This is a genomic window from Pseudomonas sp. BN515 (assembly GCF_029873155.1).
GTDB lineage: Bacteria > Pseudomonadota > Gammaproteobacteria > Pseudomonadales > Pseudomonadaceae > Metapseudomonas.
Map to the genome: position 1 here is coordinate 107,944 of NZ_SSOH01000014.1, position 54,715 is coordinate 162,658.

A 54,715-nucleotide genomic window follows, 5' to 3' on the forward strand; every position below is an offset into this window, starting at 1 on the left:
ATAGTGCCGCCCACCAGGGCCGCGCTGCGCAGGTCGCGGTAGACGGTGATGTCCTTCCCCTGCGCCTTCAGGATGGGGTCAGGGTTGGGCAGGTACATGCCCAGCGCCTGGGTATCAAAGCTGCGGCCACGCGTGGCGATATGCTCGGTGAGTGCCCGCTCTCGGGGCGGCTCACTGAAACGGACGAATTCGGTGGGGCTGACCCACAGACCTTTGCTGCTCATGCGTACCCCTGGGTCATTTGGGCGCCCTGGCGGGGGCGGCGGGACTTGACGGTGACCGGGCCGTTGGGGCCGTCGCTGGCATTGAGGGCGAGGAAGCACGCCCAGGTGCGGTCGGCATGGCCGGCCGAGTCGGATTCGGCGACGAAGCGCGGGGCCCCGGTGGGGCCGGCCACTTTCTGCAACTTGTGCAGATCATTGCGCAGCTCGGAGTCGCCCAAGGGGATGCGGATCTGCAAGTCCTGGAACACTTCCTTGCCGCGCGTGGCCATGGTCAGTTTGCTGGCGGTGCCAAAGATCACACCTTCGACACGCATGGACCCGTGGCGTCGCTTGGCATCTTCCACCGGCTTCTCGCCCATGCCGGTCTGGTCCATGCAGCAGCGCAGCACGCGGTAGCGGGCGAACACGTCATCGAGCAGCGCATCCTGTTCATAGAATGGGGCGCGCTTGCGGGTGATGATCTCTCGCGTCCAATACACATCGCCGATCTGTTCCAACACCCAGATGACGAACAAGTCATTGCGCGCACCGATGTCGACGCCGACGAAGCAGGGTCCGCCGCTATACAGCTCGGGACGGCCAGCCTGGTCATGCTCAACGTCATTGATCAGTTCGTAGCTCAGCCAGGCACTGGCTTCGTCCAGCCACTTCAGCTCGAACTCCTGGGCCCAGGCATCCTCATCGTTGAGGGCGGTGCGCATCTCCTCGATGTTGCGTGGCAGGCCATCGGCCACGGCGCGGTGGATGTCGACCACATGCCGCGACCAGACATCCGCGAGTTTCTTGTCGGTCATCAGCTCATAGAACTTGTTGCCCTTGCCATTGGGCGTGCTGGTGATGCGCAGCTTCCAGCCATTGGAAATGACCGGGAACAGCGCCGTCCAGATTTTGCGGCTGTCTTGGTGGAAGGCGAACTCGTCCAGGAACACGTTGGCGCTGAAGCCGCGGGCGGTATCGGGGTTGGCCGGCAGCGCGGTGATCTTGGAACCACCTGGCAGTACAACATCGAGCATGGTGAAGCGCTCGCCATTGCTACCCTTGAACTCGCCCTCAATCTCCTGCACAGCCATGTTGTAGGCGCGACAGTGTTTTTTGACACCTTCATCCATAGCCTCCTTGGCCTGGCGCTCGCCACGGGAAAGGATCACCCAGCGGGTACGTCCACCGCGCGATTCGACCTCGAAGCAATCGTCGACGATCTCCAGGGTGCTGGTGAAGGTCTTGCCAGTCTGGCGCGCAAACATGGCGATCTTGAAACGCTCACGGTCCAGCAACCATTGCTTCTGGTACTTGAACAGCTGGATTGCCGGCTGCTGGACGGTCATAGCCCGTACACCTCTTGGCGGATGCGCTGCAGGGTTTTGGGGGACAGGGCACCCTTCTTGCCGAGGTCATCAAGTTTGCTTTGCTGTTCGCGCACTAAGCGCTCCTGAGCCGCCCGCTCGATGGCCTGACGCTCCTTCACACTGAGGGTACGGGCCTCCATGGTCGCCTTGGCGGCGCGGGCTAGCGCCGACACTTCGGCAATAGTGACCTCGTCTTTCTCATGGGCACCCATGGCGGCCTGGTAGGTCAGGGTCGAGATGGCCTCCACCAGGAGGGCACCTGTCTTGTCGCTGGCATCTTCGCCAAACGCACCGACGAAGGCCTCGGCCATCTCGCGCTGCTGGCGAGCCTTCTCAGTCAATTCCTCGAAGCCCACCTTGAAGCGGCCCAGGGCGCTACGGCTGGGGGCCTTCTCGTTGGGGAAGCGCTTGCGGATGTCCTCAAGCATCTCATCCAGGGTCATCCGATCTTCGCGCAGCAGCTTCTGGATGTACGCCTTGACCACGGGAGGCAAACGGCTGATTGACGACCTGGACATGGGTCAGGCCCCCGGGCGCTTGATGCCGGGCACGCGGGCGCGGCCGGCGGCGATGTCCTGGCCGCGCTCGGTCAGGGTGGCCACCAGCACCGGGCCAATGTCTTCGAGGGACACCGCGCCCTGTTCGGACAGCCACTGCAGCTCGGTCTTCACCTGGTCACGGCTGACGCTGTGGCCGAAGTTGTCCAGGGCGGCATTCAGCACTGAGCTGTTGGCGCGGTAGGCCGGCATCTCCACCAGCAGGCGCAGGATCACCAGGCGCATGTCCTGGCGCAGGAATTCGGCGTATTGGCTCATGCTTTTTCTCGCAGCAGGTAATCGTTGATTCGGTCGACAGCCCGGGAAATGGCCTGCATGCCGGCCAGCTCGGCGCGCACGGCCTTCATGTCGCCCAGTAGTTCGGTGATAGCGGTGTGGTCTGGCAGGTGGCGGATGCGCTCCTCCAGGGCGACGATGCGCGTGCGCAGCTCCAGCAGTTCCTTGGCGCTGGCGGCCTGGCGATTGGTCAACCAGGTGTAGATACCGAGCACGGTGAGGATCAGCCATTGCACGGTCTGGAAGCCGAAGCTGAGTTCGTTCAGGTTCATCGCATCCCTCGCTTCTGCAGGTGCTCCAAGGTGGTTTGGCACTCGGCGCAATGCTCAGTACCGGGCACCGCCTGACGGCGAGCTTCCGGGATGGCATCGCCGCACTCCTCGCAGCGGTAGGCCGACGGTCCGGAGTTGCGCTGGAGCCCGGATTCGCGGGCGGCCAGCGCCGCTTCGGTGAAGTCGTTTTCTTGCGCCAGGTCGGCTACATCCATATGCGGTCAGTCCTTGTGCTGATAGGCGGCGAGTTGGGCTCGGATACCCAGGGCCCAGCGGCCGTAGTCCTGGGCGAAAGCGAGGATGTCTGCCGGGGTGACCCCGCTTTCCAGTAGTTCTTCCGCAGTACCGGGGGCGGGCCAGGCGGTTGCTGCATGGCCGGCGGCGTTGGCGCCTCCGGCAGGGGGGGACATTGGGGCTCCACCGAGTGCGAGGTTGATGTCGCGCACCCAGCCAGCAGTGAACACGCAGTGAGGGAGAGGAACAGGCTTGGCAGCAGGCGCCGGCAAGTAGACGGTGGTGACATTGGGAATGCGCTCCTGGAGCTGTTGGCGGGCATCCGCGAGCTGCTGCTGCGTCTGCAGCAGAAGTCGCTCGGATTCGGTGGCGCGGATGACTTGCTGGTGGTAGCGCAGCAGGCTTTCGTCAGCGGCGGTTTTGCCTTGGCTCGCATGCTCTTTCTGCAGCTTGGCCAGGGCAGAGTTGCCCAGCGCCTCGGCGTGGCGGTAGCCGAAGCCGTAGGCAATACCGGCGCCCGCTGCCGCGCTGACCAGGCAGGCCAACAAGCCGAGCGCCAGGCCAGACGGTAATGGCGTACTCAGTCGATCAAGCACGGCGAGACTTCCGGCGGTTTCGCTCCTTGCGTGCCTTGCGCCGCGCCGCCGGAACGCCCGACTTGCCGGGGCGCCCCATGCGCAGCGGTTGAGGACGGAACCAACTGGCGGCGGCTGGGTTCGGCCAAGCAGGTGTCAGCAACGACACCAGGTGCGTGAACAAGCGGGCGAGCAATCTCATTGCTCGTCCCCCTCATCCGGCCCTTGCTTCACCAGGCGGGCGACGAACAACAGGCTGGCCAGCACGCTGTTGAGCACGGCATAGGCTGCTGGAGAAAGCTGGGCCTGCCAGATCGGCAGCAGGGTGGCCTGCAGGAAGCCGAACAAGGCGATCAACGCGGCCAGTTGCACGCTGTAGAAGGTGTGGCAACGACGCCACTCGGCGATCAGCTTCATGCCAGCATCTCTGCCAAGCGACCGTGCTGTGCGCCTTTCTGGATGCCGGCCAGGGCCAAGCCATCGGCAATGATGGACTCGCCGTACCAGTGGCCGCCGGGCAGCGGGCCGGGGCCGTTCTCGTGGAAGACGATTGCCAGCACCAGGGCGCGCATGGTGTCGAAGTGGTAGACGTCGAGGGTCTCATCGTCCGGGCCGACGCCGAGGGCGCTGGCCACCTGGCGCACATAGGCGTCGGTGTTGTTCTCGAACGGTGGCGCCCAGCGCTGGATGATCTCCCGCACGCTGTCGATACGGCTGCCGTCACCGGCCCGGCGCTTGTCCTGGTAGGTGATCAGGATACGGGCAATGGCGCGGATGCCCCAACGGGAGCCATTGAACTGGACGAACTCGGTGTCGCCCTGAATCTGGGCCTGCCCCTGCCAGCGCACACCCTTGGCGTGGCGGATGTTGCCGGGGTTGTAGTTGCGGATACCGCGAGGGGTGTTGGGTCGCATGGCGCCTCCTGCCTATTCGGCGCCGCTGGGTGCGGGCGCCGGAAACGAACACGCCGCCATAATCGGCGGCGTGTGCAGGAGGGGCTTTTAATCCGGTTTAAAGACGAATTTTCATCGGGCTCTCTCCCGCCAATAGAGCGCTAACTGATATAGCCCGTACGTGGGTACACCAAGGGTGACACCCCAGATGATGCTTTGGAAAAAATGCAACTCAGGTACCGAGTACCAAAGCAGCATGCCTGTCGCAAATGCCAAGGCTGCCGCCACCAGGGTGCTTACTGTTCCGAGTAGGCGGTGCTGGTGCTGGTAGCGATCATCAAGCTGGCGGTAGTTACTCTTGAATTGATCAGCAACCGTCTTGTGCTTGCCCTGTATGAGCTCCCATTGCTGGTCAATTTCAAGCTTGATCGCTCGAAGTGTGTGGCGCTGATTGTTGATTAGCAGATTCATGAGGAGCGCAAATACTATCGCGCCGCTCCAGATCAACAGGTTCTTGATTGACCATGCCCTCCCATTCTCCATCTGCCCACCTATCAGGATCAGGGCTGCGGGAACTGCCAGAAGCTGGTTTTGGATGTCGGCAAAAACCTTGTTGAGCTTTGTGGTGAACTCCAGCTTCTCCTTCTCAACTTCGGCTTTGACTTTTTGGAAGGAAAATTCCGATACGTAGAGTTGGTAGCTGGAAACGACCTGGTCAACCAGTTGTTTGAAATTGGCTAATACTGAGGCGAAGGAAGTCTTCGTCTGGCCGCCAAATAGCTCGAAAAGAACCGAGCGCAGGATCGTGGCTTTCTGTTGTTTGTGCGTTGTGCTTTCTATGAAGTCGCTTTCGAATTCATCAAGCTGAGAAAGTTCTGCGAGGTCAGTCGCTTGGTAGCCCGCCGTGATTTCAAGCTTTTGTTGCTGGAGAAAAATCAGGCTGCTGGAGTTACCTACCTTGGTTTCGTGATCCGCAATCCCCCGCAATGCACGGAACAATTGTGCTGCCTGTTGATACCGGGCAATCGCGACTGGAATGTCCGCGTCGACTGCAGGGTGGGAGTAGCGCAAATCAGCTAGATAGAAACGTGCAGGAGGCTGAATACGCCGCTCCGCAGAAACCAGCAAGGCGTCCAACGACCAGAAAAAATTGTGGGGTGCGGAAAACTCCAGCCGTCGCTCTGCCGCCACCTCAGAGCTGCGAAGCCCCAGCGCATCAAGCTGATCAACGACCTGCTGAAAGTCCCAAGTTTCGGGCAACACACCTTCGATAAAACCACCCTCAATGAACTGGCTTTCGAGCATCTGTTGATGCAGCAGAACAGCCAGATCAAGGGGGTCATTCGGGAGCGCCATTGCCTTTTGCCTGACTAATTTTTTCGATCAGAGATGCGGGAGGTTGCCCGATAACCAGGTTTTCGGTGTCGGCATCATAGTCGACCCGACCATCCAGAACATCCTGGACATCAAAGCTGACGTTCACATTTCCGAATTTTTCGCTGATTCGTTTGAATCGAGTGTAGGTCTTGCGATGCGGCTCGAAGGTCTCGCTAACCGGAAACTCATTTTCCTTAACGAATTCGGTGAAGGAGTTCGGCTCTTGGTCGTTAATGATCCCTGACAAGGCGATCATGTTTACAGGCTCATGGTTGCGGCTCTTCTCGTCAAAGTACTCGTAGGTTTTCCTGCGGGCCTCGCGCTTCTGCTCGGGTGTCCAGCCCTTCTCAGCGGCATACGCATCAACTGCTTTGAGCGCTTGGTCAGTGTTACTTTTCGAGTCGGTGTATTCGGTACACCCCAGCGCCAAGCGGAAGTACCTAGTAACCTCATCCTGCCGGCCACTGCGCTTGATAAACGACAAGTAAGGCTGCTCATTGGCCTGCCATTTTTCCAGGTCAATTCGTGCAGCTTCATGCAGATGGTTGATGTCAAAGGCCAGTGATTCATTCAGTTCCAAGCTGTCTTGGTCAATGCCTGTACCCGTTCTAAGCTTGAGCATCACAATCAGCAGCCAATCTCTGCCCTGATTTTGATACCGCAAGTACAGCGCATACCCACCGGTTGCTGATGGGGCCCCTCCCATCTGAACTGCAATCAGGCGGCTAGTTGTTTTGGATAGTTGAACGACATCAATCGCACCCGCCAAGTATTGTTCCAGATGGTGCGGAAAGCGGAAAATCTCCTGATCCGGATCAAAGCAGCCATAGTTATTTGTCAGGTTGCCATAAACCTTCACTAGCTCATCAGCCAGTGAAGTCATGCGCTCATTCAGAGCTGACGGGTCATCTCGAAATGCCTCATCCACCACATCAGATCCGGCAACCTTTATGAGTCCTTGGATCACTGCTTCTCTGATTTCCATATAACGTCCTTGGAGGCGATGTTTTTTTTGCCAATCAACTCTTGAAAATACGGGCAAGAGCATTGCCCAACGCAGCTAGAACATCATCGCCGCACATCAGCCACCATTCACGGAGGAAGGACCAGAGGGTGTGGAGCATGAGCACTATGACAACGGACACGACTCCCAACTCCAACAGCATGTTGTGTCCATTCTCTTTGAACACCTGCAGCAATGCCCCCCAGACAAAGAATACTGCGAGGGTGAAAACTGCCATCTGCTCTTTGGCCTTCTTGTCCGCCATCTCCGCAACGCAGTGATTGCAGTGCACTCGTCCTCCCTGAACCATCCTGACCTCGCACCGCGTGCAGGGGCTTATGGTTAGTGAACGCAATTGCTCAGGTGTCAATTTGAGCTCCGCGTTCAGCTCATAGTAGTCGCGCCCCGCGATACGGTTGTTGTGTCCATTGCCCTGCATTTCCGACGTTACTCCTTGCCGTAAAAGTCCCTTCCCGCCACACGGTTTCCTGATCCCGTGACTACCTGAGTTCTGGCTCCTTGCTGCTCTGTGTTCGATGGCGGATTCGCGCCGGCTTTCAGCCCCGCAAGGGTCGCAGCTTTAACTGCAAGCGGTGCACACCTGAAGCAATCCACGAGTTCGTTTTCATCAGGCGTCAGCGAACTCGGACACCGTTCTCCCGTGACGATGTACTGGACGTCAGCACCCAGCCTGGCAATCGCCGCTAAATAGCCAGCCTTCGGCTGAGTCAGATCCTTTTCATAGTCGATCTGGCTCTTCTTCGTGGTTTCCGCCACTCCCGCAAACGCAGGCTGCGTAAAGCCAAGCCGCTCGCGCTCTTCCTTCAGTCGGGCACCTATGGTCACTAAAAACTCCCCAAAGGCATTGACAGGTAACGTTTTGGTTACCTAAAGTCGACATACACCAATCAGTTGCGCACCACACGACAACTGATTAGCAATCACAACGCACACAGGACCCCACTCCTATGAACGTTCCTTACCCGCTGCCGAACCGACAGCCCTACTCGGGTGACCGGGTCCGCGAGCTTTTCACAGCGGCAGGCATCTCGATCTCTTCATGGGCCGAGGCCAATGGCTACACCCGCCACCAGGTCTACTGCGTGATCGGCGGTCAGTTCAAAGGCACGCGCGGCAAGAGCCACGAGATCGCCCTGAGGCTGGGCATGAAGCTCTCCGTCGAGCAGCTCGTTGCGTGAGGTTCGCCATGCCACATTTCCTAACCGGCTACCGCAGCACCTCCAGCGTGCGCAACAGTCGCTGCTCCGCCAGACGTACCGCGCCGTCTTTGTCCGGCAGATTCGAAAGCCTCGTGAGATCCGCCATGAAGGCAGGTCTGCTCAAGGCCCCCGTACTGGACAAGTGCTGCACCAGCAGAGCGAAAGCCCCTTCCAATGCCGCCAGGCTGCCCGCGTGTCGATCCAATCGCTCGTGCGTTTCCATTCCGATGGTACCCCGTGTCGCCATCAATTTACCTCAATCAATTGAGCATGGCGCAATGCCATTGCCAATTACCAAAGCCGGATTTTGTTTGGAAGCCCCTTCTGGCAAAGGCTGGGAGTGCTTCCAATGAGCCCCCGTCAGTGGAAACGAGTGCAGCCGGTCAACCTGCGCGACGCCCTGAAACTCTGCCAACAGCATGCCAAGGAACGCTTCAACCACGGCATCGAGCGCATCGCCGCGCTGATGGGGCTGGAGGACCACTGGGCGCTCTACAAGTGGATCGCCAACGGGCGCATGCCGGCTGTGTTGATCCCGGCCTACGAGCAGGCCTGCGGCATCAACTTGGTGACCCGTTGGCTGGCCGGCAGCAGCGGCAAGCTGCTGATTGACGTACCGACCGGCCGGTCCACCAGCGCGCATGACATCCAGGCCCTGCAGGCGGTACTGCACGAAACCACCGGCCAACTGATGGCCTTCTACTCCGATAACGCCGAAGCCAGCGCCACCTTGGCGGCCATCCAGGCCGGCCTAGAGGAGCTGGCCTGGCATCGCGGCAATGTGCAGCAGCACGCCCAGCCGCAGCTTGAACTGGGAGATCAGCCGTGAGCGACGACAAATACACCAGCGAGCAGGTGCAGCGCGTGCTGCGCGTGATGCTGGCCCTGGCCGGCAACGAGTTCCGGGGCATGACCCTGAAGGAGGTGGCCAGCGCCGCCGAGTGCAGCAATGACAACGCCCTGCGCGCCCTGGAGAACCTGCGTACCGCCGGCCTAGCCGAGCGCACGACCTACGACGACAAGCGTTGGATGCTTGGCCCGAGGTTGGTCCAGGTGTCATTCGCCTTCGATTCCGCCCTGCAGAAAGCCCAACGTGAACTGGACGAGCGCCGCCAGCGCTTCACCCGCACCCCCACCTGATTGAAGGAAGCAGTACATGGCCCGCAAAGCGAGCACCACGGAGACTCAACCCATGGCCGAGATCAACCAGGACGCCTTCCACGAGGAAGCCGGCGCCTTGGGAATGCTCGGCGCCATCGCCCAGGGCATCCAGGACGAGCGCGACCTGGTCAACCAGCTGCTTGGTCAAGCCCAGATGGCCGGTGCATTTGAAGATTTTTCCCGCACCGTGCGGACTTCCAAACTGGCACACGTCAAGGAAAACAAGCTGTATCGGGCATTAGCCGGCATGAAAAGCCCGCACGGTGCGGAAAATCTACGTGGGACTTGGGAGGAGTTCTGCGGTCTGCTGGGGCGCTCGGTTGACCAAGTGGATCGCGATATCACCAACCTCCGCGCCTTCGGCGAAGAAGCCCTCGAATCCATGTCCCGCATGGGCATCGGTTACCGCGAGCTGCGCCAGTACCGCAAACTGCCTGAGGACCAGAAGGAAGCGCTAATCGAGGTGGCCAAGTCCGGCGACAAGGATGCCTTCGTCGAGATGGCCGAGGAACTGATCGCCCAGCATGCCAAGGAAAAGGACGACCTGACCCGCAAGCTGGATGACGCCCAGCATGACTACGACGCCCTGTCCAAGGTCGAGGCCGACACCAGCAAGAAGCTCCGCGACACCAAGCTGCAGCTGGAGCGCGCACAACTGCGCACCGCGCCTTGGAGCGAGAAGGTTGCCCCCTTCCAGGAAGAAATCGCCAAGCGCCAGTCGGTGATCGACGAATCGCTCGGCCGCCACCTCCAGGCCGTCGAGGCGCTCGATGCGTGGTGGCTGGGCGAGCTGTCCGGCAATCCGGACTACGACCCGGAATCCCCCGCCGAGATGCCGCTGGAGGTGCAGACCGTTCTGGTCGAGCTACACGACTCGATCAATCGCGCTGCCCACCTGGTGGCATCCGCCCGCAACGAACTCTTCAACCGCTTCGGCTCAGAGCTGACCAAGGCACGCCAGCACCTGCTGGAACTGGACGAGCAATCTGCCTGATGGACACCAAGGGAGTGGTCGACATGGCTATGACGCCGGATATCCAGGAGTACCTGATGGGGCTCGCTCGGCGCCTTGAGGCGTCCGACTGGGGCGGCCGAGGGGTGGTCATGGCGGACGCCGAGGAGTTCCTCGGCTGGTCGCAGGCCACTATCTATCGAAATCTCAAAGCTGTCTGTGGCTGGAAGTCGGAGCGCAAGGCGCGCTCCGACAAGGGCTCGACCAGCGTGGCGGGTGAGGCACTGCAGATGCTCGGTGCCATGCAGCGCGAAAGCCTGCGCGACAACGGCAAGCAGACGCTGTTCACCACCACAGCGCGCTCGATCCTGGAGCAGAACGGCATTCACCTGGGCGTCAGCAACGCCCACCTCAACCGGCTGATCGCCGCGCGTAGCCTGAATGTGGCAAGCCAGCGCCAAGTGGACCCGGTGCAGTCCCTGCGGGCGCCGCACCCGAACTACCTCCATGAGGTCGACCCGTCGCTGTGCCTGGTGTACTACCTCAAGGGCCGCCAGCACATCATGCGCGAGCGCGAGTTCTACAAGAACAAGCTGGAGAACTTCGCCAAGGTAAAGCTGAAGGTCTGGCGCTACGTGCTCTATGACCGTGCCAGCGGCGCCCTGGCGACCTGGTACTGCGAATCCGCAGGCGAGAGCCAGCACGCGCTGTTCGAGTTTCTGATGTACGCCTGGAGCAAGCAGGAGGGCCGCCTGCTGCACGGCGTGCCCAAGTTCCTGCTGTGGGACAAGGGCTCGGCCAACACCAGCAACGCGATCAAGAACCTGCTGAAGCACCTGGATGTGGAGCCCCTGGAACACAAGGCGGGCAACGCTCGGGCCAAGGGCGGTGTGGAGGTCGGCAACAACATCGTCGAAACCCAGTTCGAGAGCCGCCTGCGCTTCCAGCCGGTGAACGACATTGCCGAGCTGAACGCCGCTGCCCAAGCGTGGGCCGAGGCGTACAACGCCAACCTGGTTCCGAATCAGGACACCCGCCTGCGCCGTGCTGGCATGGTCGAACCGGTGGCGCGCTATGACCTGTGGCAGTTGATCCGCGCCGAACAGATGCGCCTATTGCCACCGGTCGATGTCTGCCGCGCGCTGATGACCAGCCGCGAGGTGGAGCGCAAGGTCAACCCCGACCTCACCATTCAGTTCAAACACCCAAGCGCCGAAGCATCCGCCTACTACAGCGTGCGCGGCCTGGACGGCATCACGGTGGGCAGCTTTGTCAGCATATGCTCCCTGGTGTACGGCGAATGCGCCATCCAGGTGGAGGTGCCGCGCTACGACGGCGAGACCCTCGTCTACCGGCTGGAGCCGATCCGCGACTACGACGTGTTCGGCCAGCGCCTGGATGCCGCCGTGCCCGGCCAGGAGTTCAAGTCCCAGCCGGAGACGGCCATCGAACACGCCGCCAAGGCGATGGACGAGCTGGCCTACCCCGGTCAGGACGCCGACCAGGCCAGGGTGAAGAACGTCACCCCATTCGGTGGCCAGCTCGACGCACACCAGCACCTCAAGCAGGTGGAGCACCCAACCTACCTGCAGCGCCAGGGCAGCACCATCGAGACACCGGAACACCTGCGCTCCGACGTACCGAAGCTCTCGGCCATGCAGGCCATGTTGCGAATTGCCCAGGCTATCGGCCGCAACCTCACCGCCCAGGAAAATTCCTGGCTGCGCAGCACCTTCAAGGACGGCGTACCGGAAGACCAGGTCAACGCCCTTATCGAACAGTTCACCCGGCCGGCCGTTGTTCCTCCGGCCTCCAACGTCACCGGCCTGCGGGCCGTGTAGGAGCACACCATGCAGATGAAATTGAAGCGGGTCCTTGTCGACCTCGGCATTCCGCAAAGCGAACTGGCCGCCTCCCTGGAGAAACCGGACGGCCAGCCCCTTAGCCAGGCCGCCGTGGCCCAGTTGGTCAACCACGGCCAGTGGCCGAAGACTCTGGACCGGGGCGGCCTGGAGCAACGGATCAAGCAAATGCTGTTCGCCCGTGGGGCGAACGATGACCACATTCGCGACCTGTTCGTGATGGAAGAAGCCGATGCAGCGCCAGTCTTGGCGGGCGACGCTGCATCGGCGCTCAGCAATGCCAACAGCAAAGAGAGCGACACCATGCTACTACGGAAGTACACCCTGACCCCCGAAGCCAAACGCCATTTCCGTCTGCCTCGCGACCCGTTCACCTACGAGATGCAGTCCGGTGAGGACGTGTTCCTGTCGGATGACATCCGCTATGTGCGTCAGGCGATCCGCCAGACCGCGAAGCATGGCGGCATGCTGGCGGTGATCGGTGAGTCCGGGGCCGGCAAGTCCACGCTGCGTGAGGATCTGGCCGAGTGGGTCCAGGTGAACCAGGAGCCGATCACCATCATCGAGCCCTATGTCCTGGGCAGCGAGGACAACGACCGCAAGGGCAAGCCGCTCAAGTCCATCGACATCATCAGCGCCGTGATCCGCACCATCGCCCCCGGCGACAAGGCGCGCGGCAGCCTGGAGGACCGCTCTGAGCAGATGCACCAGCTGCTGAAGAGCCAGGTGGGCAAGAAGCACGTGCTGATCATTGAGGAAGCACACGGCCTGTCCGAGGCGACCATCAAGCACCTGAAGCGCTTCTACGAGATCAAGAGCGGCTTCAAGCAATTGCTGTCGATCATCCTGATCGGCCAGACCGAATTGGACGTCAAGCTGTCCGAGAACAACGCGGCCGTGCGGGAGGTAGTGCAGCGCTGCGAAAAGATCTGGCTGCAGCCCCTGGACAGCAATGTCGAGGCGTACCTGAAGCACAAGTTCGCGCGGATGGACGTGGACTACCTGGACGTGTTCGATCCTTCGGCCTTTGCCGAGATTCGTCACTGCCTGCGCAGCACTGTCCCCGTGGGACGCGGGCCGAACCGTAGCGCCCAGACTACGTCGTTGTGCTACCCACTGGCGGTGAACAACCTGGTCAGTGGAGCCATGAACGAGGCAGTGAAGGTTTGCGAGCCGAAGGTGACCGGTGAGCTGATCGCCGCCGCTGTGCGGGCGGGGGTGTGACCATGGCCGTCATTCAATTTAAGCCGGCCGGGGCACCGCAAGAATCGCCAGCACCAGCACCAGCACCAGCACCAGCAGCGCATCACGCGCTGCCAGTCTGCACCGTGCTGACTCCCGAACTGGCCCAAAAGCTCGCCGCCGTCAATGCGGTGAGCCGGAGCCTACGGGAGGCCGGGGTGCAGATCGCGGCCACCGTGGTCCTCGATCTCACCATTCTCATCGAGGCCGAAAGCTCCGACCGGCTGGCCGCTGTGTTCAGCAAGCGGTGGCAGGGAGCGCACTGGACCACCTGCGGGATGTACACCCGCAACGTCGTCTCCATTGAAGGCGTGCGCATCGCCTGGCTGACCCCGGTGAAGGAGCAGGATCGATGAGCATAGAGACCCAACAATCTCCGGCTCTTGTTATTCCCGCCGGCTTCGTCATGAACGCGGCTGGCCACTTGGTGCCGGAGCACCAGGTGCGCGAGCACGACAAGCTACGCGACCAGGTCGCCCGCGACCTTTCCGCTGAAGCCTTGACGATCTGTGAGGCGTTGACCCGATTCAAGAGCAAGGCCCTGGCCGACATCGACGACCTGATCGCGATCTCCAGTCAGCGCTTCGGCGTCAAGCTGGGGGGACAACGGGGCAACGTCTCCATCACCACCTATGACGGCCAGTTCAAGATCGAGCGCGCCATGGCGGATCGGCTCACCTTCACCGAGGAGATTCTTGCGGCGAAGGAGTTGATCGACATCTGTATCCGCAAATGGAGCGACGGAGCCAACCCACACCTCCGCGTCCTGGTCGACCGTGCCTTTAGTGCCGGCCGCCACGGCCAAATCAAGACCAATGACATCCTTGGTCTGTTGCGCCTGGAGATCGACGACCCAGACTGGAAGGTGGCGATGGATGCCTTGAAGGAAGCCATCCAGGTGAATGGCAAGGCCGTTTACGTCCGCGTCTATCAGCGGGTCGGCAACACCGAACGGTACGAAGCCATCAACCTGAACATCGCGGCGGTGTGAAATGAAGTCGGCACCGTCCAAACCGAACCGGCTGCGTCTGATCAAGCTGATACATGTCGCTCGCCGTGATCTGCAGATGGACGATGATACCTATCGCCTGATGCTGACCAGCATGAAGGGCTTGGACGGCGCCACCTCCACCGCTGACTTGAGCATTCCAAACCTCTATCGGGTCCTGGAACAGCTCAAGCAGAAGGGGTTCAAGATCCGTCCAAGTAAGACGACCAAACGGCCGCCGGCTGGTGACCCTCAGTCCAGGAAGATCCGTTCGCTGTGGCTGACCCTCCGTGATCAGGGCGTTCTGCACGACCCGTCCGAAGACGCCCTGGTCCGGTTCGTCCAGGGCTTGACCGGGGTGGAAGCTCTGCAGTGGCTCACCTCTGAGCAGGCCAGCCAGGTGATTGAGGCCATGAAGAAATGGAGCGCTCGCGTTGAACAGGAGGAGGTATGAAGAGCGACAGTCGTAGCCCTGCTGGAGACTTGCTGAATGATCTAGCCGTCCAGGTGTCAGTCGCGGCCGTGGAAGCCTTTGGCGTCTCGGAGGAGGCCGCCGACGCACTGGGTACCGATGTCGCCATGCGCATGATCGAGCAATGGGGCGGCCAGCAGCTTTACATGCCCAAAGGCGTGCGCATCGAAGCGTCCCGTCTCCACCACCAGATCTACCAGGAATGGAGGGGACGCAACCATCGAGAGTTGGCGCGGAAGTACGGCTTCTCGCTCCAGTTCATCTACCGAGTAATTAAGGCGCTGCGGAAGGCAGACCTCGATAGCCGTCAGCGCGATATGTTCAGCCCGGCCAGCAATGACTGACCGGGCCTCCCGCCATTGCACCATTCCCAATCGGGTTTGATTTCCTATCCCTAACTGGCCCAGCCTATCCCGGACTATCCCAGGTTTTTCTCACAGTGCCCCTAGGGTTTATCTCATCCCCTCTCAACTCGCGCCGGCCATCGCCGACTTCGGCACATACCCTGTAGGGGCGAATTCATTCGCCAAGCGGGCCGCAGGTCCGCCCCCGCTCCACTTTGCGCATTCCTGATATCGCCACGCCTTCCCCCGCCTTAACGTTTCTCCGGCAGGCACGGGGCTCCCGTGCCCGCTCGACAACAACAATAAGGAACCACCGCCATGCTCAAGAAAGCTGTACTCGGCTGGCCCCAGATCGCGGGGCTCGGTATCTCGCTGGTGATCGCCGGCCAGTTCTCCGGTTGGAATTTCGGCCTCGCCGACAACGGCTGGGCCAACATGCTCCTGGCCACCCTGCTGATGGCCGCGCTGAGCTGTGGGCTGGCGCTGTGCATCAGCGAGCTGTCCACCGCCATGCCCCATGCCGGCGGCGTATTCGCTTACGCGCAAAGCGCCTTCGGCCCCTTCGTCGGCTACCTGGTGGGCTCGGCCTGCGCCCTGGCGCTGACCATCGGCACCGGTGCCGCCGCCACCTTCGTTGCCTCCTACATGGAATCGGTATTCGGCTTCGGCGGCTGGCCGGTGAAGCTGGCGCTGTTCGCCCTGATCATCGGCGTGCATATCCGTGGCGTCGGCGAGGCCCTGGGGTTCACCCTGCTGGCCGGCGCCATCGCTGCCGCGACGCTGCTGGTGTTCGGCGCCGCCATGGTGCCGCACCTGGACGTCGCCAACCTGACCGGCACCGCCGGCAGCTTCGGTGACGCCCTCAGCCTGCGCGGCATCTTCGCCTGCGTCCCCTTCGCCATCTGGATGTTCATCTGCATCGAGCAGGTCAGCTCCGCCGCCGAGGAAGCGGCCGATCCGGGCCGCAGCATGTCCCGCGGCATCATCGCGGCCGTCGCGACGCTGTTGCTGACGGCCATTACCGTGCTGATCTGCGCACCGGGCGCAGCGGGCGTGCAGGTGGTGGGTTCGGCAGCGGACCCGCTGTACGCCGCCATGACCCACAGCGGCGGCCATGACGAATCGAGCTGGCTGGCCCAACTCGTGGGCATCGGCGCCATCTGCGGCCTACTGGCCACCTTCTTCTCGGTGGTGTATTCGGCGTCCCGCCAGCTGTTCGCCCTCTCCCGCGACGGCTACCTCCCGGCCGCGCTGACACGCACCAATCGCCGTGGCTCGCCCTATGTCGCACTGCTGTCACTGGCCGCCGTCGGCCTGCCGCTGACCCTGGTCAGCCCGGAAAAACTGCTGCTGTGCGTGGTGCTGCTGCTCTGCACCTGCCACTTGTTCCTGTTCGCTGCCTACATCCGCATGCGCCGCACCCATGCCCACCTGGCGCGGCCATTCCGCCTGCCCGGCGGCCCGGTGATCGCGAGCATCGGCATGCTGCTGACGCTGATGGTGATCGCCGCCTGCTTCCAGCTGGAAGTCGAAATGCTCAGCGCCCTCGCCTTGCTGGCCGTCCTGCTGGTCATCAACTACCTGGTGCGCGCCTCGCGCGGCGCCAAGCCCATTGCCTCGGAGAATCCCGACCATGTCTGAACTGGACCTTCTGCAACGTCGCCACCGCGCCATGGGCGACCAGTCACCGCTGTTCTACGACCAGCCACTGCACTTGGTGAAGGGCCAGGGCGTGTGGCTCTTCGATGAGAGCGGCAAGCGCTACCTGGACGTCTACAACAACGTGCCCTGCGTGGGCCATTGCCACCCGCGCGTGGTGGAAGCCATGGCCAGCCAGGCGGCCACCCTGAACATCCACACCCGCTACCTGAACGACCGCATCGTCAGCTACGCCGAGCGCCTGACCGCCACGTTCGACCCGTCGCTGGACTGTGTGATGTTCACCTGCACCGGCAGCGAGGCCAACGAACTGGCCCTGCGCATGGCCCGGTTCTGCACCGGCGGCAAGGGGGTGATCGTCAGCAGCTACAACTACCACGGCAACACCACCAGCCTGGCCGAGGTGACCACCGCCCTGCCGAGCTCCGAGCCCTTCTCGCCCTTCGCCCGTGCGGTGCCGATTCCCTGCCTGTACCGGGCGCCGGCAGGCACCAGCGCGGCCGAACTGGCCGACCAGTACGTTGCCCAGGTGGCCGAGGCCATCGACTCGCTCAAGGCCCAGGGCGTCCAACTCGCGGCGATGCTGATCGACACCCTGTTCGCCAACGAGGGCTTGCCGCGCCTGCCCGCAGGCTATGTAGAGCGCATCGCCGCGCTGGTCCACGAGGCCGGGGGCCTGTTGATCGTCGACGAAGTACAGGCCGGTTTCGGCCGCACCGGCGAGCACATGTGGGGCCACCAGGCCCACGGCGCGGTGCCGGACATCGTCACCCTGGGCAAACCCATGGGCAACGGCTTCCCCCTGGCCGGGCTGGTAGCCAGCCGCGAGCGCGTGGAGGCCTTCGGTGGACGCAACCTGTACTTCAACACCTTCGGCGGTTCGCCGGTGGCCGCCGCCGTGGGCAGCGCGGTGCTGGACGTGATCGAGGACGAACAGCTGCTGCGCAACGCCCGCGAAGTGGGCGCGCACCTGGCCAACGGGCTGGAGCGCCTGGCGGGCCAGCACTCGATCATCGGCGACGTGCGTGGCAAGGGCCTGTTCTTCGCCGTCGAGCTGGTGCGCGACCGTCATGCCAAGACGCCGGCAGGCGCCGAAGCACGCCGGGTGGTCAACCAGATGCGCCAGCGCGGCGTGCTGATCAGCAAGATCGGCCAGGACGACAACCTGCTGAAAATCCGCCCGCCGCTGGTGTTCTCCCGCGCCGATGCGGACCTGTTCATCGACACCCTCGACTCTGTCCTTCGCGAACTCTGAGGCCATCGCCATGAGCCGATTCCACACCCTCGACCACGAACAGCAGGTCGCCAGCCTGCAACGCCTGGCCTTCGACGCCTTGCGCCAATGGGACGGCGACTACGTTCGCCTGGACCTGATCAAGTACCGCGAAAACGCCGTGTTCTGCGCCACCCGCAGCGACGGCCAGCGCAGCGCCCTGCGCGTGCACCGCGACGGCTACCACACAGAGGAAGCCCTGCGCTCCGAACTGCAATGGATGGAAGCCCTGGCGGCGGACGGCATCCATGTGCCACAGATCATCCGCACCCGCGACGGCGAACACCTGGCGCAGGTGCACAGCGAGGAGCTGGGCGAGTCGCGCTACATCGACATGCTCGGCTGGCTCGGTGGCGCCAGCATCGGTTCCGCCGAACATGGCCTGGAGGTGGACGCCGATATCGCCGGGCTGTTCTTCGATGCCGGCGCGGTGGCTGCACGCATCCACCTGAGTTCGGCCCGCTGGGAGCAACCCAACGCCTTCAGCCGCCATGCCTGGGACGAGGAAGGCCTGATCGGCCAGCGTCCGTTCTGGGGGCCGTACTGGCAGCTCGACCTGCTCGACGACCGGCAGCGCGAGCTGTTGCAGGCCACCCGCCAGGCGGCCCGTGCCGACCTGCGCCGCTATGGCCGCAGCCTGGAGAACTTCGGCATGATCCACGCTGACCTGGTGCCGGAAAACCTGCTGCTGGAAGACGCGCGGCTGCACCTGATCGACTTCGACGACGCCGGCTTCGGCTGGCACATGTTCGAACTGGCCACGGCGCTGTACTTCTGCCTGGACGACCCGCGTTTCATCGAAATCCAGGCGGCGCTGCTGTCCGGCTACCACTCGGTGAAGCCGCTGACCCCGGACGACCGCGCCACCCTGCCGCTGTTCCTGGCGCTGCGTGGCCTGACCTACCTGGGCTGGATCCACACCCGCCGGGAAAGCCGCACCGCCGAGGAACTGGCGCCCATGCTGATCGAGCGCGCCTGCCGCCTGGCGCAGGACTACCTCGACCAGCGCGGCTGATCCGTCGCGCCGGCACCTGGCAGGAATGCACAAGTGCCTGGCGTGCATGGCAATGCCGGTTGTGCGACGCTCCGCCATCATGGCCCGGAGCGTCCGCCACCCGCGCTCGACAGGTGAACCGACATGACAGGCATAGCCCGACACCAGGCATCCGACTCGGACGAGCTCGCCGGCGCGCTGGCCGGCTGGAGCCAGGACTACACCCAACTGGGACGTGGCCGGCTGCACGCCGAGTTGCTGCATATCCAGCTCGCCGAGGCGTCGCTGATCTACGAGCACTCCAACCTGCACCTGCACGAAAACATGACGCCGCCGGAAGGCCAGGTGGTGTTCGGCATTCCCCTGTCGGTATCCACCGATTCGACCTTCAACGGCGGCACCCTGGCCCGCGACACCCTGCTGGTACTGGAAGGTGGCCAGGAGATGGAAATCTGCGCTCCCGGCGAGATCGGCATGCTCGGGATGACCATCGACCGCCGCCTGCTCAGCCAGTTGCTGGGGGCCGAAGAACAGGAGCGCCTGGAGCAGGCCCTCGACCGCCGCCGCCTGGATATCTCACCGCTGGCCGCGCAACGCCTGCGCCAGGACCTCTGCGCCTCGATCAGCGCCTTCGAGCGTGCCGAATTCGATCCGCGCTCCGCCGAAGATGGCCTTCGCGCCGTGATGCCGGGGCTGGACGGCGTATTCCAGGGACTGGACGAGGCGCTGCGCGGCCCCGCCCTGCACAGCAGCGCCATGCCCCGCTCGCTGGAACAGCGTCGTCGCCTGGTGCTGGCGGCGGTGGAGATCATGCAAACCCGCCTTGACCTGCCGCTGTCCATGCCGGAACTCTGCCAGGCGTTGAACACCAGCCACCGCACCCTGCAGTACTGCTTCCGACAGATCTGCCAGGCCACGCCCCAGCAGTTCTTCCTTTCGCTGCGCCTGGCCGAAGCTCGCCGCCGGCTCAAGCAGGACCCGGTGCAGAGCATCACCACCCTGGCGCTGGACCTGGGTTTCGCCAGCTCCAGCCACTTCTCTTCGCTCTATAAGCGCCTCTATGGGGAGCAGCCCTCGCTGACCAGCCGGCGAAGTTAGGGCTGCACGAAAAGTCGTCGAGCGAAGGTCAGGCAAGGCGAAATCGGCCGAAGAAGCGCAGTTTACGAGTTGTAAATGAGCATTCTGAGGCCGATTTCAACGCAGCATCACCGATGCGCAGACACTTTTCGTATAGCTTCTAGGGCTGTACCCAGCCTTTCTCCAGCAACGGCCGATCCCAGGCCGGCTCGTCGCTGATGCGCTCCACCAGGAACTCGATCAGGGTGCGCACCTTGAGCGCCCGGCGCTGGGTGGCCGGGTATACGGCGGAGAAGTTGAAGGAGGTCAGCGAGTAGTCGGTAAGCACCGGCACCAGGCGGCCGTCCAACAGGTCGGCGCTGGCTGCGAGGGTGGGCAGGCAGACCACGCAGGCGCCGGTGACGGCGTAGTCCCGCAGCAGGTGCACGGAGTTGGAACGCACCTGCCCGGTGAGGTTGAGCTCCACCGGGTCGATGCCGTTGAACACCCACTTGTTGCGCGACGGGTAGCCCTCGTAGAGCGCCACCTTGTGCGCCTGCAGATCCGCCGGCACGGCAGGCGCGCCATGACGCTCCAGGTACTCCGGGGATGCGCAGAACAGCCGACGCACGGAGAACAGCTTGCGCTCGATCAGCGATTCGGCCAGGGGCGGGAACATCTGGAACGCCACGTCGAAACCTTCTTCGATCGGGTCCACCACCCGGTCGTTGACGATCACGTCCACCTCGATATCCGGGTACAGCTCGGTGAACTCCGCCAGCAGCGCACCGAAATGGCCGAGGGCGAAGCCCGGCAGCATCTGGATGCGCAGCTTGCCGGTGGGCTTGGCGCGCAGGTCACGCATGTGCTCGGTGAGGCTGTTGAAGCTCGCCACCATGTCGGCGCATTCCTTGTAGTAGGCCTCCCCTACTTCCGACAGCCGCACATGGCGTGTGCTGCGGTGGAACAGCGGCGCGCTGATGTACTCCTCCAACTGCTGGATGCGGTGGCTGATGACCGAGCGGGTCACCCCCAACTGCTGGGCGGCCCTGGCGAAGTTGCCGGTTTCCGCGACGCGGACGAAGGCTTCGATGCTGAGCAGGCGGTCCATGTTCGATTCTCAAAGGTCATTGTTCTTGTGGGAGCGAATTTATTCGCGAATGGGCTGCAACGCAGCCCCTGCAAATCCTGATCGCGAATAAATTCGCTCCCACAACGGCATCACCCTCCGACCAGCCGCCGCTGCATCGGAAACAGCTGCCACCCCAGCCGCTCGCTCACCAGTCCCCACACGCCCTGGGGCGCTTTCAGCATCATCACCACCGCGACGCTGCCGAGGATGATCATGTACAGCGCGCCGAACTCGGCGAAGCAGCTGCGCAGCACGAAGTAGATCAGGGTGCCGATCAGCGGGCCTTCCAGGGTGCCGATGCCGCCGATGATGACGATGAAGATCACCGCTGCGGTCCAGTCCTGCACGCTGAAGGCGGCGTCCGGGGAGATGCGCAGCTTCTGCAGGAAGATCAGCGCGCCGACCACGCCGGTGCAGCCGGCGGCCAGCACGTAAACCATCATCTTGGTACGGAACACGTTGATGCCCAGGCTGCCGGACGCCGGCTCCGAATCACGGATGGCGGTCAGCGCCAGGCCCTGACGCGAGCGCAACAACAGATAAACCACCAGCACCGCGCCAACGGCGATGGCCAGGGCGCTGAAGTACAGCAGCATCTCGCGACCGTCACGGCTGCTGCCGATCTGCCGCACGATGGACGCCGGCAGGCTCTGTCCCGAGCCGCCGCCCAGGCTACCCACCTGCGCCAGTCCAAGACGGAACACCTCGGCCACCACCCAGGTGCCGATGGCGAAGTAGGCGCCGCGCAGGCGGAACAGCACCAGCGCCGTGGGCACTGCAAGCACGGCCACCACCAGCCCGGAGAGGAACACCGCCGCCAGCGGCGGTACGCCCAGTTGCGAGGCCAGCACGAAGAGCAGGTAGCCGCCCAGGCCGACGAAGGCCTGCTGACCCACGGAGACCATTCCGGCGTAACCAGCCAGCAGGTTCCACATCTGCGCCAGGGCCAGGTAGTAGGCGAATTCCACCACCAGGCGCAGCACCGCACGATCCGCCCAGAACGGCAGGGACGCCAGGACCAGCACCAGCACGCCCAGCAGTGCCAGGCCCACCTGGCTGCTGCGGGTAGCGCGCTGGACGAGGTAGGCATTGTTCATCGCATTCATCAGTCGACACTCCGGGGAAACAGGCCGCGTGGGCGGAAAACCAGGATCAGCAGGAACACCAGGTGACCGGCGAGGATCTGCCAGCCCGGATCGATGCGCGCCCCCACCGCCTGGGCGACACCGAGAATCACGCCGCCCGCCAGGGTGCCCCAGAGACTGCCGAGGCCGCCGATGATCACCGCCTCGAAACCGTAGAGCAGGCGCGCCGGGCCGACGCTGGGGTCGAAGCTGGTGCGCACCGCGAGGAACACCCCGGCGATGGACACCACCGCCATCGCCAGCGCCATGGCCAGGCCGAAGATGTGGCGGTTGTCGATGCCCATCAGTTGGGCCGTGTGCTGGTCGTCCGAGGTGGCGCGGAAGGCGCGGCCGAGACGGGTCTTGTAGAACAGCAGCTGCAAGCCACCGATCACTGCCAGGGCGCAGCCGAACACCATCAATGGCATCACGCCGAGACTGAGGCCGCCCACCGAGAGACTGGCAACTTCCAGATCACCCTGGGACAGCTTCTGGCTATCGGCGCTGAAGAACTCCAGCAGCACGTTCTGCAGGATGATCGACAGGCCGAAGGTCACCAGCAGCGGCGGCAGGATGTCGTTGCCAAGGGTGCGGTTGAGCAGTTGCCGTTGCAGGCAGTAGCCGACCACGAACATCACCGGCACCACCAGCACCAGGCTGGCCAGGGGCGACAGGCCGAGCACTTCCACCACCACCAGCGCCAGGTAGGACGCCAGCACGATGAAGTCGCCATGGGCAATGTTGACCAGGCGCATGATGCCGAACATCAGCGACAGGCCGACCGCGAACATGGCGTAGAGGCCGCCGAGCAGCACGCCCTGCACCAGGGTATTGAGCCATTCCATCGTCATGCCTCCGCCAGGCCGAAATAGGCCGCCTTGATCTGTTCCTTGCTCACCTCGCCGGGCTTGCCGGACAGGGAAATGCGCCCTTCCTGGAAGCAATAGAAGCGGTCGGCGACGCTTAGGGCCTGGTTGATGTCCTGCTCCACCAGGATCACCGCCGTGCCGTCAGCCTTGATCGAGGGCAGCGCGGCATAGATGTCCTTGATGGTGGTGGGCGCGAGACCGAGGCTGATCTCGTCGCAGAGCAGCAGGCTCGGGCTCGACATCAGCGCGCGACCGATGGCGACCATCTGCTGCTGGCCGCCGGACAGCGCGGTACCGGGGCGCTTGCGCAGCTTCTCCAGAACCGGGAACAGGCCGTAGATGCGCTCCAGGTTCCAGGCGCCCTGGCGCTTGCTGTAGGCGCCGATCAGCAGGTTCTCCTCGACGCTCAGCGAGGGGAACAGCTTGCGGCCCTCCGGCACCAGGGCAATGCCACGCTCCAGCACCCGGTTGGCCGGCAGGCTGCCGATGTATTCGTCCTTGAAGCGGATGGCGCCGGGATCGTTGCGGATCAGCCCGGCGAGCGAGCGCAGGAAGGTGGATTTGCCGGCGCCATTGGAGCCGATGATGGCGACGGTTTCCCCTGCCGCCAGTTCCAGGTCGATGCCGAACAACGCCTGGAAGTCGCCGTAGCCGGCACGCAGTTTGCGGATCGTCAGCATGACTTCAGCTCCCGATGCCCATGTAGATTTCCTGCACCTTCGGATTGGCCATCACCGCATTAGGCTCGCCTTCGTCCAGCTTGCGGCCGAAGTTGATTACCGCCAGGCGGCTGACCACCGCCAGCAGCGCGTGGACGATGTGCTCGATCCAGATGATCGCGGTGCCGGAACGGTGGATGCCCTGGATGGTGCCCACCAGTTCCAGGCACTCAGGCTCGGTGAGGCCGCCAGCGATCTCGTCCAGCAGCAACAGTTGCGGCCGGGTGGCCAGGGCGCGGGCCATTTCCAGGCGCTTGCGCTCCAGCAGGGTCAGGGAGCCGGCCAGGGCGTTGGCCTTCTTCATCAGCCCGGTGAGTTCGAGGATGTGCGCACACCAGGCGTAACCGTCCTTCTCCGACTGGCCGGCGCCGAACGTGGCGCCCACCAGCAGGTTCTCGAACACCGTCATCTTCACGAAGGGATGGGGAATCTGGTGCGAACGGCCAATGCCACGCTGGCAGCGCTTGAACACCGGCTCGCGGGTGACGTCTTCACCCTGAAAGCTGATGCGCCCGCTGTCAGCGGCGACGCCCCCGGCGATGAGGTTGAACAGCGTGCTCTTGCCCGCGCCATTCGGCCCGATGATGCCCAACGCCTCCCCCGGCGCCAGGGCCAGGCTGAGATCGTCGGTCACCTTCACCGAGCCGTAGCTCTTGTGCACCTGCTCCAGTACGAGGAGTTGTTGCATGTCGTGATACCTGTTTGCGGCCATGCTGGCCGGAACTCCCGGATTTCATCCGGGCTACGAACGATGTTCATGAATACGCAAGCCCCGGTAGGGTGCGCCGCGCGCACCAAGGCCTTCCGTGCCGTGATCGCGGTGCGCACGGCGCACCCTACTGTCTCCAGCTCCCTCTCCCTTCAGGGAGAGGTTTGGGGAGAGGGCCGTCCGCGCCCGGACTCAACCGCCGTAAGTGATCGCCTGCATCTCCCCACCAACGGGAATCTGCGGCGCGGTCTGGTTGCTGGTGATCACCAGGTCGTAGGTGAAGGGCCCACCCAGGCGCCACTGGCCGGACACCAGCGGGGTCTTGGCGACGTTCTTCACCGGACCGTTCTTCCAGCTCACCGGGCCGACCACGGTGTTCAGTTCGGTCTTCAGCAGCGCATCGCGAGTGGCTTCGGGATTACCCACTTCCTCGGTGCGCTGGAGGATGTCCACCGCCAGCTCGAACAGCGCATGGACGAAGCCCAGCGGCTGGGTCCACTGCTTGCCGGTGGCCTTGGTGTAACGCTCGGCGAGCTGCCCGGCAGTGAGGCCGTTGAGGGACGAGCTGAAGGGATGGCTCGGGCTCCACCAGATTTCCGTGGAGAGGTTGTGTCCGGCCTTGCCCAGGGCCTCCACTGCCGAGGGGAACAGCAGCGCCTTGCCCACCGACATGGCCTTGGGCTGGAAGCCCTGCTGGCGCGCCTGGGTCCAGAAGGTGGTGAGGTCCGGCGGGATGACCACGCCTGTGACGATCTCGGCCTCGGCCTTCTTGAAGGCGGAAATCTGCGCGGAGAAGTCGTCGGTCAGGCTCTGGAAGCGACCCGGGTCCACCAACTGGAAGCCCTTCTGCGAGAGCACCGGCGGGAAGCCGAGCTTGCTGTCGCCCCAGGCGTTGCCGTCACCGTCGTTGGGGAACAGACCGCCAATCACCTTGTTGCTGCCCATGCCGCCCCACATGGCGGTGTAGGTGGCGATCACATCTTCCAGGCCCCAGAAGAAGTGATAGGTCCACTGGAAGCCTTCGTCCGGCTTGCCGCCACGGGTGAAGAACCAGGGCTGCCAGGGCGCCACGGTGGAGATGCAGGGGATTTCGTTGATCTCGCACTGGTCCGACACCGGGTTGGTGGTTTCCGGGGTGGAAGACACCAGCATCAGGTCGATGCCGTCGGAAAGGATCAGCTCGTTGGCCACTTCGGCGGCGCGGTTGGGGTTGGACTGGCTGTCCTTGACGATCACCTCCAGGCGGCAGCGCTGGCCGCCTACGGTGATGCTGTTCTTCAGCACCGAGGCCAGGCTCTCGATGATGTAGGCATCCGCTGCGGCGAAGGGGGCCAGCGGCCCGGTCTGCGGGCTGACGTAGCCGATGCGGATGACCTTTTCCGCCGCCAGTAGCGGAGCTGAAGAAAAGCCTGCGAGCAGCGAGCCGCCAGCCACGACGCCGCTGGCCCGCAGGAAATCACGCCGGGAAAGCCCGGCACCGAGGAGTTTCTTGTTGTTGTCCATGACGGTTGCCTCGATTGGAGAATGAGGCCCGGCGCGGGCACACGAGGTGGCCCGACCGGGATGGCAGTAGGTTGGAGCTGGATCAGAAGAAGACGGTGATGTCGAAGGAGCCCACCAGTTGGCTGTCTTCCTGGCCGTCGCCGAAGGCGTCGCGGCCGTTGCCGCTGTGGATGTCGTAGCGCAGCTCGGGGCGCAGGCGGACGTTGGGCACCGGCGTCCAGGCCAGGTTGGTGGTGAAGCCGTAGAAGCTGCCCCAGCTCGGGTCGGGGATGCCGGTCTGCGGGTCGATGTTGGCCATCACCACGTGTACCGGGGCGTCGGTGTAGAACCACTCGGCACGGCTGTTCCACATCAGGTTGTCGCCCAGTCGGTGGTACCAATTAACGTCGGTGCCGTACCAGTGGGCATTGTCCTTGTTGGCGAAGGCGGCAAAGGCCGCGCCCTCCTGCTGGCCGTAGTTGAATTCCACGGCGACCCGGTTGCGCTCGTCGAGCACATGGGAAACCGTCAGGTAGGAGGCGTAGCGGGTCAGGTCCTGGTCATCGGTCCCGGCCGGGATCGGCGAGCCGCAGGCGCACTCGGCAAAACTGTCGCCCGCGCCATTGCCGTAGATGTTTTCCCAATCCACCCAGGTGCGGAAGTCCGCCGAGCGCCAGCGCAGGTTGGCGATCACGTCCGGGTCGCCGTTGGGGTCCTGCATGTTGTTCCAGCCCTGCACCAGGCCCAGCTCGAAGCCGAGCATGCTGCCGCCCTCTTCCTGGGGCAGCTTGAAGGAGTACAGCGCGCCGGTGTGCTTGGCCGGGCCGTGCATGAAGGAATAGGTGTGGCTGTAGAAGTCCGCCGGTGCCGGGCTGCCCAGGGCGAAGCCGATCTCGTTCTCCAGCGGGGTGTGGAAGACGCCGAGCATCAGGTTGGAGCCGCCGAGTACCGGGATGTAGAAGTCCAGGTAGGCCTGGGCGATGTTGAAGTTCTCGTCGTTGGCGTCTGCGCTGCGGTTGACGCCGAAGTCTTCGTCGAAGCCGTAGGTCTTGAAGAAGCGCGCGTCCTTGCCATAGAGCGCGGTGACGTTGAAGCCCCAGTCGGCTTCCTGCGGCATCGGCCCCGGGAACGGACCGACACGGCCCACCACGTTGCCCTTGGGGGTCTTCTCGATGGCCAGGGCGAACTGGTTGAGGTTGAAGCCTTCGTCGTTATTGAAGAAAGCCTGCTTGCTCACGTCGTCACTGCCGTTGTCGTTGTAGATCCAGCCAGCCTGGGCCCAGCCATGGACCTTGATGCCGTAATCCTTTTCCAGGCCATCACCGAAGGCGCTGCGGAACAGCGAACCGGACGGACCCGGCTCGGCGGCCTGGGTGAATACGGGAAACAGCGCGGCGGCCGCCAGGACCGGAGCGAACAGGGAGGATGCGGAACGATGCTTGCGAGGAATCATGGCAGCTACCTTGTTTTTATTAGTCAGCCTGATGCGGACACCTCCCACTGGCAGTGCGGGTCTGGCTGTCCGGTTGGGGCGCAAGCTACAAGCGGCCCTCACCACCAACAATTCCGGTTTCAGCGATATGAGTGTTTGCGAATCGAGAACAATGGCGCCTGCCCTGAGCTAGAGCGGCTGATGGGGGGATGGGGTACGGCGGAGTGGGCGGTTATCGGACGGAATTGAGGGGTTAGCGCTGAGCGGGACATGTCCCTCTCCCCCGTCCCCTCTCCGCTTCAGGGAGAGGGGACGGGGGAGAGGGTGGCAGGGTTCAACCTCGCGTCGGCGCCCTACCCTTGCGCAACGGCTCCAGCAACGGCTTCAGCCCGTTGTGGTCGATCTCCTGCATGAGCATCAGCAGCCGTCCGATCTCGCCTTTGGGGAAGCCTTCGCGGGCGAACCAGTTGAGGTAGTGCCCGGGCAGGTCGGCGATCAGGCGGCCCTTGTACTTGCCGTAGGGCATCTCGCGGGTGACCAGGAGCAGCAGGTCTTCGGGGTTCATCAGGCGGCCTTGCGGGTGGAGGAAGCGGCGATTGTCGCAGAGCCGCGGCTCAGGCATCCACTGGCGCGCCCAGCAGGCCGAATTCCGCTGGTACCTTTACGTAGAACAGCGTCACGCCCTCCTCTTCCAGGCGCTTGAGCAGGGCGTCGCACTCCGCTTCGCTGAGGGCCAGGAGGATCAGCATGGGTTGGTCGGCCATCTCGAAGAAGTGGTGGGAATGGAAGTGTTTGGTACGCCCGAACCCTTCGATACCGGAAACCAGGGTGGCCCCGCGCAGGCCCATTTCCATGGCCAGGGCGACGATCCAGTCGGCGAGCATCTTGCCCTCGTGACGGCGGTTCTGCTGGGTGTAGAGAGTGAGTTGATAGCCGTTCATGCAACCTCCTCGTGGAGCGTGCTCACGATCGCGCGAGCTAGAGAAGAGAGCTATTCCGACGCGCAGCCGATCGTGAGCAGGCTCTCAGATGATGCCGCCATTGACGCGCAACGTCTGGCCATTGACCCAGGCACCCTCCGGGCCAACCAGGAAGGCCACCAGGTTGGCGATGTCCTCGGGGTTGCCGAGACGTTCCAGCGGGGCCTGCTTGGTCAGGCGCTCCACCAGCTCCGGCGGCTTGCCGTCGAGGAACAGGTTGGTGGCCGTGGGCCCCGGCGCCACGCAGTTGACCGAGATGCAGCGGCCACGCAATTCGCGGGCGAAGATCGCGCTCATGGTTTCCACCGCCGCCTTCGACGCCGCGTAGATGGCGTAGCCCGGCAGTCCCATCCCCACCACGCTGCTGGACAGGTTGACGATGCGCCCGCCGCTGCGCAGGCGCGAGGCAGCCATCTTGAGGGTGTTGAAAGTCCCGCGCGTGTTGATGGCGAACATCCGGTCATAGAGCGCCATTTCGGTATCGGCCAGCGGCACCAGGCCAGGCTGGATCACCCCGGCGTTGTTCACCAGGATGTCGATGGCGCCGAACTCCATTTCCGTCTGGTCGAACAGCACTGCGACCGCCACCGGATCGCTGACATCGGCCAGCACCGGATAAGCCCTGCCCCCCGCCCGTCTGATTTCGTCCACTACCCGCTCGGCGGCTTCCGGCCGCGTGGCGTAATTGACGACCACCTGGATGCCATCGGCTGCGAGACGGCGAGCGATGGCGGCGCCGATACCCCGGGACGCTCCGGTGACGATTGCGGTTCTGGCAGTTTCTGGCATATGGCTCTCCCGAACGGCCCTCAAAGCCACGGCTGGTGCCGCTTGCGGGGGCCTTTTCAGTGGTATAGCCGTAGATGGAGCACTGTGCGGGACCGGCTATCCGGCGCCTGTAGGGTGCGCTGCGCGCACCGACTCCAGGATCGGCTTCGGCACCCCGTCACACCGCTGGTGCGCACGGCGCACCCTACCCCAATCCAGGCACCGGCTCCTTGCCCACTACTGACCGATAGCTGGCCGGGCTGAACAACCGGGTCACCCCCAGCATCAGCAGCACGCCGACCACCAGTACCAGCCAGGCGGCGGTGAAGCCGCCGGTGACCTCCCGCAGCCAACCGCTGAGCCAGGGCGACACAGCGTTGATCAGGAAGCCCACGCCCTGCACGAAGGCGGCCAGTTGGCCCGCCTCGCGGGGATCGCGCCGGTGGTCGAGGGTGAGGATCAGACTGAGGGCGAAGCACGCCCCCAGGCCAAAGCCGATCAGGGCGATCCACAGGGCGAACAGTTCCAGGGGCGCCCAGATCAACCCGGCGAAGCCCACTGCCTGGGCAATGAGGCTCACCGACAGCAGCGGCCGACGGTCCGTGCCGCGTTGCGCCAGGGCGGGCATGCCCAGGGCCGCGATCACCTGGAAGATAGTCATGAAGGCCAGCAGCGAGCCGCTGCGGGTCGGGCTCCAGCCGAGTTGCTGATAGTAGGCCGGCAGCCAGGCGACCATGCTCATGTAGCCGCAGTTGACCAGGCCGAAATACAGGGCGAGCAGCCAGGCGCGGCGATTGCCCATGAAGCTCACGGACCGGCCGCCGGATACAGGCGCAGGGCTCGGCAAGGGTCGCGACAGCCAAAGCACCAGGGCCAGCAACGCCGGCACCAGCCAGAGCCCAAGCCCCGCCTGCCAGTGCTCGAAGTGATGGGCCAACAACGGGCTGGTCAGCGCTGCCATGCCACCACCGCCCATCAGGGAGGCGGAATACACGCCCATGGCCAACGCCACCCGGCCCTCGAACCGCCGCTTGATCACCGCGGGCAGCAGTGCCTGGATCAGCGCCACACCGGCGCCACCCAGCAAGGCGGTCGCCAGCAGCGGGCCGGCCTGGCCACACAGCAGCCGCGCCAGGCAGGCACCAGCGATCAGCGCGAGCCCGAGGCCAATGCCGCGTCGTTCGCCCAGGCCACCCAGTTTGTTGCTCAGCAGTGCCACCAATCCCATGCAGATGACCGGCAGCGTGGTCAGCAGCGCGGCGGTCTGGAAGCCCATGCCGGTGGCGCTGCGGATGTCGGCCAGAAGCGGACTGACCGACGCGAGGATGGGTCTCAGGTTCAGCCCGACGACGACCAGCAGCGCCCAGGCAGCGAGGTTATCGAGACGGTCAGCGCGCGGCATGCAGGGCCTGCCAGCGTGCATAGATTTCGCTCATGGCCGGTTGCGGCAGGTGCTGGATGTCCAGCTTCTGCGCGTCCAGAGGCAGCGCCATCTGCTGGTACACGGCCGCTGTGGACAGGCCGAAAGGCTCGCCCACGGCATTGGCCGCAGCGAACACCACGCGGCTCACGCCGCACATATGCATGGCCGCCAGGCACATGGGACACGGCTGGCCGCTGGCGTAGATCACGCAGCCGTCCAGGCGCGGGCCCAATTGCCGACTGGCGGCGCGGATGGCCTGGAGTTCAGCGTGGCAGGTGGGATCCTGGGTCAGGTGGATTTCATTCACCGCGCGGGCCAGCACCTGGCCGTCACGCACCAGCAGCGCGCCGAACGGGCGGCCGCCCTGCTCCACATTCTGCCGCGCCAGTTCCACGGCCTGTTCCAGGTAGTTGCGATCTTCAGACATGGGGTGCTCCATCAATCAACGGGCGCCGGCGGCGCGCAGCGTGGCGGCGATGGCCTGCTGTCCGCGCTGTTCGGCATGTTGCAAGGGGGTGACGCCTTCGTTGTCGGCCAGGTCGAGGTCGGCATCGGCGGCAATCAGCAGCTCGACGATGCGCTGGTGAGCCGGTCCGCCGTCGCCCAGCAGCACGGCCTCCAGCAGGCAAGTCCAACCGAGCTTGTTGACGTGGTCGAGGTCGACGCCGGCAGCGATGAGAGTGCGGACGGTGTCCACATGGCCACGCTCGCAGGCGGGGATCAGCGCGGTGCCGCCGAAACGGTTGGTGCTGCGCAGGTCGGCGCCGTGGGCCAGGGTCAGTTCGAGGATCTGCTGGTGGCCGCTGGCGCCCGCCAGCAGGTAGGCGCTGTCCTGCATGCGGTTCTGCAGATTGACGTCGGCGCCGGCCTCGATCAGGCGGCGGGCCACGTCCACCCGGTTGGCGGCAGTGGCGAGCAGCAGGGGCGTGTTGCCCTGGCCATCGCGCACATCCACCGGCACGCCCTGTTGCAGCAGGTTTTCTACGCTGCCCAGGTCGCCCGCTCCGGCAGCTTGCAGCAGGCGTTGGGCTGCACTGTCATCCGCCTTGGCCTGCGCTGCGATCAACAGGCCACTGGCCAGGAACAGGCACTGAATGAGTCCGGCTTTCATGGTTCGCCTCCGCACTTGGTCGAATGCGCGAAATTATGTCCGGCTGGTCAAGTATTCTGAAATTAAATATAACCATGCCTATCAGTGGTACCTGGAATACATCCATGTTCGATCCCCTTCTCCTGCGCAGTTTCGTCGCCGTTGCCGATTGCGGGAACTTCACCCGCGCCGCCGAACGCCTGCACCTCACCCAGTCCACCGTCAGCCAGCAGTTGCGCCGGCTGGAGGAAAGCCTCGGCTGCCGCCTGCTCGATCGCAGCCAGCGCCAGGTGGTGGCAACCGCCGAAGGCGAACAGTTGCTCGGCTACGCCCGGCGCATCCTCGCCCTGCAAGACGAAGCCGCCGAGGTACTGCGCCACCAGCCCGGTAGCGGCGTGCTGCGCCTGGGAGTACCCGAGGACTTCGCCGCCGAACGCCTGATGCCGGTACTCGCGGAATTCTCCGCCGCCTGGCCCGGCGTGCGCCTGGAGGTGACCAGCGGCCTCAGCCCGGAACTGTTGCGCCTGTACCAGGGCGGCGAGTTCGACCTGCTGCTGGTCAAGCGCATGGGCGATGGCGGCGACAGCCTGGCGTCCTGGCCGGAACCACTGGGCTGGGTGGACAGCGCCTCCCGCCCGGCCTATGGCCGCGAGCCGCTGCCCCTGGTGGTCTTCCCCAGCGGTGGGTTGTATCGCAACGAGATGCTCCATGGCCTCGATGTGCAGGGCCGACGCTGGCGCATCGCCTACTCCAGCGCCAGCCTGGCCAGTGTGCGCGCGGCGGTGGCGACGGGACTGGGCGTCAGCCTGCTGCCGTTGCGCGTGCTGGGGCCGGAGCATCGGCTGCTTGGCAAGGCGGAAGACCTGCCGGAAATCCAGGGATTGCGGCTGGCGCTCTATGGGAGAAAGGGATTGGGGCGTGCGGAGGAGGAGTTGGTTGAGCGGTTGAAGGCGTTGTGTGGTGGTTGAGTGCGGCAGCTGGCTGGCTTTCGATGGGTTTCGCTTCGCTCTACGCCATCCTACGAATGCGTACCCGTTGTAGGGGCGAATTCATTCGCCAAGCAGGACGCAGTCCTGCCCTGTGGGAGCGAATTCATTCGCGAATGAATTCGCTCCCACAGAAAAGCGATCACGGAGTCACTTCGGAATCCGAATCCACCTGCTCCAGCTGTCCCTGGTCCCATCCCCCACCCAACGCGGCGATAAGCTGGACGCTGGTGGTCAGGCGAGTACCCATGAGGGTCAGGACGGTGCGTTCGTTGTTCAGCGCGGTGGCCTGGTTGGTGACCACGCTGTTGTAGTCCACCGTGCCGGCCTTGTACTGGTTGGTGATCAGGCGCAGGGCTTCGCGTGCCGCGTCCAGGGCTTCCTGCTGTACCCCACTCTCCTCTTCCAGCACGTCGAGCTGGACCATGTAGTCCTCGGTTTCGCGGAAGCTGTCCAACACGGTCTGGCGGTAGGCGGCGACGGTCTGGTCGTAGCTGGCTTCGGCCTGGGCTACCTGGGAGCGGATCAGGCCACCGTCGAACAGGGTCATGGCGAATTCCGGCCCGATGGACCAGAAGCGGTTCGGCGTGGTGATCCAGTCGTGCAGGCTGCCGGTGCGGTAGCCGCCGGCGGCACTGAGGCTGAGGCTGGGGAAGTAGGCCGACTTGGCGACGCCTATCTGGGCGTTGGCGGACATCACGTCACGTTCGGCCGAGGCCACATCCGGGCGGCGTTCCAGCAGTTGCGACGGCAGCAGGGCCGGCACGCTCGGCAGTGCCGGGACGCTGTCCACCTCGGCCAGGCTGAACTCCGCCGGTGGCACGCCGACCAGCACGGCGATGGCGTTCTCCAGTTGCGCGCGCTGGTACTTGAGGTCGATGGCCTGGGCTTCGGTGCTCTTTAGCTGCGTAGTGGCCTGGGCCACGTCGGCACGGGTGACGATGCCCGCCCTGTACTGGTTCTGGGTCAAGGTCAGGGCGCGCTGATAACCGGCGATGGTCGCTTCCAGCAGGCGCTTCTGAGCGTCCAGCACGCGCAGTTGCAGGTAGTTCTGCGCCAGCTCCGATTGCAGGCTGAGGCGCGCAGCGGCGAGGTCAGCGGCGCTGGCCTGCATGTTCGCGGTGTCGGACTCAAGTTGGCGGCGCAGCTTGCCCCACAGGTCGATTTCCCAGTTCACGCCAAGGCTGGCGTCGTAGCTCTTGGACACGCCACCGCCGCCGGAGCTGGTGACCGTGGAGCCATCGGACAGGCGCACGGTGCTGTCGCCGCCGCCCTGCCCCGAGCGGGTCTTGGCCACATTGCCAGTCACCGTGGGGAAGAACGAAGCGCGGGCGCCACGGGCCAATGCCTGGGCCTGGCGGTACTGGGCGACCGACTGGGCCAGGGTCTGGTTGGACTGTTCCAGGCGCTGCTGCAGGTCGTTGAGGGTGGCGTCGCCGTAAAGCTCCCACCAGCGGCCACGGTGCTCCAGGTCCGCAGGGCTCGCCAGGGTCCAGCCTTCGGCATGCTTGAACTGCGCGGGTACGCTCTGTTCCGGACGCTTGTAGTCCGGGCCGATGGCGCAGCCGCCGAGCAGCAGGCCGGCGAAGGCCAGGGCCATGGCGCGACGCAGGGGTTTCAGGGAAGTGGCAGCGGTGTTCATAGGGGTGTTTCCAGAGCGGCGTCAGTGCGCACGCCACGCCAGCGGTTGAAGCGATGGCGCAGACGGTCGAGGTAGAGGTAGACCACGGGGGTGGTGTAGAGGGTCAGCAACTGGCTCAGCACCAGGCCGCCAATGATGGCCACGCCCAACGGCTGGCGCATTTCCGCACCCTCGGTCCCGCCGATCAGCAGCGGAACAGCGCCGAGGATGGCGGCGATGGTGGTCATCAGGATCGGCCGCAGACGCAGCAGGCAAGCCTGGCGGATGGAATCTTCCGGACCCATGCCTTCCTGGCGTTCCAGCTGCAAGGCGAGGTCGATCATCATGATGGCGTTCTTCTTCACCACGCCGATCAGCAGGAACAGCCCCAACAGCGAGATCAGGCTGAACTCGCCGCCGGTGAGCAGGATCGCCAGCAACGCGCCGACGCCTGCCGACGGCAGCGTCGAGAGGATGGTCAGCGGGTGGATGTAGCTCTCGTAGAGGATGCCGAGCACCAGGTACACCAGCACCAGGGCGGCGAGGATCATCCACGGCTGGTTCTGCTGGGTGGCCTGGAAGGCGTCGGCGCTGCCGCCCATGCGGGCGATCACCGAGCTGGGCAGGCCGATGGCGGCCACCGCCTTCTCGATGGCCACGGTGGCCTTGTCCAGGCTGACGCCGGGCGCCAGGTCGAAGGCGATGCTCTCCGAGGCGAACTGGCCCTCGTGGTTGACCCGGTCTTCCTCCAGGCTGCGCTCGTAGCGGGCGAAGCTGGACAGCGGCACCCGCTGGCCATCGGCGGTGACCAGTTGGACCTGCTTGAGGGTTTCCGGGTCCTGGGCGTACTTCGGGTTAACCTCCATCACCACCTGATACTGGTTCAGGGTGTCGTAGATGGTGGAGATCTGCCGCTGGCTGTAGGCGTTGTTCAGGGCGGTGGTGACCATGGACATGTCGATGCCCAGGCGCTTGGCGGTGTCGCGGTCCACCTGCAGGGTGACCTGTTGGGCACCCTCCCCTTCGTTGGCGTCGATGGCGGTGAGTTCCGGCAATGCCTTGAGCGCGGCGGTGACTTTCGGCCCCCAGGTGCGCAGATCGGACAGCTCGCCGCTCTGCAGCACGTACTCGTACTGCGAGCTGCGCTGCTCGCGGCCACCACCGAACTGCAGGTCCTGGTCGGCCATCAGCATCAGGCGGCCGCCGGGCACCTTGGGCAGGTCGGCGCGCAGGCGTTCGATCACCTTCTGCGCGGATGCCTTGCGCTCGGCAATGGGCTTCAGGCGCACGATCAAGAACGCGTTATTGATGCCGCCACTGCCGCCGATGAAGCCCGCCACGCTCTCCACCGCCGGGTCCTTGAGGACGGCGCGGCGGAAGATTTCCATCTTCGGCTGCATCACGGTGAAGGACAGGCCGTCATCGCCACGGATGAAGCCGATCAGCTGGCCGGTGTCCTGCTGCGGCAGGAAGGTCTTGGGCACCAGCACGTAGAGCGCGATGTTGCAGCCGATGGTGAGCAGCAGGCTGGCCAGGGTCAGACGCGGATGGCGCAGGGCTACGCTCAGGGTCCGGTCGTAGACGCCGACCATGCGCGTATGCAGGGCCTCGCTCCAGCGTTGCAGGCGGCTGTCCTTGTCCGGCACGTGGGGCTTGAGCCAGCGCGCGCAGAGCATCGGCGTCAGGGTCAGGGACACCAGCAGCGAGACCAGGATGGCCACCGCCAGGGTCAAGGAGAACTCGCGGAACAGCCGGTCGATGATGCCGCCCATGAACAGGATGGAGACGAACACCGCCACCAGCGAGAGGTTCATGGACAACAGGGTGAAGCCGACTTCACGGGTGCCCTGCAGCGCCGCCTTGAACGGCGCCATGCCCTCGTTGATGTGCCGTGAGATGTTTTCCAGCACCACGATGGCATCGTCCACAACCAGGCCGGCGGCGAGGATCAGCGCCATCAGCGACAGCACGTTGAGCGAGAAGCCCATCAGGTACATCACGGCGAACGTGCCCACCAGGGACACCGGCACCGCCAGCGCCGGGATCAGCGAGGCACGCAGGTTGCCCAGGAACAGGTAGACGACCAGTATCACCAGGCCGACGGCGATCAGCAGGGTGCGTTCGGCTTCGTGCAGGGTGGCGCGGATCACCGGCGAGCGGTCCATGGCCAGGTCCAGCTTGACGCTGGCCGGCAGAACCGCCTGCAACGCGGGCAGTTGCTGCTTGATGCTTTCGATGGTCTCGATGATGTTGGCGCCAGCCTGGCGGTTGATCACCAGCAGCACCGCCGAGTCGTCGTTGAAGAATCCGCTGTTGTAACGGTCTTCCACTGCGTCGCGGACCTTGGCCACATCGCCCAGGCGCAGGGCGGCGCCGTCCTGGTAGCGGATGATCAACGGCGCATAGTCGGCGGCCTTCTCCAGTTGGTCGTTGGCGCCCACCTGCCAGTGGCGCTCGGCGTCTTCCACCGCGCCCTTGGGTCGACGCTGGTTGGCGGCGGCGATGGTGCTGCGCACGTCGTCCAGGGCGATGCCGTACTGGGTCAGCAGTTGCGGTTCCAGCTCCACCCGCACCGCCGGCAGGGAGCTGCCGCCGATCTGCACTTCGCCCACGCCCTTAACCTGGGACAGGCTCTGGGCAAGGATGGTCGACGCCAGGTCGTAGAGCTCACCTTTCTCCTTCACGTCGGAGGTCAGCGACAGGACCATGATCGGCGCCTGGGACGGGTTGACCTTCTTGTAGGTGGGCATGCTGCGCATACCGCTGGGCAGCAGGTTGCGCGAGGCGTTGATGGCCGCCTGCACATCGCGTGCGGCGCCGTTGATGTCACGGTCCAGGTCGAACTGCACGATGATCCGCGTCGAGCCCTGGCTGGTACGGCTGGTCATCTGGTTGATGCCGGCGATGGTGCCCAGCGAGCGTTCCAAAGGCGTGGTGACGCTGGACGCCATGATCTCCGGGCTGGCGCCGGGCAGGTTGGCCTGCACGGTGATCACCGGGAAATCCATCTGCGGCAGCGGCGACACCGGCAGCAGGCCGAAGCTGACGCTGCCCAGCAGCAGGATCGCCAGGCTCAGCAGCATGGTGGCGACCGGGCGATGGATGAAGGGGGCGGAGAGGTTCATTTCCCTTCTCCCTCTGGGAGAAGGTGGCCCGAAGGGTCGGATGAGGGATGGTGGGCGATGCTGGAGGTCGAGCGGGGCTTGGCTACCCTCACCCCAGCCCGGCGGTTTGATGTGGTGCGGAAGCCGATCGCGGAATCGGTGCGCACAGCGCACCCTACGGTCTGGGTACGCATTGAGGGGGCGATGTTGAATGCACGGGCCAGCAGGATGACGCCGATCCGGTAGGGTGCGCCGTGCGCACCGGTGGTACGACGTGATGTCGTGCAGCGAATCAGCTTCACGCTTGCACCCCCGCCGCGCTGCGGCCGGTGAAGCGGCGGGCCAGGCGGTCGAAGGCCAGGTAGATCACCGGGGTGGTGAACAGGGTCAGTACCTGGGAAAGCAGCAGGCCGCCGACCATCACCAGGCCGAGCGGCTGGCGCAGCTCGGCCCCGGAGCCGGTGGCGAGCATCAGCGGCACGGCGCCGAACAGGGCCGCCAGGGTGGTCATCAGGATCGGCCGGAAGCGCAGCAGCGCAGCCTGGTAGATGGCCGCCTCGGGCGACATGCCCTGGTGCCGCTCCGCCTCCAGGGCGAAGTCGATCATCATGATGGCGTTCTTCTTCACGATGCCGATCAGCAGGATGATGCCGATGATGGCGATCAGGCCCAGGTCGTTGCCGGTCAGCAGCAGCGCCAGCAAGGCGCCGACGCCCGCCGACGGCAGCGTGGAGAGGATGGTCACCGGGTGGATGTAGCTCTCGTAGAGCACGCCCAGCACGATGTACATGGTCACCACCGCCGCCAGGATCAGCAGCAGGGTGCTGGACAGGGACGCCTGGAAGGCTGCGGCCGCGCCCTGGAAGCGGGTCTGGATGCCTTCCGGCATGCCGATGTCCTGCTGCACCCGCTCGATCACCGCCACCGCCTCGCCCAGGGCAACGCCCGGAGCCAGGTTGAAGGACAGGGTCACCGCCGGGAACTGGCCGATATGGTTGATGGCCAGTTGGGTCTGGCGTTCCTCGACGTGCGCCAGGGCCGACAGCGGCACCTGCCCGCCGTCACGGTTGGCGACGTGGATCTGCTGCAGCGCCTGCGGGCCGATCGCCTGGCCGGCGGAGGACTCCAGCACCACGCGGTACTGGCTGGCCTGGGTGAAGATGGTGGAGATCTGCCGCTGGCCGAAGGCGTCGTAGAGCGCATCGGTGATGGCGGAGATCTCCACACCCAGGCGTCCGGCCATGTCGCGGTCGATGTTCAGGTACACCTGCAGGCCCTTGTCCTGAAGGTCGCTGGCCACGTCCGAGAGTTCCGGCTGCTGGCGCAGGGCGTCCACCAGCTTGACCGTCCACTCGTTGAGCAGATCGGCGTCCGGGGACTCCAGGCTGAACTGGAACTGGGTACGGCTGACCCGGTCCTCGATGGTCAGGTCCTGCACCGGCTGCAGGTAAAGGCGGATGTCGCTCTGTTTGTCCAACTCGGGCTGCAGGCGCGCGATTACCTCACTGGCGGTTACGTCACGTTCGCCATGGGGCTTGAGGTTGATCAGCATGCGGCCGCTGTTGAGAGTGACGTTGTCGCCGTCCACACCGATGTAGGAGGTCAGGCTGGCCACAGCCGGGTCCTTGAGGATCAGCGCAGCAATCTTCTGCTGGCGTTCGCTCATCGAGCGGAAGGACACCGACTGCGGCGCCTCGGTAATGCCCTGGATGACGCCGGTGTCCTGCACCGGGAAGAAGCCCTTGGGCACGGCCAGATAGAGCACCACGGTGAGCACCAGGGTGCCGAGAGCCACCAACAGGGTCAGGCCCTGGTGCCGCAGGACCCACTGCAGGCCGCGGCCGTAGCGTTCGATCATGCCGTCGATGAAATCGCCGCTGGCCTTGTAGAAGCCGCCCCCCTCCTCTTTCTTCCCCCGCTTGAGCAGACGCGCGCACATCATCGGCGTCAGGGTCAGGGACACTACCAGCGAGATCAGGATGGCCACCGCCAGGGTGATGGCGAACTCGCGGAACAGCCGGCCCACCACGTCTGCCATGAAGAGCAGCGGGATCAGTACCGCGATCAGCGAGAAGGTCAGGGAAATCAGGGTGAAGCCAATCTGCTTCGCGCCCTTGAGCGCGGCGTTGAGCGGCGTTTCTCCCTCTTCCAGGTGGCGGGCGATGTTCTCCAGCATGACGATGGCGTCGTCCACCACGAAGCCGGTGGCGATGGTCAGGGCCATCAGCGTCAGGTTGTTGATGGAGAAGCCGGCCAGGTACATCACCGCGAAGGTGCCCACCAGGGACAACGGTACGGCGATGGACGGGATGATGGTGGCGCTCATCCGGCGCAGGAACAGGAAGGTCACCATCACCACCAGCGCGATGGCGAGGAACAACTCGTGCCGCACGTCGGTGATGGCCGCGCGGATGGTCTGGGTGCGGTCGGTGAGCACGACCACATCGATACCCGCCGGCAGGTTGGCGGTGATTGACGGCAGCAGCGCCTGGATGCGATCCACCACTTCGATCACGTTGGCGCCCGGCTGGCGCTGGATATTCAGCAGCACCGCCTCGTTCTGGTTGGCCCAGGCGGCGAGGCGTTCGTTCTCGGCGCCGTCGACGATCTCCGCCACGTCCTTCAGTCGCAGGGCGGCGCCATTGTTGTAGGCGACGATGAGGTTGGCGTATTCCTCGGCGGACTTGAGCTGGTCGTTGGCGTCCAGCATGGACACGCGGGTGGGGCCGTCGAAGTTGCCCTTGGGCTGGTTGACGTTGGAGGCGCTCACCAGGCTGCGCACGTCCGACAGGTTCAGGCCGTTGGCCGCCAGGGCTTCCGGGTTGACGCGAATGCGCACCGCCTGGCGCTGGCCGCCGGCGATGCTGACCATGCCCACACCGCTGATCTGCGCCAGTTTCTGCGCCATGCGGGTGTCCACCAGGCTATGCAGCTTGGGCAGCGGCATGGTCTTCGAACTGATGGCGAGGGTCAGTACCGGGGTATCGGCCGGGTTGACCTTGTTGTAGACCGGCGGTGCCGGCAGGTCGTTGGGCAGCAGGTTGGTGGCCGCGTTGATGGCCGCCTGCACCTCCTGCTCGGCCACGTCCAGTTGCACTTCGAGACTGAAGCGCAGGGTGATGACCGAAGCCCCACCAGAACTGGTGGAGGACATCTGGGTCAGCCCCGGCATCTGCCCGAACTGGCGCTCCAGCGGTGCGGTGACGGCGCTGGTCATCACGTCCGGGCTGGCCCCCGGATAGAGGGTGAGGACGCGGATGGTCGGGTAATCCACCTCCGGCAGCGCGGAAACCGGCAGCAGGCGGTAGGCGATCAGGCCGGCGAGGAGAATCGCCAGCATGCTCAGAGTGGTGGCGACCGGTCGCAGGATGAACAGGCGAGAGAGGTTCATACGCCGCCTTTCGCGTCCTGGCCTTCAGGCTTGGCGCCCTGGAGCTGTTCCGTGGGTTGGTTGGGGATTTCGTCGGCGTCGTGCACCACTTCCACTTCGCTGCCGTCGCGCAGGCGGTCGGTGCCTTCCAGCACCACGCGCTCGCCCGGCTGCAGGCCGCTCTTGACCACGGTGCGCTCGCCATCGTCCGGGCCGGTTTCCAGCTTGCGGACCTTCACCTTCTTCTCGCCGTCCATCACGTAGGCGAAGGTGCCCTGGCTGCCGAACTGCACGGCGGCGGACGGGATCAGCACGGCTTGCGGCAGCATCTCGGCACGCAGGCGGATGTTCACGAACTGGTTGGGGAAGAGCATTTCGTCATCATTGGCGAAACGCGCCTTGAGCTTCAGGGTGCCGGTGGTGGTGTCGATCTGGTTGTCCAGGCTTTGCAGCACCCCTTCGGCTTGCAGGCGTTTGTCGTTGCGGTCCCAGGCCTCGACCGCCAGTGGCTGGCCGGAGCGGAAGCGGCTGACCACTTCCGGCAGCTGGCCTTCGGGCAAGGTGAAGGCAACACTGATGGGCCGGGTCTGGGTGATCACCACCAGCGGCGTGGTGTCGCCGCTGCTCACCAGGTTGCCCAGGTCCACCTGGCGCAGGCCCAGGCGGCCGGCGATGGGTGCACGCACCTGGGTGAAGTCGAGGTTCAGCCGGGCAGAGGCCACCGCTGCCTCGTTGGTCTTGATGGTGCCGCGATACTGCGCCACCAGCGCTTCCTGGGTGTCCAGGGTCTGCTTGGCGATGCTGTCTTCGGCATACAGGCCCTTGTAGCGGGCCAGGTCGATTTCGGCGTTCTTCAGCTGCGCGCGGTTCTGCGCCAGGGTGCCTTCGGCCTGCTGCAGGGCAACCTGATAAGGACGCGGATCGATCACCGCGAGCAGGTCGCCGGCCTTGACCTGTTGACCCTCCTCGAACTGCAGCTTGACCAGCTCACCGTCGACGCGGCCGCGCACATTCACCGTGTTCAGCGCGGTAACGGTGCCCAGGGCCTTGAGATAGACCGGGAAATCGCCCTGAGTGATGGTGGCGACGCGCACCGGCACAGGTCCCGAGAAGGCGCCGAAGCCGGGACGCCCCGGCCCGCCCCTGCCGCCCTGGTGATTAGGCTTGGCGGCGGTTTCCGGCCAAAGCCACCAGATCAGGAGCACGAGCGCGAGCAAGGCGACGGCGATGGCCAGCCAGTTACGGAAGGAACGGGAGTTCGGGGATTTCTCAGAGATCGGGGACATGATTCAGGTCGAGATAGGCGAGAGCGTGAACGATAAGCAGTTGAAAGCAGAAGGCAAAGTCAATTTACCGGCTATTTACCTAGGCCTGACGCAGCGAACTATCCTTAATGACCTGCAATCGTCCTGCTTTGTGGGCACAACTGATTTCACCGGACCAGGGAGAGCTCCGTGTTCGACAGTTTCAGGCAGCACTTCGCCGCCCTTACCAGCCGCGCCGAGTTCCATTCCCTGCGCGTCGTCCGCCAGACCAGCGAGCAGGCCCTGCTGCGCCGGGGCGTCGCCGAGCCGCCGTCCCTCAGCCAGGACATGGGCGCAATGCTCAGCGTACGCCTGGCTGGCGTGGAGGCCTACGCGGCCACCGCCGACCTCAGCCCGGCCGGCCTGCAGCGGGCGCTGGACCAGGCCGAGACGCTGGCCCGGCAGATCGCCCGCTATGCCCTGGTCGACCAGAGCCGGCTGGAGTCGCCGCCTTTCAGTGCTCAGTACCGTTCGCCGGGGCTGGACCAGCCCTACCCCAGCCTTGCCGAGCGCTTCGAGTTGCTCGCCGAGGAGTCGGCGCACATTCCCGACGACCCGCGCCTGGTCAACTGGAACCTCTACCTGGACGCCCAGCGCCATGAGCAGCTCTACCTCAACAGCGCCGGCGCCGAGCAGTGGCAGGACCTGCGCTTCACCTATCCGGGCATCAGCGTCACCGCCTTCGACGGCAGCGACAGCCAGACCCGCAGCTTCGGCGGCTACGGCAGCGGCCAGCAGGGCGGCATGGAAGTCCTGCAGCGCCTGGGCTTTGCCGGAGCCGCGGCCAGGGTGGCGGACGAGGCCCTGCAATTGCTGCTGGCGCCCAACGCGCCCAGCGGCACCACCGATCTGCTGCTGATGCCGGACCAGATGATGCTGCAGATCCACGAATCCATCGGCCATCCGCTGGAGCTGGACCGCATCCTCGGCGACGAACGCAACTACGCCGGCACCAGCTTCCTCGGCCTGGAAGACTTTGGCCGCTACCAGTACGGATCGACGCTGCTGAACATCAGCTTTGACCCCGGCGTGCCGGAAGAGTTGGCCAGCTACGACTTTGATGACGACGGCCAGCCGGCGCGCAAGGAAATGCTCATCAGCAACGGCCTGCTGCTACGCCCCCTGGGCGGTGCGCTGTCCCAGCAGCGCAGCGGCCTGCCGGGCGTGGCCAACAGCCGCGCCAGCAACTGGAACCGTGCCCCCATCGACCGCATGGCCAACCTCAACCTTGAGCCGGGCGACCAGAGCCTGGCCCAGCTCATCGCCGGCATCGAGCACGGCGTACTGATGAGCACCAACCGGTCCTGGTCCATCGACGACGCCCGCAACAAGTTCCAGTTCGGTTGCGAATGGGGCCGGATCATTGAAAATGGCGAGCTCGGGGGCGTTGTGAAGAACCCCAACTATCGAGGCGTATCCGCCCACTTCTGGCGAAGCCTTGCTGCCGTAGGTGATGCCAGTACCTTCGAGGTGCACGGCACGCCCTATTGCGGCAAGGGCGAGCCCAATCAGGTGGTGCGCGTGGGCCATGCCTCGCCCGCATGCGTCTTCAGACAAGTGGAAGTCTTTGGAGGAGCCCAGTGATGGCCGACGCAGAATCCCGCTTCACAGCCCTGGCCGAGAGCCTGCGCACCAACCTGCAGGCAGGTGAGGACTTCAGCCTCTGGTACAGCGCCGAGGAATCCGAATTCATCCGGTTCAACCGGGCCCAGGTGCGCCAAGCCGGTCATGTGACCCAGGCCATCGGACGTTTGCGCCTGATCCGCGACGACCGCAGCGCAGAAATCGCCATCACCCTGTCCGGCGACCTGGAAAGCGACCGTCAGCGCCTGGCCGAAGGCCTGGTGCAACTGCGTCTGGTGATCTGCCAACTGCCGCCGGACCCGTACCTGCAAGTGGAACGCTCCGCCTGGCACCGCCGCACGGTGGACGACGCTGCCCTCCCCGACTGCACCAGCGTGCTGGCCGAGATCGACAAGGCGGCCAACGGCCTCGACCTCGTGGGCATCTACGCCGCTGGGCCACTGTACCGGGGCTTCGCCAACAGCTTCGGCGCCCTTGGCTGGCACGCGGCCCACTGCTTCAACTTCGATTGGAGCCTGTTCCACGCCAACCACCAGGCGGTGAAGGCCGACTACGCCGGCGCGCGCTGGGACGCTGCCGATTTCGTCAGCCGCTTCACCAATGCCCGCCAGCAACTGGAACACCTGGGCAAGCCGGTGCGCCACCTGCAACCCGGCGACTACCGCGCCTTCCTGGCTCCGGCAGCCCTGGACGAAGTGCTGGGCATGCTGTCCTGGACCGGCTTCTCGGCCCGCGCCCTGGCCAACAAGGAAAGCCCCCTGCAGCGTCTGCAGGACGGCAGCGCTTCTTTCAGTCCGCTGTTGAACCTGGACGAACAGGTGGCCGGCGCCCTCGCCCCGGCCTTCGGCCCCGAAGGCGCACCGCGCAGCGACGTGGCCCTGGTGCGCGACGGCAAGCTGGCCGGGCAACTGGTCTATCCCCGCAGTGCTCGCGAGTACGGCCTGGAAGCCAACTGCGCGGATGCCAATGAAGCCACCCAGTCGCTGGTGATGGGCCCTGGCACCCTGCCGGCGGACAAGGCGCTGGAGCAACTGGACCACGGCCTCTATATCGGCAACCTCTGGTACCTGAACTGGTCCGACCTGCCCGCCGCGCGCATGACCGGCATGACCCGCTTCGCCACCTTCTGGGTGGAAGACGGCCAGATCCAGGCGCCGGTGGACACCATGCGCTTCGACGACAGCCTGTTCAGCCTGCTCGGCGACCAGTTGGAAGCCCTTACCCAGGAACGCCAGCTGCGGCTGTCCAGCAGCACCTACGGCGAACGCCAGACCTGGTCGGCGCTGCTGCCGGGGGCACTGGTCAGAAATTTGAAGCTGACGCTGTAGGAGCGAACTGCGCAGGAGGTGATCGGTAGGGTGCGCCGTGCGCACCGGGAGTTGCCGGCAGAAGGCGCGGTGCGCGCAGCGCACCCTACGGGAGTCCACGCAGTCCGTATGATGGGTAGAGGCAAGAAACCCATCAATCAACAGCATGGGTATCGCTCCGCTCCACCCATCCTACGCAGCGGGTCAGTCGGGTTGATGTAGGTGCTCCTTCCAATGTGGGAGCGATTTCAATCGCGAATGAATTCGCTCCCACAGATCAACCCGACAGAGGAATAAAAAAGGGAGGCCATTGGCCTCCCTTCTTCATTCCCGCATCCCTTACAGGACGGCGATGGCAGCCGCGTAGTTCGGCTCATCGGCGATCTCGCCAACCAGCTCGCTGTGCAGGACCTTGTCGTTCTCATCCAGCACCACGACGGCACGAGCGGCGACGCCGACCAGCGGGCCGTTGGCGATGGCAACGCCGTAGTCCTTGAGGAAGTTGGCGCCGCGCATGGTGGACAGGTTCACCACGTTCTCCAGGCCTTCAGCACCGCAGAAGCGCTTCTGGGCGAACGGCAGGTCGGCGGAGATGCACAGGACCACGGTGTTCGGCAGCTTGCTGGCTTCGACGTTGAACTTGCGCACGGAAGTGGCGCAGGTCGGGGTGTCGATGCTCGGGAAGATGTTCAGCACCTTGCGCTTGCCGCTCAGGCTGGCCAGGGTCACGTCGGCCAGATCGCCGCCGACCAGGCTGAATGCCGGAGCCTGCTGGCCTTTCTGCGGCAGCTGGCCATCGACGTTGATCGGGTTGCCCTTCAGGGTTACTTGAGCCATTGCAAAAGTCCTTGTTTGAGGTGGTGTTGTAGGAAAACGCTGAGTTAACCACGAGCCGGAAAGATTGTCCTGACTTTCGAGTCAGCCAGCGTCGGAAAATCCTTCTGGATGCTAGCTCATTCGGGCGTTTCCTTGCCCTTCAAGGACCCCAATACCACCATCACGGCGCCTACGTTGATCGCGACATCGGCAATGTTGAAATTGGGGACGCCCCGCCCTTGCCAATGAAGCAGAACGAAATCGATGACATGCCCGAAGGCGACTCGATCGATCAGGTTGCCGGCGGCGCCGCCAAGCACCAGGGCCAGACCGAGCACGTGGACAAAGCGGTCATTGGACTGCCGGATGATCCACACCAGGATTGCCACGATGACGCCCAGGGCGATGGCGGCGAACAGGATGCGCTGCCAGCCACCCGCATCACCGAGCATTCCAAAGGCTGCACCGGTGTTGTAGGAGAGCTGGAGATCGAAGAAAGGAAGAACAGCTACCGCGCGCCCGAACTCCAATGACGCATCGGCCATGTACTTCGTCAACTGATCGACGACGATCACGATCAGGGAAACCAACAGAAAACCCGATTTCGACCACACCCTGGAATCCAACCCGACATCTCCCTTCTCGCCCCGCTCCAGCAGGGCTGTTCCAAAAAATGAAACTTTCCTCAGCGCCTATCCGCCGGCAACCACGTAGATCGCGAAACCGAGCCTGCGCGGCGCTCAATCACTGGCGTACACGGCGCTTCTCACCCGACTGACAAGCAGTCCTGAAGCTGCGATATCCGCATCTGGGACGTCAGGTTCGACTGCATGAAATCGAGGCTACTCAGCAACCTGCTGCGATTATCAAGACGCAAAGACCGATAACAACTGGTCGTGGTCTCCCCCCTTCCTCTTTCAAACACGGGTGTTTGGGGTGCCGCGAGCATTCTTCTTCTCCAGGATCATCGAGGCTTCGTTGTAGGCCTTCTGGAAAGCGTCGCTACCGACCCAGTTCACTGCCGTGTCTTCGTCTTCATCGTGGAAGATCCCGCGGTAGACAATCAGCAGCCCCATCATGAAGTCGATCGCCGACTCTTGCGATTCCTCCGCGACCACCAGCTCCAATACCGGGTATTGCAGGAATACCAGACACATCGCCAGCAGGCTGATGCCTTCGCCGACCTTCATCGCCTGGAACAGGTCGTCGAAGTGTGCCGGGTCGAAACCGTTCTCTTCGATGTCTTTGAAATCGAAGGTGCTCAGGTCGATTTCGACATCATCGAATGGCTCGTTGACCAGCGGATTGGCTAACAGCGGATGTACGACATTGGCTTTGGCTTTGCCCGAGCGGTTCTGCTTGGCCTTGGCTTTGGCACGCTGGGCGCGTTTTTGCTGTTTATTTGGGGAAGCCATCGAGGCGAGTTCCTTGTTCGATGCAGCCATGTTCATGGCCCAGGGTAATCGGACACGAATTGTATTCAGTCTTGGCCAGGTTCGTGAGCCAAGGGGGAGATTTTTCACGCTCTGAGCGTTTGCTTTCGACCACCAGCAGTCGCCGTTCTCTAAACTGGCATTAATGCGGATTTACTGCCTTCACCGGCGTCCGTTGATTACCTGCCAAGCGTCCAGACGGAGGCAAACGATGACACGGGTTCGCGTTGAGGGCTTCACCATCTCGCTCGACGGATACGGAGCAGGCCCGGAGCAAAGCATCGACAATCCGCTCGGTGTCGGCGGGACGGAGCTGCACCAGTGGCTGATCCCAACGCGCACATTCCAGCGTGCCTTGTTCGGCAAGGACGACGGTACGACCGGGGTTGACGATGATTTCGCCGCCCGTGGCTTTCAGAATGTCGGGGCCTGGATTCTTGGGAGAAACATGTTCGGACCCATTCGTGGAAATTGGCCGGACACCAACTGGAAAGGCTGGTGGGGAGATAATCCGCCGTATCACGTTCCAGCCTTCATCTTGACCCACCATGCTCGCCCCCCTATCGAGATGGAAGGCGGCACGACGTTCCACTTCATAACAGGGGGCATTCGTGAGGCGCTCGACCGGGCGCGCGAGGCCGCTGCCGGAATGGACATACGGATCGGCGGAGGGCCGGACACCATCCGGCAGTACCTTCGGGAAGGCCTCATTGATGAACTGCACATTGCCATCACGCCGGTCCTGCTCGGCCGGGGAGAAGCGCTGTTCGAAGGCGTTGACCTACGGGCTCTGGGATACGAGTGCGTTGAATGCGTAGCCTCGGAGAAAGCCACGCATGTCGTCCTTCGGCGCCAAGGACACACGGACGCCTAACCACTCGCTGAAGATCGACATCCCCAGTGATCGTGAGCGTCCAGCCACGTCACCTTCTGCACTCCAGCATTAAGGGCGAGCCCTTCCCCGCTGGCGGTAAAACGAATGCCGGAGATCGCTCGGCTAAGCTCAGGTGAACTGGATCTGCTTCGAACGCATCGCGCAGATCAGTTGTGGGTTGCCCGTGATGCCCCTGTAACGGGCGCGTGGCAACCTCCCAACCATTCCAGATGCTTGTCGGATGGTGGTCGTCTTGCGCAGCCTGCAATCACTCGAAGCATTCTTCCGGAAGGTCGCGACCTGGCCCGTTTCCTTTCCGCGAACGCTCTGGCGAGTGCTACGCAACCCCATCGCCGTTTCGCTCTATACCCGGCAACAACTCGCGGAGCAGCCTGACCGGCGCTTCAGCGGCATGCTCAGCCCACCGCTGATGCTGATCCTTTCCATCGTCCTCGCCCATCTCCTCGGTTTTGCCATAGCGGATCGACCTTCGCCATGGATCTTCGGCGAGTGGCTGACGCTGCTGGTGCGCAGCCTCAGCTACGGTCTGTACGTGCTGATGCCAGCCATGGCCATGCTGCGGGTGCGACGCGTCCGCATGAGCCCCACGACCCTGCGCGAACCTTTCTACATCCAGTGCTACCTGGCCTCCCCTCTGTCCATCGTGCTGATCGCGGCCAACCTGCTGGCAGGTATCCAGGTAGTGCTGGCGATGGTTCTCACGATCCTCGTTTGCATCTGGTACGTGTTCTCGCAGATCGCCCTGCTGCGACGGTTGCTGGACTTGCCCCTGCTACCGGCCACCTTCATCGCCATTTCCAGGTTCATAGTCGCCACCCTGATCATCCTGGCCTTGATGGATCTGCTGCGGTCCACATCCCTTGCGCATATCGGTTAACCAGTCTCGGTGCACAAGCGACTTCCTGATGATTTGCCAGGGATATGGACGACTTGCGCCGCCCCCATCGAATCAGCCAGTAGCCAATGCGCTGGCCTTATAAGCCCCCCTTGTTGGCCGCCAATACCCTCAGGCGCGGACAGCACCTGCCTTAGTGTTTCCCTCTGCCTGTCACAACAAGAACCCGTGCCCCACTGGCGGCACGGCACAAGAGAGGAACGCCATGCAGAACCCCAGATCGAGGCTGCTCCGCATCGCTGCCTTGCTGGCCCTGGCCGGATGGCTCGCCGGCTGCGGTGAAGCCCCCGAATCCGCGACGCCACGCCCCGCTACAACGCTGACGCCCGCTGACAAGGAGCTGGCGCAGGTCTACGACAACAGCTGCAAGATGTGCCACGCCAACCCGGCCTCCGGGGCACCGCAGACCGGCGATGTGGCGGCCTGGAGCCCACGCGTCGCCCAGGGGGTGGACAGCCTGCTGGATCACAGCATCAACGGCTACAACGGCATGCCGCCGATGGGCATGTGCATGCAGTGCTCGGAAGAAGAGTTCCTGGCGCTGATTTCCTTCATGTCCGGCCAGCCCGTCCAATAAGCAAAAGGTCCCCCATGGCTATACACCTCACCCGACGTCAGCTGTTGCAGCGGGCCGGCGTCGCCGGTGCGTTCACCGCACTTTCCAGTAACCCGGCGATGGCCCAGCTGGTTCGCGCGCCACGCCTGATTCCCTGGCGCAACTGGTCCGGCGGGCAGAGCTGCCTGCCGCAGGCGCGAGTGGCACCGAAGAGCCTGGATGAATTGGTCCAGATCATCCGTCAGGCCGAGGGCAAGGTCCGCCCGGTGGGCTCGGCGCACTCCTTCAGCGCCCTGGTGCCCACCGACGGAACCCTGCTCTCGCTCAGCTTCTTCAATGGCCTGCTCGCACACGATGCCGCTACCCTGCAGGCCGAGTTCGCCGCCGGCACGCCGATGTCGTTCATGGGCCCGGCACTGAAGGAGATCGGCCAGGCACTGCCGAACATGGCCGACATCGACTACCAGACCCTGGCCGGGGCGATCTCCACCTCGACCCACGGCACCGGCGTCGGCTTCGGCTCCTACTCATCCCTTGTCACGGGCATGCAACTGGTGACCGCCAGCGGCGACGTGCTGGACTGCGACGCTCAGCGCAATCCCGAGGTCTTCAACGCCGCACGGGTATCCCTCGGCGCCCTCGGCGTGGCGACTCGGATACGCCTGCAAAACCGCGAGGCCTATCGCCTGCGCGAGCGGCAATGGATCGCCAGCACCGAGGAACTGCTTGAAGACGTGGAGAAGAACACCCGCGAGAACCAGCACTGGGAAATGCTGGTGATCACCCATTCCGACTACGCGCTGTCCATTGCCCTGAACGAGACCACCGACCCGGCGACGCCGCCGCTGGACCCGACCGAGGAGGGCGGCAACGAATTCGTCAGCATCATCGAGGGCCTCGACAAGTACGGCAGCGACTTTCCCGCCGCGCGCCGGGCGCTGCTCAACAGCCTGCGCCATATCGCCAGTTTCGATGACCGGGTCGGCGAGTCCTACGAGATCTACGCCAACGTGCGCAACGTGCGCTTCAACGAGATGGAGTACTCGGTCCCGGCCGAGCATGGCCCGGCCTGCCTGCGGGAGATTCTCAAGCTGATCCGCGACAAGGACCTGCGCACCTGGTTCCCCATCGAGTACCGCTACGTGAAGGCTGACGACATCCCCCTGAGCATGTTCGAGGGCCGCGACAGCTGTTCGATCTCCGTGCACCAGCACTACAGCATGGACCACCACAACTTCTTCGCCGCCATCGAGCCGATCTTCTGGAAGTACGCCGGCCGGCCGCACTGGGGCAAGTTGCACACGCTGAACGCACGCACCTTGCAACCGCTCTATCCGCGCTGGAAGGAGTTCACCGAGGTGCGCCGGGAGCTGGACCCGAACGGCAAGTTCCTCAATGCCCATCTGTCATCGATCCTGGGCGTGGCCTGACAACAAGGAGAACCCATGAATCGCCGCAACTTCATCGCCGCTACGGCCGGTGCGGGCGTACTGCTCGCCGGGGTTGGCGCCTGGCTGCGACCGGCCGACAAGGGCGCCCCATACAGCGAGTACTTCGCCAGGTTGAATCGCGAGCTCAAGGCCTTCGGGCCTATGAGGCCGGTGATGCTGATCGACCTGGACCGGCTGGATCACAACATCGACGTGGTGATGCAGTCGGTCCGTCGCGCCGGCAAGGCACTGCGCCTGGTGGAGAAGTCTCTGCCGTCGCCGCAGCTGCTCGACTACATCGCCAAACGCGCCGGCACCCGCCGGCTGATGTCGTTCCACCAGCCGTTCCTCAATCACGATGCCGAGCGCTTTCCCGACGCCGACCTCCTGCTGGGCAAGCCGCTGCCCGTGCGTTCAGCGCAGCTCTTCTACGAAAACCATCGTGGCCCGTTCGATCCGACGACCCTGCTGCAGTGGCTGATCGACACTCCCGAACGCCTTCAGCAGTATCTGGCGCTGGCCCGGGCCCTGAACACACGGATGCGGATCAACATCGAGCTGGATGTCGGGCTGCACCGTGGCGGGGTGCAGGACAAGTCGACCCTGGGGCGGATGCTCAACTTGATTGGTGCCAACCCGCAGCACCTTGAGTTCGCCGGTTTCATGGGCTACGACCCCTTCGTCGGCATGGGCGTGCCCGGCATCCTCGGTTCGCCGATTGAGCTCTTCACCAAGGTCATGACGCTCTACGACGGCTTCGTCGATTACGCCCGCACGCAACACGCTGCGCTATGGAAGCCGGGCCTGACGCTCAACACCGCCGGCAGCCCGAGCTACCGCATGCATGAGAACGAACGCACCAGCAGCGAGGTGTCGGTGGGTTCGGCGCTGCTCAAGCCGACTCACTATGACCTGCCATCGCTGGTGGATCACCAGCCTGCGGCCTTCATCGCCACTCCGGTGCTCAAGAGCACAGGGGCGGTGAAGATTCCGGCGCTGGACGGCAAGTCGGCCCTGTTCTCCTGGTGGGACCCCAACCAGCGCGAAACCTACTTCATCTACGGCGGCAACTGGATGGCTGAACTCGAGTCGCCCAGCGGCCTGCGGTTCAACGGCCTCTACGGCCGCAGCTCCAACCAGGAGATGGTCAACGGCTCCAGCGCCATTGGCCTGGGGGTGGACGATCAGGTTTTCCTGCGGCCGACCCAGTCCGAATCGGTGCTGCTGCAGTTCGGCGACCTGTTGGCGGTGCGCGATGGCCGGATCGTCGAGACCTGGCCGGTGTACAGCTGAGGCCAGCGCCATTGCCCAATGGCGGGTTTCGCTCAGCTCTACCCACCCTACGAAGAGAGGAAGTCTATTGAGGCGAGACTTCCGGCGCTCAACCGGAACCTCAGGTCACCGACCTGAGGTTTTCTTGTGTCCGGGGAATGATCAAAGGGTGAAGGGAAGGTTCAGCTTGGCCCAGAACATTTCGCCCTCGGGGCGGTTCTCCACTGCGTATTCCTTGGCCCAGCGCATCTCGAAACTGGCGTACTTGAAGAAGGTCAGGTACGCGGCCGGGCCGATGGCGAACACCTGGCCACGCACGCCGTCGTCGACGTCCTCGCCCATGAAGGTCACGGTCCGGCCGAACTGCTCGTCGTCGGTGGTCTGCTTCAGGTAGTAGCCGTTCAGGCCCAGTCTGAGGTTGTCGGTCACCCGGTAGCTGGCGGAATAGTCGAAGTGGAACAACTGCCCGGAGCGGTAGTCGGTGTCGTGGTTTTCCTCGTTGAAGCTGTAGGTGGCCTTCACTGACAGCTCGGTGCGCTCGGAGGGCAGCCAGGTCGCGGAAACCAGCGGCTTGTAGGTGTAGAAGTTGTTGCTGGTGTTGGCCAGGCGCGTGGCGTCGTAGTCGCCGGTGGGCAGGGTAATCTCCAGCGCGGCACCCAGGGTCAGGTCCTTGCCCATGTCCCAGAGGATGATCGGTGCGATCGTGGTGTCGCCCTGGCTCTCACGGCGGTCATCCAGGCCGAACAGCGAGACCTGCTGGCGCATGTAGGGTTGCGCGACATAGCCACCCAGGCGGCCGCCGAAGACCCGCAGCGGGCTCAGGTAGTCCAGGCGCGGGATGATCGCGTCGGACGTGATCTTCACGTCCGGCACCTTGCCACCGAGGGAGCTGATGTCCAGCTTCTTCGCCTCGTAGTGGTTGTAGTAGAGGTTGAAGGCGAACATGTGGTCCGGCAGGTTGTTCACGTCCAGCGGCAGGACGAAGAAGCCATCGGTACCGGGGCCGATGTTGTCGACACCGTTTTCGGTGGCGTGGGCCGATAGCGCGAGGGACGACGCAATGGCGAGGGAGGCTGCCAGCAACGGCAGCTGGGGAACACGGATCGGGTTCATGGTTGGGCTCATTCTTATTGTTGGCGGACAACGCCCGGGCATGGCCCTGGGCACAGCATAGAAATAAGCGCTCAACACCAGATGATGCAGGGCATTGCCGGCCAATCAGGGGGGCTTTCGGGGACAGGCCGCAATCTTTTGTTACATCCACCCATGATTCGCCCACGAACGCGATAAGATGGCTCCGCCGCCGCACCCAGGCCGCGCGGCACAACCCAGAACAAGAACCGAAGGTGCCCCAGCTCGGGAGCAGCGCTCCATGCCCATGAAAACCATCGACTCCCCATTCGAACTGGCCCTGGTTTCGCCCTTCCTCCTGCAAACCCTGGCGGAAGTCGCGAGCGACAAAGGTGTCAGCAGCGAGCGCCTGTGCCGGGGCCTGGGGTTCACCCCGGACGACCTGCAGGACCCTGCCCAACGCATCTCCTATCGGCAGGCGACAACGATGATCCAGCGCGCACTCACGGCGCTCCCCGAGCGGGGCCTCGGCCTCTGGGTCGGGCACCGCAACGTGCTCGGCACCCTCGGCCTGCTTGGCCATGTGCTGTCCCTGTGCAGGACCCTGCGCGATGCCTTCAAGGTCGGCGTGCGCTTCCAGCACACCTCCGGCGGCATGGCGGTGTCCAGCCTGCAGGAAGGCGCCGAGGAGAGTTTCCTGGAAGTGGAATGCCGGCTGCCGTACGCCGACGTCCAGGTGTTCGCGGTGGAGGAGTTCTTCGCCAGCGTCATGGTCTACAACCGCGCGCTGATCAGTGCCGACTTCCAGCCCCTGCGTTTCGAGTTCACCCACGCCGCCCCGACCTACGAAGCCGAGTACCGCCGTCTGCTGGGGCCGAACGTGCATTTCGGCTGCCTGCACAACCGCATGGTGATCGCCAGCCATTGGCTGGACACCCAACTGCCCACCCACCACCCTGTCGCCCTGCGCCAGGCGCTCAATCTGCTGGAACTGGAAAGCGCCCAGGTGCAGCAGAAAATAGACCTGCTGCAAACGGTGGAACGCGCCATCGCCCGCGACTTGCCCCATGGCAGCCAGATCGAGAAGGTCGCCAGCGACCTCAACATGAGCAGCCGCACCCTGCGCCGACGCCTTGCCGAGCACGCCGTGACCTTCGACGCCTTGCTGGAGCAGGTGCGCCGGGCACGCGCCATGAGCCTGCTGAACAACCCGGAAATGCCCATCGAGCGAATTGCCGAAGAGCTCGGCTACAGCGATGTGCGTGGCTTCCGCCGGGCCTTCAAGCGCTGGACCGGGCTAAGTCCTTCGGCCTGCCGCGACGAGGCAGTGGCCTCGGCCAACTGAGCCACGTTCAAGGCTTCG

59 protein-coding genes (2 of these 59 running past the window's edge) are annotated in these 54,715 nt (G+C 64.2%); 23 read left to right on the forward strand and 36 right to left on the reverse strand.

Going from position 1 to position 54,715, the window contains the following annotated elements:
- From E8E91_RS03225 to E8E91_RS03285, 13 genes are all read right to left on the reverse strand, one after another.
- Positions 1 to 224 carry the 5' portion of a DUF935 family protein gene (locus tag E8E91_RS03225; RefSeq protein WP_280374578.1) on the reverse strand. The gene continues 1,276 nt to the left of window position 1, outside the view, so 224 of the gene's 1,500 nt are visible here — the first part of the coding sequence; the start codon lies at positions 222 to 224; its stop codon lies off the left edge, out of view.
- Complete coding sequence (locus E8E91_RS03230) at positions 221 to 1,549, reverse strand: terminase family protein (RefSeq protein ID WP_280374579.1); 1,329 nt, start codon at positions 1,547 to 1,549, stop codon at positions 221 to 223. The genes E8E91_RS03225 and E8E91_RS03230 overlap by 4 nt, the downstream gene beginning before the upstream one ends.
- Complete coding sequence (locus E8E91_RS03235) at positions 1,546 to 2,088, reverse strand: phage protein Gp27 family protein (RefSeq protein WP_280374580.1); 543 nt, start codon at positions 2,086 to 2,088, stop codon at positions 1,546 to 1,548. Before E8E91_RS03235 ends, E8E91_RS03230 begins: the two co-directional genes overlap by 4 nt.
- 3 nt (positions 2,089 to 2,091) lie before the next feature.
- Positions 2,092 to 2,385 carry an ArsR family transcriptional regulator gene (locus E8E91_RS03240; RefSeq protein WP_280374581.1) on the reverse strand — a complete coding sequence of 98 codons (294 nt, stop codon included), beginning with the start codon at positions 2,383 to 2,385 and terminating at the stop codon, positions 2,092 to 2,094.
- A complete protein-coding gene (locus E8E91_RS03245; RefSeq protein WP_280374582.1) occupies positions 2,382 to 2,675 on the reverse strand; it encodes a DUF2730 domain-containing protein in 294 nt (97 codons plus the stop codon). Before E8E91_RS03245 ends, E8E91_RS03240 begins: the two co-directional genes overlap by 4 nt.
- Positions 2,672 to 2,890 (reverse strand): TraR/DksA C4-type zinc finger protein, encoded by a 219-nt coding sequence (locus E8E91_RS03250; protein WP_280374583.1) that lies wholly within the window; start codon positions 2,888 to 2,890, stop codon positions 2,672 to 2,674. Before E8E91_RS03250 ends, E8E91_RS03245 begins: the two co-directional genes overlap by 4 nt.
- A 6-nt stretch (positions 2,891 to 2,896) precedes the next feature.
- Positions 2,897 to 3,505, reverse strand: coding sequence for a lysis protein (locus tag E8E91_RS03255; RefSeq protein ID WP_280374584.1), 609 nt, complete (start codon positions 3,503 to 3,505; stop codon positions 2,897 to 2,899).
- 177 nt (positions 3,506 to 3,682) lie between these two features.
- The gene (locus E8E91_RS03260) at positions 3,683 to 3,901 is read right to left on the reverse strand and encodes a hypothetical protein (protein ID WP_280374585.1); all 219 of its coding nucleotides are present in this window, start codon (positions 3,899 to 3,901) and stop codon (positions 3,683 to 3,685) included.
- Positions 3,898 to 4,398 (reverse strand): structural protein, encoded by a 501-nt coding sequence (locus E8E91_RS03265; RefSeq protein ID WP_280374586.1) that lies wholly within the window; start codon positions 4,396 to 4,398, stop codon positions 3,898 to 3,900. The genes E8E91_RS03260 and E8E91_RS03265 overlap by 4 nt, the downstream gene beginning before the upstream one ends.
- A 111-nt stretch (positions 4,399 to 4,509) precedes the next feature.
- A complete protein-coding gene (locus E8E91_RS03270; RefSeq protein ID WP_280374587.1) occupies positions 4,510 to 5,733 on the reverse strand; it encodes a hypothetical protein in 1,224 nt (407 codons plus the stop codon).
- Positions 5,717 to 6,739, reverse strand: coding sequence for a nucleoid-associated protein (locus E8E91_RS03275; protein WP_280374588.1), 1,023 nt, complete (start codon positions 6,737 to 6,739; stop codon positions 5,717 to 5,719). The genes E8E91_RS03270 and E8E91_RS03275 overlap by 17 nt, the downstream gene beginning before the upstream one ends.
- A gap of 34 nt (positions 6,740 to 6,773) precedes the next feature.
- The gene (locus E8E91_RS03280) at positions 6,774 to 7,196 is read right to left on the reverse strand and encodes a hypothetical protein (RefSeq protein ID WP_280374589.1); all 423 of its coding nucleotides are present in this window, start codon (positions 7,194 to 7,196) and stop codon (positions 6,774 to 6,776) included.
- A gap of 8 nt (positions 7,197 to 7,204) precedes the next feature.
- Positions 7,205 to 7,603 (reverse strand): XRE family transcriptional regulator, encoded by a 399-nt coding sequence (locus tag E8E91_RS03285; RefSeq protein WP_280374590.1) that lies wholly within the window; start codon positions 7,601 to 7,603, stop codon positions 7,205 to 7,207.
- A 122-nt stretch (positions 7,604 to 7,725) separates the two neighbouring features.
- On the opposite strand from E8E91_RS03285, the gene E8E91_RS03290 reads away from it, so the two are divergent.
- Positions 7,726 to 7,956, forward strand: coding sequence for a DNA-binding protein (locus E8E91_RS03290; protein WP_280374591.1), 231 nt, complete (start codon positions 7,726 to 7,728; stop codon positions 7,954 to 7,956).
- A 28-nt stretch (positions 7,957 to 7,984) separates the two neighbouring features.
- On the opposite strand, the gene E8E91_RS03295 is transcribed toward E8E91_RS03290, so the two are convergent.
- A complete protein-coding gene (locus E8E91_RS03295; RefSeq protein WP_280374592.1) occupies positions 7,985 to 8,200 on the reverse strand; it encodes a hypothetical protein in 216 nt (71 codons plus the stop codon).
- A 126-nt stretch (positions 8,201 to 8,326) separates the two neighbouring features.
- On the opposite strand from E8E91_RS03295, the gene E8E91_RS03300 reads away from it, so the two are divergent.
- The 13 genes from E8E91_RS03300 (at position 8,327) to E8E91_RS03360 (ending at position 20,022) form a co-directional block, all read left to right on the forward strand.
- Positions 8,327 to 8,806 (forward strand): hypothetical protein, encoded by a 480-nt coding sequence (locus E8E91_RS03300; RefSeq protein WP_280374593.1) that lies wholly within the window; start codon positions 8,327 to 8,329, stop codon positions 8,804 to 8,806.
- Entirely contained in the window at positions 8,803 to 9,117 is a 315-nt protein-coding gene (locus E8E91_RS03305) for a hypothetical protein (protein ID WP_280374594.1), read from the forward strand. Before E8E91_RS03300 ends, E8E91_RS03305 begins: the two co-directional genes overlap by 4 nt.
- Positions 9,118 to 9,133: 16 nt before the next feature.
- Complete coding sequence (locus tag E8E91_RS03310) at positions 9,134 to 10,132, forward strand: hypothetical protein (RefSeq protein ID WP_280374595.1); 999 nt, start codon at positions 9,134 to 9,136, stop codon at positions 10,130 to 10,132.
- Entirely contained in the window at positions 10,132 to 11,931 is a 1,800-nt protein-coding gene (locus tag E8E91_RS03315) for an integrase (protein ID WP_280374596.1), read from the forward strand. The genes E8E91_RS03310 and E8E91_RS03315 overlap by 1 nt, the downstream gene beginning before the upstream one ends.
- A 9-nt stretch (positions 11,932 to 11,940) precedes the next feature.
- Positions 11,941 to 13,176: an AAA family ATPase gene (locus tag E8E91_RS03320; protein ID WP_280374597.1), complete on the forward strand. Its 1,236-nt coding sequence runs from the start codon at positions 11,941 to 11,943 to the stop codon at positions 13,174 to 13,176.
- A gap of 2 nt (positions 13,177 to 13,178) precedes the next feature.
- Positions 13,179 to 13,550 carry a hypothetical protein gene (locus tag E8E91_RS03325; RefSeq protein WP_280374598.1) on the forward strand — a complete coding sequence of 124 codons (372 nt, stop codon included), beginning with the start codon at positions 13,179 to 13,181 and terminating at the stop codon, positions 13,548 to 13,550.
- A complete protein-coding gene (locus E8E91_RS03330) occupies positions 13,547 to 14,185 on the forward strand; it encodes a DUF3164 family protein (protein WP_280374599.1) in 639 nt (212 codons plus the stop codon). Before E8E91_RS03325 ends, E8E91_RS03330 begins: the two co-directional genes overlap by 4 nt.
- A 1-nt stretch (position 14,186) precedes the next feature.
- Positions 14,187 to 14,636 carry a regulatory protein GemA gene (locus E8E91_RS03335; protein WP_280374600.1) on the forward strand — a complete coding sequence of 150 codons (450 nt, stop codon included), beginning with the start codon at positions 14,187 to 14,189 and terminating at the stop codon, positions 14,634 to 14,636.
- Complete coding sequence (locus E8E91_RS03340) at positions 14,633 to 14,998, forward strand: Mor transcription activator family protein (protein WP_280374601.1); 366 nt, start codon at positions 14,633 to 14,635, stop codon at positions 14,996 to 14,998. The genes E8E91_RS03335 and E8E91_RS03340 overlap by 4 nt, the downstream gene beginning before the upstream one ends.
- A 318-nt stretch (positions 14,999 to 15,316) precedes the next feature.
- Positions 15,317 to 16,639 (forward strand): amino acid permease, encoded by a 1,323-nt coding sequence (locus tag E8E91_RS03345; protein ID WP_280374602.1) that lies wholly within the window; start codon positions 15,317 to 15,319, stop codon positions 16,637 to 16,639.
- On the forward strand, positions 16,632 to 17,912 hold the full coding sequence (locus tag E8E91_RS03350) for an aminotransferase class III-fold pyridoxal phosphate-dependent enzyme (RefSeq protein ID WP_280374603.1): 1,281 nt from the start codon (positions 16,632 to 16,634) through the stop codon (positions 17,910 to 17,912). The genes E8E91_RS03345 and E8E91_RS03350 overlap by 8 nt, the downstream gene beginning before the upstream one ends.
- 10 nt (positions 17,913 to 17,922) lie before the next feature.
- Positions 17,923 to 18,945, forward strand: coding sequence for a phosphotransferase (locus tag E8E91_RS03355; RefSeq protein WP_280374604.1), 1,023 nt, complete (start codon positions 17,923 to 17,925; stop codon positions 18,943 to 18,945).
- A 123-nt stretch (positions 18,946 to 19,068) separates the two neighbouring features.
- Entirely contained in the window at positions 19,069 to 20,022 is a 954-nt protein-coding gene (locus E8E91_RS03360; RefSeq protein ID WP_280374605.1) for a helix-turn-helix domain-containing protein, read from the forward strand.
- A gap of 139 nt (positions 20,023 to 20,161) precedes the next feature.
- Here E8E91_RS03360 and E8E91_RS03365 read toward each other — a convergent pair whose 3' ends face one another.
- The 13 genes from E8E91_RS03365 to E8E91_RS03425 form a co-directional block, all read right to left on the reverse strand.
- Complete coding sequence (locus E8E91_RS03365) at positions 20,162 to 21,091, reverse strand: LysR family transcriptional regulator (RefSeq protein WP_280374606.1); 930 nt, start codon at positions 21,089 to 21,091, stop codon at positions 20,162 to 20,164.
- A 110-nt stretch (positions 21,092 to 21,201) separates the two neighbouring features.
- Positions 21,202 to 22,218, reverse strand: a complete 1,017-nt coding sequence (locus E8E91_RS03370) for a branched-chain amino acid ABC transporter permease (protein ID WP_280374607.1) — start codon at positions 22,216 to 22,218, stop codon at positions 21,202 to 21,204.
- On the reverse strand, positions 22,218 to 23,081 hold the full coding sequence (locus E8E91_RS03375) for a branched-chain amino acid ABC transporter permease (RefSeq protein ID WP_280367474.1): 864 nt from the start codon (positions 23,079 to 23,081) through the stop codon (positions 22,218 to 22,220). Before E8E91_RS03375 ends, E8E91_RS03370 begins: the two co-directional genes overlap by 1 nt.
- 2 nt (positions 23,082 to 23,083) lie before the next feature.
- On the reverse strand, positions 23,084 to 23,785 hold the full coding sequence (locus E8E91_RS03380) for an ABC transporter ATP-binding protein (protein ID WP_280367477.1): 702 nt from the start codon (positions 23,783 to 23,785) through the stop codon (positions 23,084 to 23,086).
- 4 nt (positions 23,786 to 23,789) lie between these two features.
- Entirely contained in the window at positions 23,790 to 24,512 is a 723-nt protein-coding gene (locus E8E91_RS03385) for an ABC transporter ATP-binding protein (RefSeq protein ID WP_280374608.1), read from the reverse strand.
- 213 nt (positions 24,513 to 24,725) lie between these two features.
- Positions 24,726 to 26,036 (reverse strand): ABC transporter substrate-binding protein, encoded by a 1,311-nt coding sequence (locus tag E8E91_RS03390; protein ID WP_280374609.1) that lies wholly within the window; start codon positions 26,034 to 26,036, stop codon positions 24,726 to 24,728.
- 82 nt (positions 26,037 to 26,118) lie between these two features.
- The gene (locus tag E8E91_RS03395; RefSeq protein ID WP_280374610.1) at positions 26,119 to 27,468 is read right to left on the reverse strand and encodes an outer membrane beta-barrel protein; all 1,350 of its coding nucleotides are present in this window, start codon (positions 27,466 to 27,468) and stop codon (positions 26,119 to 26,121) included.
- Between the two features lie 313 nt (positions 27,469 to 27,781).
- Positions 27,782 to 28,012 (reverse strand): DUF3820 family protein, encoded by a 231-nt coding sequence (locus E8E91_RS03400; RefSeq protein WP_280374647.1) that lies wholly within the window; start codon positions 28,010 to 28,012, stop codon positions 27,782 to 27,784.
- Between the two features lie 49 nt (positions 28,013 to 28,061).
- Positions 28,062 to 28,388, reverse strand: coding sequence for a DUF190 domain-containing protein (locus E8E91_RS03405; protein ID WP_280374611.1), 327 nt, complete (start codon positions 28,386 to 28,388; stop codon positions 28,062 to 28,064).
- Between the two features lie 84 nt (positions 28,389 to 28,472).
- On the reverse strand, positions 28,473 to 29,216 hold the full coding sequence (locus E8E91_RS03410) for an SDR family oxidoreductase (RefSeq protein ID WP_190834201.1): 744 nt from the start codon (positions 29,214 to 29,216) through the stop codon (positions 28,473 to 28,475).
- Between the two features lie 184 nt (positions 29,217 to 29,400).
- Positions 29,401 to 30,597: a CynX/NimT family MFS transporter gene (locus tag E8E91_RS03415; RefSeq protein ID WP_280374612.1), complete on the reverse strand. Its 1,197-nt coding sequence runs from the start codon at positions 30,595 to 30,597 to the stop codon at positions 29,401 to 29,403.
- Positions 30,584 to 31,045 (reverse strand): nucleoside deaminase, encoded by a 462-nt coding sequence (locus E8E91_RS03420; RefSeq protein WP_280367494.1) that lies wholly within the window; start codon positions 31,043 to 31,045, stop codon positions 30,584 to 30,586. The genes E8E91_RS03415 and E8E91_RS03420 overlap by 14 nt, the downstream gene beginning before the upstream one ends.
- A gap of 15 nt (positions 31,046 to 31,060) precedes the next feature.
- Positions 31,061 to 31,729 (reverse strand): ankyrin repeat domain-containing protein, encoded by a 669-nt coding sequence (locus E8E91_RS03425; RefSeq protein ID WP_280374613.1) that lies wholly within the window; start codon positions 31,727 to 31,729, stop codon positions 31,061 to 31,063.
- A 104-nt stretch (positions 31,730 to 31,833) separates the two neighbouring features.
- Here E8E91_RS03425 and E8E91_RS03430 point away from each other — a divergent pair, with 104 nt between their 5' ends.
- Entirely contained in the window at positions 31,834 to 32,676 is an 843-nt protein-coding gene (locus E8E91_RS03430; RefSeq protein WP_280374614.1) for a LysR substrate-binding domain-containing protein, read from the forward strand.
- Between the two features lie 160 nt (positions 32,677 to 32,836).
- On the opposite strand, the gene E8E91_RS03435 is transcribed toward E8E91_RS03430, so the two are convergent.
- The 4 genes from E8E91_RS03435 to E8E91_RS03450 all read right to left on the reverse strand — a co-directional run bounded on the left by E8E91_RS03435 (position 32,837) and on the right by E8E91_RS03450 (position 42,075).
- Entirely contained in the window at positions 32,837 to 34,294 is a 1,458-nt protein-coding gene (locus E8E91_RS03435) for an efflux transporter outer membrane subunit (protein ID WP_280374648.1), read from the reverse strand.
- A gap of 38 nt (positions 34,295 to 34,332) precedes the next feature.
- Positions 34,333 to 37,440 carry a multidrug efflux RND transporter permease subunit gene (locus tag E8E91_RS03440; protein WP_280374615.1) on the reverse strand — a complete coding sequence of 1,036 codons (3,108 nt, stop codon included), beginning with the start codon at positions 37,438 to 37,440 and terminating at the stop codon, positions 34,333 to 34,335.
- Between the two features lie 277 nt (positions 37,441 to 37,717).
- Entirely contained in the window at positions 37,718 to 40,810 is a 3,093-nt protein-coding gene (locus E8E91_RS03445) for an MdtB/MuxB family multidrug efflux RND transporter permease subunit (RefSeq protein ID WP_280374616.1), read from the reverse strand.
- Positions 40,807 to 42,075 (reverse strand): MdtA/MuxA family multidrug efflux RND transporter periplasmic adaptor subunit, encoded by a 1,269-nt coding sequence (locus tag E8E91_RS03450; protein ID WP_280374617.1) that lies wholly within the window; start codon positions 42,073 to 42,075, stop codon positions 40,807 to 40,809. Before E8E91_RS03450 ends, E8E91_RS03445 begins: the two co-directional genes overlap by 4 nt.
- Positions 42,076 to 42,243: 168 nt before the next feature.
- Here E8E91_RS03450 and E8E91_RS03455 point away from each other — a divergent pair, with 168 nt between their 5' ends.
- Complete coding sequence (locus E8E91_RS03455) at positions 42,244 to 43,677, forward strand: TldD/PmbA family protein (protein WP_280374618.1); 1,434 nt, start codon at positions 42,244 to 42,246, stop codon at positions 43,675 to 43,677.
- Positions 43,677 to 45,005: a TldD/PmbA family protein gene (locus tag E8E91_RS03460; protein WP_280374619.1), complete on the forward strand. Its 1,329-nt coding sequence runs from the start codon at positions 43,677 to 43,679 to the stop codon at positions 45,003 to 45,005. The genes E8E91_RS03455 and E8E91_RS03460 overlap by 1 nt, the downstream gene beginning before the upstream one ends.
- A gap of 318 nt (positions 45,006 to 45,323) precedes the next feature.
- Here the strand turns inward: E8E91_RS03460 and tpx are convergent, their stop codons facing one another.
- The 3 genes from tpx to E8E91_RS03475 all read right to left on the reverse strand — a co-directional run bounded on the left by tpx (position 45,324) and on the right by E8E91_RS03475 (position 47,215).
- The gene (gene tpx, locus E8E91_RS03465) at positions 45,324 to 45,821 is read right to left on the reverse strand and encodes a thiol peroxidase (RefSeq protein WP_280367511.1); all 498 of its coding nucleotides are present in this window, start codon (positions 45,819 to 45,821) and stop codon (positions 45,324 to 45,326) included.
- Between the two features lie 116 nt (positions 45,822 to 45,937).
- Positions 45,938 to 46,426 carry a signal peptidase II gene (lspA, locus tag E8E91_RS03470; protein WP_280374620.1) on the reverse strand — a complete coding sequence of 163 codons (489 nt, stop codon included), beginning with the start codon at positions 46,424 to 46,426 and terminating at the stop codon, positions 45,938 to 45,940.
- Positions 46,427 to 46,717: 291 nt separating this feature from the next.
- Positions 46,718 to 47,215, reverse strand: coding sequence for a hypothetical protein (locus E8E91_RS03475; protein WP_280374649.1), 498 nt, complete (start codon positions 47,213 to 47,215; stop codon positions 46,718 to 46,720).
- 229 nt (positions 47,216 to 47,444) lie between these two features.
- Between E8E91_RS03475 and E8E91_RS03480 the strand changes: the two genes are divergently transcribed.
- The 5 genes from E8E91_RS03480 to E8E91_RS03500 all read left to right on the forward strand — a co-directional run bounded on the left by E8E91_RS03480 (position 47,445) and on the right by E8E91_RS03500 (position 52,302).
- Positions 47,445 to 48,107, forward strand: coding sequence for a dihydrofolate reductase family protein (locus E8E91_RS03480; RefSeq protein WP_280374621.1), 663 nt, complete (start codon positions 47,445 to 47,447; stop codon positions 48,105 to 48,107).
- Between the two features lie 334 nt (positions 48,108 to 48,441).
- Positions 48,442 to 49,005 carry a hypothetical protein gene (locus tag E8E91_RS03485; RefSeq protein WP_280374622.1) on the forward strand — a complete coding sequence of 188 codons (564 nt, stop codon included), beginning with the start codon at positions 48,442 to 48,444 and terminating at the stop codon, positions 49,003 to 49,005.
- Between the two features lie 223 nt (positions 49,006 to 49,228).
- A complete protein-coding gene (locus E8E91_RS03490; RefSeq protein ID WP_280374623.1) occupies positions 49,229 to 49,600 on the forward strand; it encodes a cytochrome c5 family protein in 372 nt (123 codons plus the stop codon).
- A 98-nt stretch (positions 49,601 to 49,698) separates the two neighbouring features.
- Complete coding sequence (locus E8E91_RS03495) at positions 49,699 to 51,009, forward strand: D-arabinono-1,4-lactone oxidase (protein ID WP_280374650.1); 1,311 nt, start codon at positions 49,699 to 49,701, stop codon at positions 51,007 to 51,009.
- Positions 51,010 to 51,093: 84 nt separating this feature from the next.
- Entirely contained in the window at positions 51,094 to 52,302 is a 1,209-nt protein-coding gene (locus E8E91_RS03500) for a DSD1 family PLP-dependent enzyme (protein WP_280374651.1), read from the forward strand.
- A gap of 141 nt (positions 52,303 to 52,443) precedes the next feature.
- Here the strand turns inward: E8E91_RS03500 and E8E91_RS03505 are convergent, their stop codons facing one another.
- The gene (locus E8E91_RS03505) at positions 52,444 to 53,394 is read right to left on the reverse strand and encodes a transporter (RefSeq protein ID WP_280374624.1); all 951 of its coding nucleotides are present in this window, start codon (positions 53,392 to 53,394) and stop codon (positions 52,444 to 52,446) included.
- A gap of 259 nt (positions 53,395 to 53,653) precedes the next feature.
- On the opposite strand from E8E91_RS03505, the gene E8E91_RS03510 reads away from it, so the two are divergent.
- On the forward strand, positions 53,654 to 54,697 hold the full coding sequence (locus E8E91_RS03510) for an AraC family transcriptional regulator (protein ID WP_280374625.1): 1,044 nt from the start codon (positions 53,654 to 53,656) through the stop codon (positions 54,695 to 54,697).
- 7 nt (positions 54,698 to 54,704) lie between these two features.
- On the opposite strand, the gene E8E91_RS03515 is transcribed toward E8E91_RS03510, so the two are convergent.
- Positions 54,705 to 54,715: the 3' portion of a PaaI family thioesterase gene (locus E8E91_RS03515; protein ID WP_280374626.1), read on the reverse strand. The gene runs 421 nt beyond the window's last position; 11 of the gene's 432 nt are visible here — the last part of the coding sequence; its start codon lies beyond the right edge, outside the window; the stop codon is at positions 54,705 to 54,707.

Bases quoted from the DNA above. Each gene is read 5' to 3' on its own strand.
- E8E91_RS03295 (WP_280374592.1), bottom strand. From the start codon at position 8,200: ATGGAAACGCACGAGCGATTGGATCGACACGCGGGCAGCCTGGCGGCA.
- E8E91_RS03320 (WP_280374597.1), top strand. From the start codon at position 11,941: ATGCAGATGAAATTGAAGCGGGTCCTTGTCGACCTCGGCATTCCGCAA.
- E8E91_RS03245 (WP_280374582.1), bottom strand. From the start codon at position 2,675: ATGAACCTGAACGAACTCAGCTTCGGCTTCCAGACCGTGCAATGGCTG.
- E8E91_RS03480 (WP_280374621.1), top strand. From the start codon at position 47,445: ATGACACGGGTTCGCGTTGAGGGCTTCACCATCTCGCTCGACGGATAC.
- E8E91_RS03240 (WP_280374581.1), bottom strand. From the start codon at position 2,385: ATGAGCCAATACGCCGAATTCCTGCGCCAGGACATGCGCCTGGTGATC.
- tpx (WP_280367511.1), bottom strand. From the start codon at position 45,821: ATGGCTCAAGTAACCCTGAAGGGCAACCCGATCAACGTCGATGGCCAG.
- E8E91_RS03380 (WP_280367477.1), bottom strand. From the start codon at position 23,785: ATGCTGACGATCCGCAAACTGCGTGCCGGCTACGGCGACTTCCAGGCG.
- E8E91_RS03345 (WP_280374602.1), top strand. From the start codon at position 15,317: ATGCTCAAGAAAGCTGTACTCGGCTGGCCCCAGATCGCGGGGCTCGGT.
- E8E91_RS03230 (WP_280374579.1), bottom strand. From the start codon at position 1,549: ATGACCGTCCAGCAGCCGGCAATCCAGCTGTTCAAGTACCAGAAGCAA.
- E8E91_RS03445 (WP_280374616.1), bottom strand. From the start codon at position 40,810: ATGAACCTCTCTCGCCTGTTCATCCTGCGACCGGTCGCCACCACTCTG.
- E8E91_RS03360 (WP_280374605.1), top strand. From the start codon at position 19,069: ATGACAGGCATAGCCCGACACCAGGCATCCGACTCGGACGAGCTCGCC.
- E8E91_RS03475 (WP_280374649.1), bottom strand. From the start codon at position 47,215: ATGGCTTCCCCAAATAAACAGCAAAAACGCGCCCAGCGTGCCAAAGCC.
- E8E91_RS03510 (WP_280374625.1), top strand. From the start codon at position 53,654: ATGCCCATGAAAACCATCGACTCCCCATTCGAACTGGCCCTGGTTTCG.
- E8E91_RS03410 (WP_190834201.1), bottom strand. From the start codon at position 29,216: ATGCCAGAAACTGCCAGAACCGCAATCGTCACCGGAGCGTCCCGGGGT.
- E8E91_RS03340 (WP_280374601.1), top strand. From the start codon at position 14,633: ATGAAGAGCGACAGTCGTAGCCCTGCTGGAGACTTGCTGAATGATCTA.
- E8E91_RS03265 (WP_280374586.1), bottom strand. From the start codon at position 4,398: ATGCGACCCAACACCCCTCGCGGTATCCGCAACTACAACCCCGGCAAC.
- E8E91_RS03395 (WP_280374610.1), bottom strand. From the start codon at position 27,468: ATGATTCCTCGCAAGCATCGTTCCGCATCCTCCCTGTTCGCTCCGGTC.
- E8E91_RS03365 (WP_280374606.1), bottom strand. From the start codon at position 21,091: ATGGACCGCCTGCTCAGCATCGAAGCCTTCGTCCGCGTCGCGGAAACC.
- E8E91_RS03355 (WP_280374604.1), top strand. From the start codon at position 17,923: ATGAGCCGATTCCACACCCTCGACCACGAACAGCAGGTCGCCAGCCTG.
- E8E91_RS03260 (WP_280374585.1), bottom strand. From the start codon at position 3,901: ATGAAGCTGATCGCCGAGTGGCGTCGTTGCCACACCTTCTACAGCGTG.
- E8E91_RS03325 (WP_280374598.1), top strand. From the start codon at position 13,179: ATGGCCGTCATTCAATTTAAGCCGGCCGGGGCACCGCAAGAATCGCCA.
- E8E91_RS03235 (WP_280374580.1), bottom strand. From the start codon at position 2,088: ATGTCCAGGTCGTCAATCAGCCGTTTGCCTCCCGTGGTCAAGGCGTAC.
- E8E91_RS03290 (WP_280374591.1), top strand. From the start codon at position 7,726: ATGAACGTTCCTTACCCGCTGCCGAACCGACAGCCCTACTCGGGTGAC.
- E8E91_RS03435 (WP_280374648.1), bottom strand. From the start codon at position 34,294: ATGGCCCTGGCCTTCGCCGGCCTGCTGCTCGGCGGCTGCGCCATCGGC.
- E8E91_RS03505 (WP_280374624.1), bottom strand. From the start codon at position 53,394: ATGAACCCGATCCGTGTTCCCCAGCTGCCGTTGCTGGCAGCCTCCCTC.
- E8E91_RS03460 (WP_280374619.1), top strand. From the start codon at position 43,677: ATGGCCGACGCAGAATCCCGCTTCACAGCCCTGGCCGAGAGCCTGCGC.
- E8E91_RS03375 (WP_280367474.1), bottom strand. From the start codon at position 23,081: ATGGAATGGCTCAATACCCTGGTGCAGGGCGTGCTGCTCGGCGGCCTC.
- E8E91_RS03490 (WP_280374623.1), top strand. From the start codon at position 49,229: ATGCAGAACCCCAGATCGAGGCTGCTCCGCATCGCTGCCTTGCTGGCC.
- E8E91_RS03275 (WP_280374588.1), bottom strand. From the start codon at position 6,739: ATGGAAATCAGAGAAGCAGTGATCCAAGGACTCATAAAGGTTGCCGGA.
- E8E91_RS03315 (WP_280374596.1), top strand. From the start codon at position 10,132: ATGGACACCAAGGGAGTGGTCGACATGGCTATGACGCCGGATATCCAG.
- E8E91_RS03350 (WP_280374603.1), top strand. From the start codon at position 16,632: ATGTCTGAACTGGACCTTCTGCAACGTCGCCACCGCGCCATGGGCGAC.
- E8E91_RS03450 (WP_280374617.1), bottom strand. From the start codon at position 42,075: ATGTCCCCGATCTCTGAGAAATCCCCGAACTCCCGTTCCTTCCGTAAC.
- E8E91_RS03270 (WP_280374587.1), bottom strand. From the start codon at position 5,733: ATGGCGCTCCCGAATGACCCCCTTGATCTGGCTGTTCTGCTGCATCAA.
- E8E91_RS03440 (WP_280374615.1), bottom strand. From the start codon at position 37,440: ATGAACCTCTCCGCCCCCTTCATCCATCGCCCGGTCGCCACCATGCTG.
- E8E91_RS03330 (WP_280374599.1), top strand. From the start codon at position 13,547: ATGAGCATAGAGACCCAACAATCTCCGGCTCTTGTTATTCCCGCCGGC.
- E8E91_RS03405 (WP_280374611.1), bottom strand. From the start codon at position 28,388: ATGAACGGCTATCAACTCACTCTCTACACCCAGCAGAACCGCCGTCAC.
- E8E91_RS03335 (WP_280374600.1), top strand. From the start codon at position 14,187: ATGAAGTCGGCACCGTCCAAACCGAACCGGCTGCGTCTGATCAAGCTG.
- E8E91_RS03385 (WP_280374608.1), bottom strand. From the start codon at position 24,512: ATGCAACAACTCCTCGTACTGGAGCAGGTGCACAAGAGCTACGGCTCG.
- E8E91_RS03400 (WP_280374647.1), bottom strand. From the start codon at position 28,012: ATGAACCCCGAAGACCTGCTGCTCCTGGTCACCCGCGAGATGCCCTAC.
- E8E91_RS03370 (WP_280374607.1), bottom strand. From the start codon at position 22,218: ATGAATGCGATGAACAATGCCTACCTCGTCCAGCGCGCTACCCGCAGC.
- E8E91_RS03390 (WP_280374609.1), bottom strand. From the start codon at position 26,036: ATGGACAACAACAAGAAACTCCTCGGTGCCGGGCTTTCCCGGCGTGAT.
- E8E91_RS03310 (WP_280374595.1), top strand. From the start codon at position 9,134: ATGGCCCGCAAAGCGAGCACCACGGAGACTCAACCCATGGCCGAGATC.
- E8E91_RS03430 (WP_280374614.1), top strand. From the start codon at position 31,834: ATGTTCGATCCCCTTCTCCTGCGCAGTTTCGTCGCCGTTGCCGATTGC.
- E8E91_RS03250 (WP_280374583.1), bottom strand. From the start codon at position 2,890: ATGGATGTAGCCGACCTGGCGCAAGAAAACGACTTCACCGAAGCGGCG.
- E8E91_RS03300 (WP_280374593.1), top strand. From the start codon at position 8,327: ATGAGCCCCCGTCAGTGGAAACGAGTGCAGCCGGTCAACCTGCGCGAC.
- E8E91_RS03280 (WP_280374589.1), bottom strand. From the start codon at position 7,196: ATGCAGGGCAATGGACACAACAACCGTATCGCGGGGCGCGACTACTAT.
- E8E91_RS03495 (WP_280374650.1), top strand. From the start codon at position 49,699: ATGGCCCAGCTGGTTCGCGCGCCACGCCTGATTCCCTGGCGCAACTGG.
- E8E91_RS03425 (WP_280374613.1), bottom strand. From the start codon at position 31,729: ATGAAAGCCGGACTCATTCAGTGCCTGTTCCTGGCCAGTGGCCTGTTG.
- E8E91_RS03415 (WP_280374612.1), bottom strand. From the start codon at position 30,597: ATGCCGCGCGCTGACCGTCTCGATAACCTCGCTGCCTGGGCGCTGCTG.
- E8E91_RS03420 (WP_280367494.1), bottom strand. From the start codon at position 31,045: ATGTCTGAAGATCGCAACTACCTGGAACAGGCCGTGGAACTGGCGCGG.